Source organism: Gluconacetobacter aggeris (genome assembly GCF_014174395.1).
Classification (GTDB): Bacteria; Pseudomonadota; Alphaproteobacteria; order Acetobacterales; family Acetobacteraceae; genus Gluconacetobacter; species Gluconacetobacter aggeris.
Genome location: NZ_JABEQD010000008.1, coordinates 111,470 through 169,140, shown reverse-complemented (window position 1 = coordinate 169,140; position 57,671 = coordinate 111,470). Strand labels below are relative to the sequence as shown.

At 64.0% G+C, this 57,671-nt stretch carries 41 protein-coding genes and 3 pseudogenes (1 of these 44 cut by a window edge); 15 read left to right on the top strand and 29 right to left on the bottom strand.

The annotated features are described in order from the left end of the window. The 4 genes in view from HLH36_RS12690 to HLH36_RS12675 are tightly spaced (at most 2 nt apart) and all read right to left on the bottom strand, a layout consistent with a single transcriptional unit that may run on beyond the window. A protein-coding gene (locus HLH36_RS12690; RefSeq protein WP_182986721.1) for a B12-binding domain-containing radical SAM protein crosses the window boundary here: on the bottom strand, positions 1-362 show its 5' end (the start). Its footprint begins 1,183 nt before the window's first position; 362 of the gene's 1,545 nt are visible here — the first part of the coding sequence; the start codon lies at positions 360-362; its stop codon lies off the left edge, out of view. Then, the gene (locus tag HLH36_RS12685; RefSeq protein WP_182986720.1) at positions 359-1,162 is read right to left on the bottom strand and encodes a class I SAM-dependent methyltransferase; all 804 of its coding nucleotides are present in this window, start codon (positions 1,160-1,162) and stop codon (positions 359-361) included. The genes HLH36_RS12690 and HLH36_RS12685 overlap by 4 nt, the downstream gene beginning before the upstream one ends. Continuing rightward, complete coding sequence (locus HLH36_RS12680; protein WP_182986719.1) at positions 1,159-1,977, bottom strand: class I SAM-dependent methyltransferase; 819 nt, start codon at positions 1,975-1,977, stop codon at positions 1,159-1,161. Before HLH36_RS12680 ends, HLH36_RS12685 begins: the two co-directional genes overlap by 4 nt. A gap of 2 nt (positions 1,978-1,979) precedes the next feature. Further along, a complete protein-coding gene (locus tag HLH36_RS12675) occupies positions 1,980-3,320 on the bottom strand; it encodes a B12-binding domain-containing radical SAM protein (protein ID WP_182986718.1) in 1,341 nt (446 codons plus the stop codon). A 168-nt stretch (positions 3,321-3,488) separates the two neighbouring features. Between HLH36_RS12675 and HLH36_RS12670 the strand changes: the two genes are divergently transcribed. Continuing rightward, positions 3,489-4,346, top strand: coding sequence for a phosphoenolpyruvate carboxykinase (ATP) (locus HLH36_RS12670; RefSeq protein ID WP_182986717.1), 858 nt, complete (start codon positions 3,489-3,491; stop codon positions 4,344-4,346). A gap of 5 nt (positions 4,347-4,351) precedes the next feature. On the opposite strand, the gene HLH36_RS12665 is transcribed toward HLH36_RS12670, so the two are convergent. Genes HLH36_RS12665 through HLH36_RS12655 form a run of 3 tightly spaced genes read right to left on the bottom strand, consistent with a single transcriptional unit; the run spans position 4,352 to position 8,663 of the window. Next, positions 4,352-5,842 (bottom strand): hypothetical protein, encoded by a 1,491-nt coding sequence (locus HLH36_RS12665; protein WP_182986716.1) that lies wholly within the window; start codon positions 5,840-5,842, stop codon positions 4,352-4,354. Then, positions 5,839-6,528, bottom strand: a complete 690-nt coding sequence (locus HLH36_RS12660) for a class I SAM-dependent methyltransferase (protein WP_182986715.1) — start codon at positions 6,526-6,528, stop codon at positions 5,839-5,841. Before HLH36_RS12660 ends, HLH36_RS12665 begins: the two co-directional genes overlap by 4 nt. Then, positions 6,525-8,663, bottom strand: coding sequence for an NAD(P)-dependent oxidoreductase (locus tag HLH36_RS12655; protein ID WP_182986714.1), 2,139 nt, complete (start codon positions 8,661-8,663; stop codon positions 6,525-6,527). Before HLH36_RS12655 ends, HLH36_RS12660 begins: the two co-directional genes overlap by 4 nt. Before the next feature lie 246 nt (positions 8,664-8,909). On the opposite strand from HLH36_RS12655, the gene HLH36_RS12650 reads away from it, so the two are divergent. From HLH36_RS12650 to HLH36_RS19825, 4 genes and pseudogenes are all read left to right on the top strand, one after another. Continuing rightward, positions 8,910-10,040, top strand: a complete 1,131-nt coding sequence (locus HLH36_RS12650) for a polysaccharide biosynthesis protein (protein WP_246376776.1) — start codon at positions 8,910-8,912, stop codon at positions 10,038-10,040. Further along, entirely contained in the window at positions 10,030-11,145 is a 1,116-nt protein-coding gene (locus HLH36_RS12645; RefSeq protein ID WP_182986713.1) for a polysaccharide biosynthesis C-terminal domain-containing protein, read from the top strand. The genes HLH36_RS12650 and HLH36_RS12645 overlap by 11 nt, the downstream gene beginning before the upstream one ends. Continuing rightward, positions 11,142-12,269 carry a non-hydrolyzing UDP-N-acetylglucosamine 2-epimerase gene (gene wecB / locus HLH36_RS12640; RefSeq protein WP_182986756.1) on the top strand — a complete coding sequence of 376 codons (1,128 nt, stop codon included), beginning with the start codon at positions 11,142-11,144 and terminating at the stop codon, positions 12,267-12,269. Before HLH36_RS12645 ends, wecB begins: the two co-directional genes overlap by 4 nt. Next, a pseudogene (locus HLH36_RS19825) lies at positions 12,250-12,855 on the top strand (glycosyltransferase); the annotation flags it as partial. The gene wecB and the pseudogene HLH36_RS19825, both read left to right, overlap by 20 nt. 443 nt (positions 12,856-13,298) lie before the next feature. Here HLH36_RS19825 and HLH36_RS12635 read toward each other — a convergent pair. The 6 genes from HLH36_RS12635 to HLH36_RS19820 all read right to left on the bottom strand — a co-directional run bounded on the left by HLH36_RS12635 (position 13,299) and on the right by HLH36_RS19820 (position 20,786). Beyond that, complete coding sequence (locus HLH36_RS12635; protein ID WP_182986712.1) at positions 13,299-14,729, bottom strand: O-antigen ligase family protein; 1,431 nt, start codon at positions 14,727-14,729, stop codon at positions 13,299-13,301. Positions 14,730-14,922: 193 nt separating this feature from the next. Beyond that, positions 14,923-17,085: a Wzz/FepE/Etk N-terminal domain-containing protein gene (locus tag HLH36_RS12630; protein ID WP_182986711.1), complete on the bottom strand. Its 2,163-nt coding sequence runs from the start codon at positions 17,083-17,085 to the stop codon at positions 14,923-14,925. Between the two features lie 28 nt (positions 17,086-17,113). After that, on the bottom strand, positions 17,114-18,427 hold the full coding sequence (locus HLH36_RS12625) for a hypothetical protein (RefSeq protein WP_182986710.1): 1,314 nt from the start codon (positions 18,425-18,427) through the stop codon (positions 17,114-17,116). Further along, positions 18,424-19,476 (bottom strand): amidohydrolase family protein, encoded by a 1,053-nt coding sequence (locus tag HLH36_RS12620; RefSeq protein ID WP_182986709.1) that lies wholly within the window; start codon positions 19,474-19,476, stop codon positions 18,424-18,426. The genes HLH36_RS12625 and HLH36_RS12620 overlap by 4 nt, the downstream gene beginning before the upstream one ends. A 2-nt stretch (positions 19,477-19,478) precedes the next feature. Then, the gene (locus HLH36_RS12615; RefSeq protein WP_182986708.1) at positions 19,479-20,147 is read right to left on the bottom strand and encodes a class I SAM-dependent methyltransferase; all 669 of its coding nucleotides are present in this window, start codon (positions 20,145-20,147) and stop codon (positions 19,479-19,481) included. 252 nt (positions 20,148-20,399) lie between these two features. Further along, on the bottom strand, positions 20,400-20,786 hold the full coding sequence (locus tag HLH36_RS19820) for a cupredoxin domain-containing protein (RefSeq protein ID WP_182986707.1): 387 nt from the start codon (positions 20,784-20,786) through the stop codon (positions 20,400-20,402). Between the two features lie 479 nt (positions 20,787-21,265). Between HLH36_RS19820 and HLH36_RS12605 the strand changes: the two genes are divergently transcribed. Both HLH36_RS12605 and HLH36_RS12600 read left to right on the top strand, forming a co-directional pair. After that, on the top strand, positions 21,266-22,408 hold the full coding sequence (locus HLH36_RS12605) for a glycosyltransferase family 4 protein (RefSeq protein WP_220792825.1): 1,143 nt from the start codon (positions 21,266-21,268) through the stop codon (positions 22,406-22,408). A 98-nt stretch (positions 22,409-22,506) separates the two neighbouring features. Further along, on the top strand, positions 22,507-23,805 hold the full coding sequence (locus HLH36_RS12600) for a hypothetical protein (protein WP_182986705.1): 1,299 nt from the start codon (positions 22,507-22,509) through the stop codon (positions 23,803-23,805). A gap of 156 nt (positions 23,806-23,961) precedes the next feature. On the opposite strand, the gene HLH36_RS12595 is transcribed toward HLH36_RS12600, so the two are convergent. After that, entirely contained in the window at positions 23,962-24,462 is a 501-nt protein-coding gene (locus HLH36_RS12595; RefSeq protein WP_182986704.1) for a GlcG/HbpS family heme-binding protein, read from the bottom strand. Between the two features lie 768 nt (positions 24,463-25,230). Here HLH36_RS12595 and HLH36_RS12590 point away from each other — a divergent pair. The 3 genes and pseudogenes from HLH36_RS12590 to HLH36_RS20270 form a co-directional block, all read left to right on the top strand. Further along, positions 25,231-26,256: a glycosyltransferase family 2 protein gene (locus HLH36_RS12590; protein ID WP_182986703.1), complete on the top strand. Its 1,026-nt coding sequence runs from the start codon at positions 25,231-25,233 to the stop codon at positions 26,254-26,256. Continuing rightward, on the top strand, positions 26,253-27,848 hold the full coding sequence (locus HLH36_RS12585) for a hypothetical protein (RefSeq protein WP_182986702.1): 1,596 nt from the start codon (positions 26,253-26,255) through the stop codon (positions 27,846-27,848). Before HLH36_RS12590 ends, HLH36_RS12585 begins: the two co-directional genes overlap by 4 nt. A 78-nt stretch (positions 27,849-27,926) precedes the next feature. Next, a pseudogene (locus tag HLH36_RS20270) lies at positions 27,927-28,025 on the top strand (IS5/IS1182 family transposase); the annotation flags it as partial. 178 nt (positions 28,026-28,203) lie between these two features. Here the strand turns inward: HLH36_RS20270 and HLH36_RS12580 are convergent. The 6 genes from HLH36_RS12580 to HLH36_RS12555 all read right to left on the bottom strand — a co-directional run bounded on the left by HLH36_RS12580 (position 28,204) and on the right by HLH36_RS12555 (position 34,517). Next, positions 28,204-28,764, bottom strand: coding sequence for a cytochrome b (locus HLH36_RS12580; protein ID WP_182986701.1), 561 nt, complete (start codon positions 28,762-28,764; stop codon positions 28,204-28,206). 30 nt (positions 28,765-28,794) lie between these two features. Next, on the bottom strand, positions 28,795-31,140 hold the full coding sequence (locus HLH36_RS12575) for a TonB-dependent receptor (protein ID WP_182986700.1): 2,346 nt from the start codon (positions 31,138-31,140) through the stop codon (positions 28,795-28,797). Positions 31,141-31,178: 38 nt separating this feature from the next. Then, complete coding sequence (locus tag HLH36_RS12570) at positions 31,179-31,934, bottom strand: hypothetical protein (RefSeq protein ID WP_182986699.1); 756 nt, start codon at positions 31,932-31,934, stop codon at positions 31,179-31,181. 65 nt (positions 31,935-31,999) lie between these two features. After that, a complete protein-coding gene (locus tag HLH36_RS12565) occupies positions 32,000-33,049 on the bottom strand; it encodes a YncE family protein (RefSeq protein ID WP_182986698.1) in 1,050 nt (349 codons plus the stop codon). A 353-nt stretch (positions 33,050-33,402) separates the two neighbouring features. Continuing rightward, positions 33,403-34,029, bottom strand: a complete 627-nt coding sequence (locus tag HLH36_RS12560) for a peroxidase-related enzyme (RefSeq protein WP_182986697.1) — start codon at positions 34,027-34,029, stop codon at positions 33,403-33,405. Next, entirely contained in the window at positions 34,026-34,517 is a 492-nt protein-coding gene (locus tag HLH36_RS12555; RefSeq protein ID WP_182986696.1) for a hypothetical protein, read from the bottom strand. The genes HLH36_RS12560 and HLH36_RS12555 overlap by 4 nt, the downstream gene beginning before the upstream one ends. Positions 34,518-34,647: 130 nt before the next feature. Here HLH36_RS12555 and HLH36_RS12550 point away from each other — a divergent pair, with 130 nt between their 5' ends. The 3 genes from HLH36_RS12550 to HLH36_RS12540 are packed head-to-tail and all read left to right on the top strand — an operon-like array spanning position 34,648 to position 38,453. Beyond that, positions 34,648-35,628 carry a LysR family transcriptional regulator gene (locus tag HLH36_RS12550; protein ID WP_182986695.1) on the top strand — a complete coding sequence of 327 codons (981 nt, stop codon included), beginning with the start codon at positions 34,648-34,650 and terminating at the stop codon, positions 35,626-35,628. 9 nt (positions 35,629-35,637) lie between these two features. After that, positions 35,638-37,152 carry an NAD(P)-binding domain-containing protein gene (locus HLH36_RS12545; RefSeq protein WP_182986694.1) on the top strand — a complete coding sequence of 505 codons (1,515 nt, stop codon included), beginning with the start codon at positions 35,638-35,640 and terminating at the stop codon, positions 37,150-37,152. Between the two features lie 11 nt (positions 37,153-37,163). Further along, complete coding sequence (locus HLH36_RS12540; RefSeq protein ID WP_182986693.1) at positions 37,164-38,453, top strand: MFS transporter; 1,290 nt, start codon at positions 37,164-37,166, stop codon at positions 38,451-38,453. Between the two features lie 139 nt (positions 38,454-38,592). On the opposite strand, the gene HLH36_RS12535 is transcribed toward HLH36_RS12540, so the two are convergent. From HLH36_RS12535 to HLH36_RS12515, 5 genes are all read right to left on the bottom strand, one after another. Then, a complete protein-coding gene (locus tag HLH36_RS12535) occupies positions 38,593-43,383 on the bottom strand; it encodes an ATP-dependent helicase (RefSeq protein WP_182986692.1) in 4,791 nt (1,596 codons plus the stop codon). A gap of 161 nt (positions 43,384-43,544) precedes the next feature. Beyond that, positions 43,545-44,855: an NAD(P)/FAD-dependent oxidoreductase gene (locus tag HLH36_RS12530; protein WP_338030451.1), complete on the bottom strand. Its 1,311-nt coding sequence runs from the start codon at positions 44,853-44,855 to the stop codon at positions 43,545-43,547. Next, positions 44,852-46,312 (bottom strand): aldehyde dehydrogenase family protein, encoded by a 1,461-nt coding sequence (locus tag HLH36_RS12525; protein ID WP_220792824.1) that lies wholly within the window; start codon positions 46,310-46,312, stop codon positions 44,852-44,854. Before HLH36_RS12525 ends, HLH36_RS12530 begins: the two co-directional genes overlap by 4 nt. Then, positions 46,309-47,349, bottom strand: coding sequence for an alpha-E domain-containing protein (locus tag HLH36_RS12520; RefSeq protein WP_408871887.1), 1,041 nt, complete (start codon positions 47,347-47,349; stop codon positions 46,309-46,311). Before HLH36_RS12520 ends, HLH36_RS12525 begins: the two co-directional genes overlap by 4 nt. 8 nt (positions 47,350-47,357) lie before the next feature. Further along, positions 47,358-48,866 (bottom strand): circularly permuted type 2 ATP-grasp protein, encoded by a 1,509-nt coding sequence (locus HLH36_RS12515; RefSeq protein ID WP_182986690.1) that lies wholly within the window; start codon positions 48,864-48,866, stop codon positions 47,358-47,360. 251 nt (positions 48,867-49,117) lie between these two features. On the opposite strand from HLH36_RS12515, the gene HLH36_RS12510 reads away from it, so the two are divergent. Continuing rightward, positions 49,118-52,543 (top strand): transglutaminase family protein, encoded by a 3,426-nt coding sequence (locus tag HLH36_RS12510; protein ID WP_182986689.1) that lies wholly within the window; start codon positions 49,118-49,120, stop codon positions 52,541-52,543. A gap of 215 nt (positions 52,544-52,758) precedes the next feature. Here HLH36_RS12510 and HLH36_RS12505 read toward each other — a convergent pair whose 3' ends face one another. Beyond that, on the bottom strand, positions 52,759-54,072 hold the full coding sequence (locus tag HLH36_RS12505) for a HEPN domain-containing protein (protein ID WP_182986688.1): 1,314 nt from the start codon (positions 54,070-54,072) through the stop codon (positions 52,759-52,761). A gap of 223 nt (positions 54,073-54,295) precedes the next feature. Further along, a pseudogene (locus HLH36_RS19810) lies at positions 54,296-54,463 on the bottom strand (IS3 family transposase); the annotation flags it as partial. Between HLH36_RS19810 and HLH36_RS20265 the strand changes: the two are divergent. Then, a complete protein-coding gene (locus tag HLH36_RS20265; RefSeq protein ID WP_220792823.1) occupies positions 54,439-54,627 on the top strand; it encodes a transposase in 189 nt (62 codons plus the stop codon). The pseudogene HLH36_RS19810 and the gene HLH36_RS20265 overlap by 25 nt on opposite strands. 168 nt (positions 54,628-54,795) lie before the next feature. On the opposite strand, the gene HLH36_RS12490 is transcribed toward HLH36_RS20265, so the two are convergent. Together HLH36_RS12490 and HLH36_RS12485 are read right to left on the bottom strand one after the other, a co-directional pair. Beyond that, a complete protein-coding gene (locus HLH36_RS12490; protein WP_182986687.1) occupies positions 54,796-55,689 on the bottom strand; it encodes a DUF6615 family protein in 894 nt (297 codons plus the stop codon). Positions 55,690-56,242: 553 nt separating this feature from the next. Continuing rightward, the gene (locus tag HLH36_RS12485; RefSeq protein ID WP_182986686.1) at positions 56,243-57,469 is read right to left on the bottom strand and encodes an IS256 family transposase; all 1,227 of its coding nucleotides are present in this window, start codon (positions 57,467-57,469) and stop codon (positions 56,243-56,245) included. Between the last annotated feature and the right edge of the window lie 202 nt (positions 57,470-57,671).

The window sequence follows — 57,671 nt, the reverse complement described above, 5'->3', positions numbered from 1 at the left end:
TGCACGACCCAGTCGACATAAGGCGCATTCAGCACCGGCTGCGGATACAGGCTGCCGAAATTGCCGCCCCAGATGATCGGAATGTCCGGATAGCGCTGCTTTATCGCCTTGGCGAGGGGCACGGCGCTTACGAGTTGCGGGCCTGGCATGACGGTCATGGCGACGCTGCGCACCGGGTCGCCTTCCGCCGCTGCCTGTTCGATATGCCCGGCTATGACGGAGAACGCGTCGATGCCGGGCAGGTTCCCGTCGACGATCTTCCAGTTGACGTCGGAGGGAAGTGCCGCGCCGATGGCCATGATCGAGAGCGGGAAGCGGCGGTTTTCCGGGCGCGTGGCGCGCGGGTTCACGAGGATAATCACGGGCGCGTGGCACTCCAGAGATCGAAACGGGAGGGCGCGCGCGCGCGCCGCAGTCTGGCGACGACGGGGCGGATTTCATACCAGAGCGGATAGCGCACGCGCGACCGGCGCCACGCGCAGCCGATCGGCGCCGATGCCGCCGACAGGCGTTCGCGTGTCAGGAATTCGATGAAGGGGAGGGACATCAGCGTTTCGGCATGCGCGCCGAAGCGGCATGGCGCGTCGGCCAGTTTCTCCGCCACCATGGCAAGCCCGTCGGCCTCGTGGCGGTAGAAGGGCGAATCCAGGATCACGAGCCGGCCGCCGGGCCGCACGGCGCGGGCTGCCTCTGCCAGGACGGCGCCGAGATTCGTCGCGTAATGCAGCGAGGCATTGAAGACCGCGATATCGAAGCTGGCATCCGGCATGGGGATGGCGTCGAAAGAAGCATCCAGGGTCTGCATCCTGCCGCCGCTCCGCTCCAGAAAAGGGGCTGCGGCGCCTAGTCCGTCGACCTTGTCGCTGCGGATGTCGAGTGCCGTCGTGTCATGCCCTTCCAGCGCAACGCGGTAGCTCAGCCAGCCATTGCCCGCCCCCAGGTCAAGCAACTGCAACCCGCGGCCGAGCGATGCGGCGAGGGGCCGGATGATCCGACCAAGCAGCGCCTCGAAGCTGCGTGCCCGCACACCCCATTGGCGCGCGAGGGGGCCATGGCGCAGATAGGGCAGGCCGAGCAGCGCGTCCTCGGCATAGAGGCGGCCTTCCGCCGCGCGGTGGGCCGCGTAATCCCGGGCGAAATCCCGCAGCGCGTCGCGGCTCATCGGGCTTCGGCCCCGTTGCGCACGAAACGGTAGAGAATATGGTCCCCCAATCGCGCGAGCGGCCCGGCGAACACGCGGTCGAGCCTCTCGAACGCATCCAGGAGTCTCGGATGGCCCGATATCCAAGGCTCGGCCGCGCTGGGCGGCACGAAGACGCCCACGCCCAACCGGCCATCAGGGCGAAACCACGGCGCCATGGCGCCTTCGATGTCGCGCCGCCCGTGATAGCGGACGTTGAACGTGCGCCCGCCCAGCCGCGCGGGCCGGTTGCCCGTACCAAGTCGCCGGAAGGCTTCGGCGGGGCGGCCGCGCGCCATCTCGGTTACCCATTCGCCGGGGCAGGAACGGCCGAACATCACCAATATCGCCGGCGCCCCCTCGCGCAGGAGCGTCGCCAGCCCGGCCGCAAAGGGACGGAGATCGCCGACGCAGTTCAAGGCGGCGAAATTTGAGAAAGCACCGTCCAGCGGGAGGCTGATCCGGGTGGCCAGTCCGGCAAGGTCCTCGGCGGCGCAAAGCGCCGTTCGCGCACCGGCGCGGCCCGCGAATTTCCTGCCGGACAGGCGCACCATCGCGGGAGAGGCATCGGTCAGAAGCACCTCTCGCCCGCGCTCGAGAAGCCACAATGCGTCTTCGCCGGTGCCGCCGCCGATCTCGATCACCCTGGCGCCCGGTGGAAAAGCGCGCGCCAGGGCCATCCGGACCGCGCGCCGTTGTGCGGCCACGCTGAGCCATGGCGTGAAGCGCGCGTCGAAACCTTCCGCGATCGCGTCGAAAGCCGCTGCGGCCGGCGGCAGGCCTTGCATCCCGCTCAACGTCAGGCCTCGAGCGGATGCTGGAACGGGTGAGGCGACCGATGGTGGAAGGCTTCGGCCTCCAGCCCGTTCCACGCCTCGTCGTTCCAGATACCGGTCTCGTTTTCCGCATGCAGCAGGTCGCGCACCTTGCGGTAGAATTCGGTGGAATAGGTCCCCTGAAACAGCATCGCCAGTTCGCCCGTGGTCGTCCAGTTGCGCTGCCGCCCGAGCTGGGCCTGCACGCGCGCATGAAAGGCCGTGCCCGGCAGCGGATAAGCGACCGACACGCCGATTTCGTCCGGGTTTTCCTCCCGGATCAGGTCGCGGGTGGCAAGGATGTCCGGCCAGCTTTCGGGCGGATAGCCGAGCTGGATGAACCAGCAGGCGCGCACGCCATGTGCCTTGAGCACGCGCGTCGCCGTTCGCGCGGCCGCCACGCTCGCGCCCTTGTCCATGGCGTCGACGACCCTTTGTGAGCCGCTCTCGACACCAAGCCAGACTTCTCTCGCACCCGCCCGTGCCAGCGCGTCGACCATGCTTTCGGTCATGAGGTTGACGCGCGACTGCATGGTGAACGGAATCCGGCAATCGCCGTTCGTGACCTCACGCGCGAAGCCGGTCGTCCAGTCTGTGTCGAGGCCGAAGATGTCGTCGGCAAACCAGACCTGGTCGGGCGCCACTTCCGCCTTCAGGCGAAGCATTTCGTTCGCGACGTGGGTTGGCGACCGAACTTCATAGCGCCGGCCGAATGTCGGTTTCGCGCACCAGTTGCACGTATAGGGACAGCCGCGCGAAGTCGCCATATTCCATGAAAATACGCCATGCGCGCCCGTCCAGGCGCGGCGGTAGGCATCGATGTCGAGCAGGTCCCACGCCGGGCACGGCAGGCGGTCGATGTCACGCAGGGGAGGGCGAGCTGGTGTGGAAACCGGCTTGCCGGCCCCTGGCAGGAGCAACCCGGCGACGGAAGACGCGTTGTTATCTCCCCCGTTCCAGCGGCCGACGAGTTCGGCCAGCGCCATCTCTCCCTCGCCGAGTGCCACGGCCGACGCGCCGGCGGCCAGATAGGCGGCGGGCATGTCGGCGGCATCGGGCCCATTCACGGCCACCCGGCAGCCGCGCGCACGCGCCGCTCCGATGATCGCCAGCGCGCTCTCGCGGCGATTGGTGGTGCACATCTTGGTCAGGAAATTGAAATTGTCTTCCATGAGAACGACAATGCGCGGTTCGTAATCATCCAGTGCCTTCTCGAAATCCTCAATCCCGTGGGCGAACGTGGCGTCAAACAGTGCCACGTCATGCCCGCCTTCGCGCAGCAGCGCGGCGAGTATCAGGGTGGACAACGGGGAATAGGGCTTCATCCTTGAAAATTGTTTTGGGTCGTGCTGCAAAAAATACGAATGGGCGAGCAGGATCAATGTCCGAGACTCCCACGATGCCGCATATTGTTCATCGGGTGCGATTCAGTATAAAATTGTCGCATGCCAAACGAAATTTTTATCCTGCATCTGTCGATCATGGAACGGCCAGTGAGGATATTGACATCGGACCCGGATCTTCTGGCGACGATGGAAGAGGCATATGCAGCCTGGCGTCCGGCAACCCGCACGGACGGGGCGCCCATCACGATCGACCTGCACATCATGGATACGGACGCCGGCCTTTCCCATCGCATCGATGTCGACGGGCCCTTTCTGAGCATGAGCGGAGATGGGATCGACGGATGGGCCGATGCCGGAATTCTTTTCGCGACCTGCAAGGTTCCGAAATATCTGATCGGGCGGCCCGGGCAGCTTGCGGAGGAACTGACCGACACATTGCTGCTATTCCTGCTGACCCGCTCGGGACGGACACCGCTCCATGCGGCCGGAATCGTCCTGGGAAACAGGGCGATTCTACTGACGGGCGCGAGCGGGAGTGGGAAGAGCACGCTCACCCTCGCTGCAATGAGGCGGGATCTTCGCATTCTTTCCGACGACACCGTGTACATCCAATTGCAGCCTCGCTTGCGGATTTGGGGCTTTCCGCGCCCGGTTCATGTGTTCCCCGACGATGCGCCAGGGTTCATCGCGGCAACCCGGTTGAGGGGAGGGAAATTGAAGGCGGCGATCCCCGCGCCGTTTCCGGCCGAGCCACCCGTAGCGGACCACCCGGTTGTCGTGGTGCTGGAACGGGGCCAGACTATCCGGATGGACCCTATCGAACCCGCGATCGCGGCGGCCGCGCTGTCGCGGCTGGAACCGGGTTTCGATCTGCTGGCCCATGCGTCCGCGAGCGCGGCAGGCGCAATCGTGGCCAGGGGCGCATGGCGATTGACGCTAGCCCGGGACCCGGATGCGGCGATGGACGCGCTGATCGGGCGGCTGGCGCAGGATGCGATGCAATAGACTGGTCACGTCATGCGCCGGCGGGCATAGTCCGCGGCCATGCCGTGCAATTGCTGCAGGGTCTCGGCGATGGGCGGCATCGTGTCCAAAAGCGCCCGTTCTCTCCGGCCGGATAAAGCCGCGATCTGCGGCAGCAACCCGTCCACATCCGCCAGCACCGCCTGCCGCCGTTCGATCAGGCCAGGGAAGGCGCCGGCTGCCGCCGGGTCGAGAAACAGGGCGGGAATGCCGAAGGCCGCCGCCTCCACGGCGGCGCCGGAGGCGAGCGAGACCAGTACGTTCACGCGTCCGAGCAGCGCGGTGAGGGGCAGAAGGCAGGCTTCCTCGACGACGACATTGGGTCTGCGGAGAGCCAGGAGATCGCTGTATTCGGCATCCTGCGACGCGGAGGCGGACGGATGGCGGCGTATCCACCAGCGCCAGCCTGCGGGCGACGCCTCGATATGGCGCGCCAGCTTCTGCCACACCGCGCGATATCCGCCGATCGGCTGCAATGCCACCAGGATTTCCCGATCGAAGGCCAGATGCGGACCCGGAGCCGGCACCTCCGCATGGGCGGCGTGCTGCGTGTGGCCGCCATGGATCGCCCCGTGCCACGGGGCCCGCGCCCAATCCGCGATCCGCGCCACATCCTCGGCACTCCAGCACCAGAACATCGCGGGGAGCGTGGAATAGCCCGATGCCGGAAGGCCGTGCCAGCTATAGGCGCGGTGCCCTTCCTGCGGGCAGTGCTGGAGATCGACGCACAGGATGCCCTCTCGCCGGCAGGCGAGGGCGAAAGCGTGGCCGAGGCCCGCATAATACGTGACCACGAAGGCGATCCGGGGCCTGACCCTGCGAAGAATGCGCTGAAAGAGCGTGGCTGCGGCAAAGACGGTGCGAAATCGCCTGTTCAGCCGCTCGGCATGGAGCGAAGGCGCACGCACGCCTTCCTGGTGCAGGAATTCGAGAACCGGGGCATGATCCGGCAGATCGAGAGATCGTGCCGGCCGGAGAGCGCCCGTGAGAGCCGCCGTGAGGGCGGCGCGGACCGCCACCGTATTGGCGGCATAGGTCGGGCGCAGCCAGGGCAGGCGGTTCAGCCCGCCCGGCTGCATGAGGAAGGTTCCAAGCCCCTGCTCATCGAGGGTTGCCATCACCGGTTCGCCGTAGCGGTCGCGCCAGGAGCCCGCGATCCTGTCCAGCGAAACACCGTCGCCGAGCAGGATCGCATCGGCCGGCACCGGTCGCGGCTGCCAGTGGCGCAGGTCCTTCCGGCTCTTCCAGACATTGGTGAGCGGGATGGCGAGGCTCGCGGCGGCGCGGTGGAGGAAAGGCCGGGGCGGCGGCGCGGTGTTGCCGCCCGCGGCACCGAACATGTCGAGGAACAGGTCCGTCGCGGCAAGCGGCCAGAGATCGACGTCTCCGCCCCGCCACCGGGCCACGTCGAAACGCGCCTCGATCTCCCCGACGAGGCGGCGATGGCTTTGCTGGACGGCATTCATCTGACGTGTCACGCGCCGGTGCCCCGTTTCCGGAACCCGACAGGATAATAGCGCCCGTTCGGAACGAGCAGACCGTTCCGGTCGTAGAGCAGGTCTGTCGCCATCTGATCCGGCCGAGCTTCGAGCACGGCGTCGAACGCCGTGGCGGCCGCCGTGTCGGAAAAGCGGAAATTCGTGGTGTGGAGGAAAAGCAGGCCGCCGGGCGCGAGGCAGCGCGAGAAGCCGTCCACGGTGCGCTCGAAATCGGCGAAACGCATGAGCCTTCCGCTCCGGCGGGCGCGCCTTACGGTCAGGTCGCCATGGCACAGGACGGCGAGGCAGAAAATCGCGTCGTAATGGCCGGAAGGCTCGGCGCCGGTGTCCGGCGCGGCCTGAAAACTCAGCCGATCGTCGTTCAGGCTCCGCGATCGGGCGATGCAGGTGTCGATATTCGCCGGGTTGATGTCGATTCCTCTGATCGGCGCGTCCGGAAAGCGCTGGCGGAGGCTGAACACCTCATCGCCGCGCGAGCATCCGAAAGACAGCAGGCGCGGGGCCGGCTTGCCCGCGAGGGCTTCCGCCGCGAAGTCGAACAGCCAGGGATAGCGGTCTGGAAGCGTGAAGGAATAGGGCTGGAAGCGCCCGGCGACCGGCTTGCGCAGGCGGCGGCGCATGGCGGCGGCGAGAGGCCGCAGCGCGGCCGGGATGGAGGGCCTCATGTCATCGTCCGCAGGCGGGTCGGAGTGACCAGTCTGACGGGCGCCCCGCTCAGATGCCGCTCCATCTTGTTCAGCACCTCGGCAAGCGCCCCGGCTCGCAGTTCCTCCGCGCTCCCCGCTATGTGCGAGGTGAGGAACACGTTCGGCAGGCGCCGGAGCGGATCGCGCGCGGCCAGAGGCTCGCGATCGAACACGTCGATACATGCAAAGATGTCACCGGCTTTCAGGCGGGCGAGCAGCGCGCCGGGCTCGATCAGCTCCGCGCGGGCCACGTTGATCAGGACCGCACCGGGCCTGAGCCGCGCCAGTTCCGCGCTGCCGAGGAAATGCCGGGTCGCGGGCGTGAGGCCGCGATGCAGGGAGACGATGTCCGCCGCCAGGGCCTCGCCCAGGGCGACGGGGGTGGCACCCACCGCCCGGATATCCCCGACCGGAGCGTGTTCGGAAAATACGAGGACCTTCGCGCCCGCAGCGACGAGGCGCACGGCAAGTGCTCGTGCGTTCTCGCCCCAGCCGATCAGTCCCGTGGTCGCACCATGCAGCGCCCGCGTGGGCGTGGAGGCGGCCGGCGCGATGCCGTGGAGTGGCCGGGCCTGCCGCCAGCCCCTGCGCAGCAGCGGCTCCAGCCCCATGCGGGCCGCGACGGGGCGGACCGCCCGTGCCGCCTTCAGGGCGCGTCCCCGCCAGCCATCTGGCTGTACCGCGCTTCCCCAGCCTCCGTTGCGCATGAGTTGATGCGAGGCGAAGCCGCGACGGCGACCGAGGATCGCGAGGCCCAGGACGAATTCGGCGACATTCTCGGCATAGGCGCGGCTGGCGTTCACGAGCGCCACCTCCCGCGCGAGAAGCGCTTCGGGGTTGTGCCGCGCGAAGGAGAGCCCGACGAGGCCGGCAACCCGCAGGTTGGGCATCAGATCGAGGAGCGCGTCCGTCATCACCCGCGGTCCGGTTCCGATGAGCGCCGCCACGATATCCGGACGCGGCCGGGCCGACCGCAGCACGTCCTCGATCGCCACGATCGGCCGGTCGATGGATGTCGTGACGCGGCCCAGCGAGAGACCGCGCGCATTGACGACCAGCATGGACCCGGTGCCGGAAAGCCCGTCGCCGACAGGTCCGTCTTCGGGAGACCCGTCATCGGACGGGCCTTCGTCGAACCATCGGGGGACGGCAACTGGCCGGGCCGGGGATGTCTCCGGCCAGTCCACCTTACCGCTGAAACCGGCCTCGATCAGTTCGGCGAGCCTGAGCGACGGGGCGAGCGCCGCGATGCCGTGCGGCGGCTCCGTGCGCTGCGCGATTGCGTCCAGAAACGCGGCATGCTCGGCCGCGAACCCGTCATCGAGGCCCGGCATGGACGTGGTGTGCGTCTGGCCCGCCCTGGCGACGTGCAACGCCTCCTCGTCGATGCGGCAGGTCAGGCCGGCCGCATGGAAGGCATATGCCTCCCGCCGCTCGCCTGCGTTGTTGTCGCAGAGGAAGCTGCCCCGCGCGCCGTCGGGCCATTGCAGGAGCGCGGCGTAGGCGTTGGGCCTGACGCTGGTGGCGATATGATCGGGGAGGCTGCCGTTTATGAACAGCAGGGCGTCGAGGGCATGAATGCCATTGGCGGTCAGCCAGCTGCTTGCGCCGAAGGGTGGGGCAACGCCGTGAGATGGTTTGTGGAATACGGCTTCGAGGGAGTGCCAGCCTGCCTTGCCGCCCAGGCGCCGCACTTCGCCCATGGAGCGGTAGAAGCGGCGGTTGTGTCCGCCACAGGCGACCAGCCCCCGCGCTTGCGCCATTTCGGCCAACCGGCAGGCCGCGGCGTAGTTCGGGGCGATCGGCTTCTCGGCGAAGAGGTGTTTGCCCCGTTCCAGCGCCGCCATGCCCAGCGTGTAGTGCATCCGCGCGTCACCGAAAAGGTAGACGGCATCGATATCCGCGCGTTCAAAGCCGGACAGGGCATCGCCGCTGCATCGGGAAAAGCCGAATTTCTGCCGCGCCGCGACGGCGCGCTCTTCCATCACGTCGCAGATCTCGACAAGGGCGAGCCGCCCGGCGTCGCGCAACTGCGCGAGCCTGGGCAGGTGGAGCAGGCATGACGTTACCCCGGCGCCCACGACGAGTGCGCGGATCGGTGCCGCGCGCGTCATGCGTCGGAGGCCGGGGCTGGGAAGAGTCCGGGATTGCTTGGTGCGTCCATGATGACGTGAGTGGCTTCAGTGCCGGGGAAAGTTCAATTCGGACGGCCGGCAAAGGCCTGCGTGCCGGGTATTCTGTCCTCATCGGTCGAGGGCTGTGCGTGCCGCGTGCAGGAATCGGACGGTTGCGATGAACGCGGGGGCGCCGGGAAGGAACTCATCCCAAGATTGAGGGAAGGCAGGCATTGAATGGACTGGATGCGTACGCCGATCGCCCCTGAAACGAACCTTGGCGACGTGGACCTTCAGTGCGTTCCGGGCGGCGCGCAGCTTCACGCCGAGCTCCCGGAACCGAGGAACTTCTCGGGCGCTACGATCATGATCACCGGCGGCACAGGCTCATTCGGTTCGACGATTCTGAAGCATTTCCTTGCGTTGTCGGTGGCGGAAGTGCGGGTGGTGAGCCGGGATGAAAAGAAGCAGGATGAGCAGCGCCGGCGCTTCGCCGACGGCAGGATCAGACATTATGTCGGGGATGTGCGCGACTTCCGCGCGATGGAAGGCATCTGTCGGGATGTGGATTTCATCTACCATGCCGCGGCGCTGAAGCAGGTGCCGTCCTGCGAGTTCCACCCGATCGAGGCCGTAAACACCAATGTGACCGGGACGCAGAACGTGCTGGACGCCGCCATTCGCGCGGGCGTGCAGCGCGTCGTCTGCCTCTCGACCGACAAGGCGGTCTACCCGATCAACGCGATGGGAATGTCGAAGGCCCTTATGGAAAAGGTAATGGTCGCGAAGTCGCGCGAGGCATCGGGCAAGCGGACGGTGATAACCGGCACCCGTTACGGCAATGTGCTTGCCTCGCGTGGCTCCGTGGTGCCGCTTTTCATGGATCAGGTGCGGCGCGGCCAGCCGATCACCATCACCGATCCGAATATGACGCGCTTTGTCATGACGCTCGATGAAGCGGTGGAACTCTGCCTGGATGCCTTTCAGTTTGGCGGAAACGGCGAGATTCTCGTCCGCAAAGTTCCTGCCGTGACGATCGAGAAATTAGCCCAGGCGGTTCTGGAGGTCATGGGACGGCCGGATCACCCGATCCGCATCATCGGTCCGCGTCATGGCGAGAAGCATTTCGAAACGCTGCTAAGCCGCGAGGAGATGGCGGTCGCGCAGGACCGGGAGACATATTTCTGTGTCCCGCCGGATAACCGCAACCTGAATTACGACGTGCATTTCAGAAGCGGCAAACCATCGGCTGCGCGGCTGGATGATTTCAACTCACTCAATGCCCGCCTTATGGATGTTTCGGAAATGGCCGCGATGCTGAGGAACCTGCCTTACGTGCAGGCCTTTCTTGCCGGTGGTGAGCCTGATGCGTTCTGAAGCGCGGGTCGTTGCGGTAACCGGCGCCGGCGGTTTCATAGGCCGCAATCTCGTCTGGCGCCTGCGGGAAGCGGGCTATGATGTGCGGATTCTCATGCGGGGCTGCACACAGGCGGAGATCGCGGCCGCGCTGGCGCATGCGGACACGGTCTTCCATCTGGCTGCCGCCATCAGGCCGCGCGAGCCCGATGAGTTCGACCGGTCCGTGCGCTTCACCCATGCCCTGGCGGCCGAAATCGCGAAGGCGGGACGGTGCCCGCTCGTGGTCTACAGTTCGTCGCGCAGGATCACCACGCCGGGGGCTTTCGGCAGCGCGACGAAGGCTTCCGAGGAAGCCCTGTTCCAGCTCGACAGGCGCGGCGAGGCCGTGGTGGCCGCCTATCGCCTGCCGAACGTCTTCGGGAAATGGGCCAGGCCAAACTATAATTCGTGTGTGGCCACCTTCTGCCACAACCTCGCGCGCGATCTTCCGATCAGGATAGACGATCCGAACGCGCGGTTGTCGCTGCTGTATATCGACGATCTGACCGAGCACTGGTGCGGATTGCTGCGGCGGCCAACGGTCGAAAGCGGCTTTCACGAGGCGGGACCTGTCCATGAGACGAGCGTGGGCGAGGTGGCCTCGATTCTGTCGGCCTTCGCCGGAGATCGACGCCTCGGCCGGATCGGCGATATGGAATCGCATCTCGAACGGTCGCTTTACGCCACGTTCGTCGCCGCATTGCCGGAATCGGCCTTTACCTATGGGCTGACCGCGCATACCGATCCGCGCGGGAACTTCATGGAGGTCTTCCGGACACAGGCGGCCGGCCAATTCTCGGTGTTCACCTCCGGCCCCGGCGTGATCCGGGGGGGGCATTACCACCATTCGAAAGTCGAAAAATTTCTCGTCGTCCATGGCCAGGCCAGGTTCAGATTCCGCAATATTTCGAGCGACGAACGGTTCGAGGTGAAGGTGAGCGCTGGAGAGCCCACGATCGTCGAGACGATCCCGGGATGGACACACGACGTCACCAATGGAGGCGAGGATATGCTGGTCTGCCTATTATGGGCCAACGAGGCCTTCGACCCGCTCCGACCCGATACATATCCGTGTCCGGTATGAGCAAGGGCGCGTTGAAGGTCGTGACGGTGGTTGGGACGCGGCCGGAAATCATCCGTCTCTCCCGCGTGATTCCGGCCCTGGACGAGGCGACCGACCATCTGCTGATCCATACGGGCCAGAATTACGACGATGAACTCAGCGGAATATTCTTTCGCGATCTCGGCCTGCGCCCTCCCGACCATTTTCTCGGTGTCGGCGGCGGCTCTGCGGCGGAGACGATCGGCAAGGCCATCATCGCCGCCGACGCGGTGTTCGAAGCGGTAAAGCCGGACGCGATGCTGGTGCTCGGCGACACCAATTCCTGCCTGACGGTCATTCCAGCCAAGCGTCGTCACATTCCGATCTTTCATATGGAAGCGGGCAATCGCTGCTTCGACCAGCGCGTGCCTGAAGAACTGAACCGGCGCATCGTCGATCACACCGCGGATATCAATCTTCCCTATTCGGGAATCGCGCGCGACTATCTGCTGGCGGAGGGCCTGCCGCCGGACCGCGTTGTGAAGACCGGCAGCCCGATGTGGGAAGTGCTGAATCACTATCGCACGAGAATCGAGGCATCGGATGCGGTCGACCGGCTGGGGCTGCAACCGCACCGGTATTTTCTCGCCAGCGTCCATCGGGAGGAAAACGTCGCGTCCGACCTTCAGATCGCCCGATTGGTCGAAACGCTGTGCGGCGTCGCGGCCGCTTATGGCGAACCGGTTCTCGTCAGCACGCATCCGCGCACCCGCAAGCGGCTGGAAGCGTCGCGGCTTGACCTCGACAGGCGCGTCAGGCTGATGAAACCTTTTGGATTCTTCGACTACAATGCCTTGCAGCTCAAGGCGCATGCGGTGCTTTCTGATAGCGGTACCATCAGCGAGGAGTCGTCCATCCTCGGCTTTCCGGCGCTGAACTTGCGGGAGGCGCATGAGCGGCCGGAGGCGATGGAGCAGGCGGCGGTGATGATGACCGGCCTGCGGCTGGAAAACGTGCTGCGGGGCATCGTCGTTCTCGACCGGCAGGCGGCATGGCGGCCCTCTCTCCCTGCCGATTACGCCGCAACCGACGTGTCGAGGAAGGTGGTACGAATCATTCTGAGCTACACTGATTACGTCCGCCGGAATGTCTGGAAAGAATCATGACGGTGGCCTCATGCGCTTCCTGATGGCCTGCATGAAATTTCCGACCAGGCCCGGATCTTCCTATCTGACGAACGAACTCGCTCTGGCGCTCAAGGCCGAAGGGCACGAGGTCGAGGTGTTGCTCGTCGATTGGGACGGGGCCTCGGAGGACGCGGACGGCGTGGACGAGGAATGGAAGGGGATACGGGTGGTACGCTGTGCGCCACGCCTTCTGGAAGGGTTCGGACGGCTGCTGCGTCATGCAAGCAAGTTCGTAATGACCGGCCGGCGTGCGGGGCGGCTGGTCCGCACGCGCTTCGACCTCACGCGGTTCGATGTCTTCATTGCCTGGGCGCCGGCACTGGCTTTCGCTCCCTTCATCGACACGATTCGCCGCGCGGGCATCGAGCGCCGGCTTCTTTTCATATGGGATTTCTTTCCCGACCATCATCGTGAAATCGGGCTCGTTCCGGGCGGGCCGCCATACTGGATCGCCCGAGCATGGGAGCAGCGCCTGATGGGGGCGTTCACTGCTCTCATTTGCACCTTGCCCCAGAACGCCCAGTACCTGCGCCGGAGATTCCGCGTGAGCCCGGAGCAATCGGTCCGTGTTGCTCCGATCTGGTCGGACGCGACGCCGGTTCCCCCCGTGGACCGCGCGGCCATACGCCGCCTGCACAATCTTCCCGAGGACCGTCCGATAGCCGTCTTTGGTGGACAGCTCGTCGAAGGGCGAGGCTTTGAGCAGATGTTGGCAGCGGCGGCGCTCGGGCAGACAAGCGGCTCGCCGCTTCTGTTCCTGTTCGTGGGTGAGGGGCGCCTTGCGCCGATGCTTCGGGCCCGGGTCCATGGAAACGTGCTGTGGCGACCGCCTCTCGAGCGCGATTCCTATCTTGAGCTGCTGGGGGCTTGCGAAGTGGGGATGGTCGCGACCGTACCCGGCGTGACCTCATTCACCATTCCCAGCAAGACGACCGATTATCTGCGCGCCGGACTGCCCGTCGTCGCTGCCGTCGAGGCGGGAAGCGAATTTGCACTTCTGCTGGAACGCTACGGCGTCGGCCGTGCCGTGCCGTTCGGGGACGCGCATGGTTTTCTCCGGGCAGCCGAGGCGCTTGCGGGAGGACCGGGGGTTCGCCATGCCGCCAAGATATGTCTGGATGAAGTTTTCCATGTTCGAAGGGCGGTTGAAGCCGTAACGGCGTGAAGGAAATCGTTCATTCGTGGATCGCGGAGGGTCGTTTCTGGAATCGCTGCCGCCGCCCCGTATCGCAGTCCGATCCCGAGAAGGAGAAAAGCCACGCCACCGAGGGGCATGTTGAGAAACGCACTGCTCGACGAGAATGGCCATTCCTGGACGAAGAACGCGGCGAACAGCCCCGCCTGCCACGCACGTTCCGTAAGGTCGCTTCTCAGCATGGCGGACCGCTTCAGGGGAATAGCAAGTGCCCATAGCCATCCGGCGATCATCAGGGTGAACAGGAGCAGCCCCGGCAGGCCGCCATTGGTCGCCGCCTCAAGCCAGTGATTATGTACATGTTGCACGCAAATTTCGCTGCCGCCGCCATCGGCCGCCGATGCGAACGCGCCCGCGCGCAGGAACGCCTCGTCGCGGCAGTGATGCCGGAACGCATCGTAGCCAAGGCCCCGCCATGGATGTGCGCCGATCATCAGCAGCGCGCGGTTGTAGATCAGTCCGTAATGCGAGGCAGCGAAATCGCCGAGTTGCGAAGCGGTCTTCCTGACCAGATGTTCGAACGCCCGGGGCGCGATCACGGCGGTGGCGGCTGCGATCGCAGGGGACAGAGCAAGCACCGCCAATGCCTGGAGACGCAGTTGCGGCAATATGACGGTCGCGACCGCGATGCCGAGCAGAAAGGCTGCAAACGGCATGCGCTGTCCCGCCAGGATGAGCAGCACGACGACCGGCAGCAATATCGCCGTGAACGCCACACGGCGTAGAAAACCGGCTCGCGCATGGATGAGAAGCCATGCCCCCAGCCAAAGCGCGACCGGGAGGGCCAGCCGAGAGAATGGTGCCGCAGCGCGTGGTTTGTCATAGGGGCCGGTCAAACTACCGTCTACGAAGCGCGGATTACCGAAGAGATTGTGCCCGCTGACGGCCTGTAGCAGAAGTTGCGCGCCGATATAGGCAACGGAGACGACGATGATCCGGCGCAGCCAGGATCGCGTCGACGGATTGCGCAGGGTCCAGAAGGCGAGCGCGAAGGCTGCCAGCGGAAAGCGAATTGCCACGATAGCCTGGATGAACGCGCCGATGGCCTCTGGCGTCAATGCATGGATATGAGGGATCGAACATACCACAATCCAGCCCCACCATGCGAAGGCCGGCAGGACGAAGGCGCACCGGGTCCAGGCCCATTGGCCGGTCTGGATGCTTCGAAGCAGAAAAGCCCCACCGAGGACATCCAGCAATGCTTCCGCCACGCCACGAAAATGAACCAGGAAAACCGGCAGCATAAGCGTTGCCACCCGGCCGGTCGTCTCGAGTCCTCTCGCGAACCGTGTCCGCCAGACAGCCGCTCCATCCAGAGTGTTGCTCATATCCTGCCACGTTCTCTTTCGAAATCCGCGCCGGTCATGGCAGAACGCTGGATCGCGGGCTTTTGCCCATCATGCGGCGGGAGTATGCAATTCCGGCTTCGCGAAGACGTCACGCTTGCTTCCACAGCTTGAGGACGCCGTCTTGCCGGATTCTCGGGGCATACATCGTGAATATGCCGCCTGATATCCTGGTATCGCCCAGGCGGCGAAGCGCCATGCGGATGGTGGCTACCGGCGCAACCCCGGCTGCGACCACGTAGACGAGTGCGGCGCTCGCCGCACCGATCAGTGGCGCCTCGGCATGGCCGTCGAGCGCCGGGCAATCGACGATGACGTGATCGAAGCGGGTCCGCAACTCCGCCAGAAGCTGCTCCAGCCCGTTGGAGACCAGGAAATCCGGCGCATCGCCCGCCGGGATGATGGACAGTCCTTCAATCGCGGTCATACGGAGCACGTCGTCGAGCTTCGCATCGCCCGCCAGGAGGTTGGCGAGACCGGGGCCATTCTCCAGCGCGAATGGCAGGTGAAGCGAAGGGGCTCGGAGATTGGCATCGACCAGGACGACTTTCCGCCTGCCGCGCGCCAGCGTCCGGGCCAGGGCGATCGCGGTCGCCGTACCGCCTTCGCGCGTCCAGGTGGAGATGACGCCGATCGAAGCCGGAACTTCCGGTGGCACGGAAGACAGGGCCAGATTCGCGACAATTTCGAGATAAGCCTCCGCCAGGGCGAACGGCATCTCCGCGGTCCCGCCGTTCGCCGCCTCCGGAACTGCCGGCTTTGGCACGACCCCGAGGAGCGGCAGGACGAGCTTCTCCTCGAAATCGATCGGCTCGTTGATCCCCCTGTCGATCCCGTTCAGCAGCAGTGCCGCGATCACGCTGGCGAGCGTGCCTGCCAAGGTGAACAGCGCCAGATTCACCCCGATATTCGGCGAGGAGGGCCGGTCTGGCAAGCGGGGGGCGCCGACGAGGGTCACGTTGTTGCTTTCCAGCGCGGCGGCGACGCCGATTTCCTTGGAGCGTTGCAGCAGCGCCTCGTAGAGCATTCGGTCGCTGTCGGCTTCACGCCGGTAGATCGCATATTGGATCGAACGTTTGCGTTGCTCGGCGAGCGATTCCTTGATCGCGTTCACCTGCAGGCTCAAGGCTTGCTCACGCCCGAGCGCCCCCTGATAGGCCTGCCGGAGGGCCGTGCGCACGCGGCTGCCCTCGGCCCGTATCGACGTATCCAGGGAATCGAGCCGCGCACGAAGCTGTCTGGCGGATGCGTCGCCGGGGCCTTGCCTCGCCGCCGCGTCGTACTGGGCCGCGACATCAGCGCGTTCCTTGCGCAAGAGGCCGAGCGCCCGATAGGCAAGCGCGTCGCTGCTGGCATCCGGCTGGTCGCCCACGGCGGCGAGGCGGCTGGCGGCGTTTATGCGCTCGGTAGTCGCCGCGACGCGCGCAGCGTTCATCGTCACGAGGGCCTCGCTGGCCAAAAGCCTGGCTTGAGCAGGGTCATAGCCGCCCGTTCGCTGGTCGTTATTGGGCAAGGTGAGGTCCACCATGTCCTGACTCGTCGCGTATTGGAGAGCGCGCCGTTCGGCTTCATCCAGTTTCCCGCGGAGATCGGCAATTTGCTCGCCGAGGAACCGGCGTGCGTAGACGGCCGCCGCTTGGCGGCGATCGAGATTGGCGGCGATAAAATCCTGGCCCCAGAGCCGCGCGATATCTTTCGAGAGCGCCGGCGACGGTGTTGTGGCGTCGATATCCACCAGGCTGGTGCCGTGCATCGGCACCACTGTCACATGGCTCAGCAGGATCTTGCCGGCGATCTCGCGGCGCCTGTCTCTGCTGGAAGCGCCGGCGTTTTCGAAAAATTTGTCACGCTTTCCGAAGATCTCGAAGAAGTCCGGACTGTCGGGCGCGCCGATATCGCTCGCGACGCGCTCGGCCAGGGCCTGCGACCGCAGGAGGCTGTATTGGGTCTGGTAGAATTCCTGGTCGCCGATGGAGACATCGTGCGCCGTGGCACCGAGATTCACGATCTGCGCGGTCTCGCGGGCGATTTGCAGCTCGGTGGTCGCCGTGTATCGGGGGGTGGTGAGCAGCGAGACCAGCCCTCCGAGCAACGCGCCGCCAATGACGCCTCCGGCGATCAGCCAGCGCCAGAATATCACCAGGCGCAGAATCCGCCTCCACCGGGCTTTGTGGGGTTCCCCTGTGCTGTCGCCCTTGGGGACGGTGACAAGGCGGTCCGAGGGACTCAGAAAATGCGGAGGAATACTGTTCACCGCCGGCGCTCCGTTAGCAGGGGATGGCTCAAATTTTTGCCCGCAGGGAGATCTGGAACACGGCCTGACTTTCGAAGGGCGAGGCGAGCCCTTCCAGGGCAACGCGCGTCCCGCGGCGGCTGTTGACGTTCATCGCCTCAATGAAGGCGGTGAAGTAGCGATCGATGGGTACGCGGGCGGCTACCGTGGCGGCCCAGCCATCCTCGTTATTGGACGGCGGCATTTCGCTGCCATGCTCCCGGGTCTGGAATCCCTCGATCCGCCCCGTGAGGGCCAATGGCCCGAAATCATGCACGATCAGCACATAGGCCGAGCGGAAATCGGTGTGGACCCAGTTTCGCCCGTTTTCGGGAAAGCCCATGATGGTCGATCCGGTCATGCCCTGCGCCAGGAGCTTGGTCCGCCGCCCCAGGCGCACGTTGACGCTCAGGTTCCAGAACCGCGTGCGCCAGCCCCATTGATCAGCGGCTGTGAATGCCTGCGGATTCCCGCGATTGTCGTAATAAAACAGTGCCACGTCGACGGGCTGCGGCGGGTGCCAGTCAAGCCGCGCATACCATCCGGGCTGATGGTCGATCTCGATGGTGTTGTCCGTCTTGTGCTGCTGCAGGAGCGTGATGAAATTGTTGAGCGGCGGGAGGCGAAAGGAACCGAGAGCGGTGGATTTGATGTCATTCAGGGCCCAGCCCCTGAAGGACAGCAAGGTGCCGGACGTGTCGTCCCAGCCGAACACGCCGCCGGTGAGGCCGAAATCATGATCCCCCAGATTCGTATGCACCGATATTTCGGTACCGAGAACCTTGACTTCCTCCCCGACCCAGGAGTTGATCACTGACGGCGTAATGGTGTTGACGACGCTCCAGGCGCCGCCGGTGGAATGCTCCAGCGAGATCTCGGGCCACATCAGCCCCATTCTCCCCGAGAAGCGGAACCTGTGGGACTGGTCGGGCAGGAAATTGAGAAACGCTTCCATCAGGTCGAAACCATCATGATGACCGCGCTGCCAGGCACCGGAGACGTTGGCGCTGAACATTTTGCCGAGCCTGGGGTTCCAGACCACGTCCGCCTCGAACGGGGCGAAGATCGTGCTGAAGCCGCCATTCCCGTCGCCCTGCAGACGGGTCTTGCCGAAGCCGCCATTCACGAACGAGGTTGCGCCGTTGGCTACTGCCAGGCGCCAGTCCGCCAGCACCGACACGGTGTTTTTGGAGAACAGATCGAAGTCTGTGCTGGCGGTTGAGGGGGACATCGTGGTGGCGTTTGCCGGTGCCGGCTCGTCGGCAAGGGCGGGCATTCCGATCATCGTGCCGAGCAATACGGTCCAGACGCGAATATGATTCATTGTAACGGCGTCCACGCTGCCGCGGGGAGGGCCGTCCAGCGGACGACTCCGCCTGCGGTTCGCTCCTCGGCGTGTTGAAAAAAAGGCGCGAGAGAAGCGCCGAGCGACGGATGGGCGATGCGGGGAACACCATCCACGAGGACCAAAAGGACATCTTCGGCGCAGGCTTCGAGAATAGGTCTGCGCAGGATGACGAGGTCCGCCATCGAACCGGTTTCCAGTGACGGTACCGGCAGCCCCAGGCGATACGCCGCCGTGGCGCCGACCGCTGCAAGCAGCCTGCCATCGCCGAGCATTCCGAGGCGGCGTGCGCAGGCAAGTTCGTCCAGCAGGTCCCCACAACCCGTCAGACGGGAATCACTCCCCAGGAGCACGTCCACCCCCTCCGCGAGGAGAGCCGCGGACGCGGTTCGCCCGAACAGGAAGAGGTTTGAACTCGGGCACCAGACCAGCGCCGCCCCTGATGCGCGGAAGCGGCGGCGGCTCGCGGCGTCCATACCTACGCCGTGCACGGCCAGGAGTTCCGGCCCCAGTACCCCGCGTTCGGCAAGTGCGTCGATTTCGGCCGCCGCACGGAAGTCCACGCCCTCCGCCACATGGAGACAGAATGGACCTTCCCCGACCGTGCCTGCCAGTTCCGGCGTCATGCCGAGCGAGTCGGCATTTCGCAAGCGGACCAGTTTGAGCGGAAATCCTGCATCGAAATCGGCTTCCCACGGATCATGGTGGACCGCGGTGGTCACGCCGGAAAACAGATTTTTCCATGCGCCTTCCAGCAATGCTTCACGGCGGGGACGTGCGCGCCCCAAGGCGATGCGGTCTGCCTCCCGTGCCTGGATGTCGACCGCCCACTCATAGGCATTCCGATAGGGCGGATGGCCCAGGCGCCCATAATGGTTGCGGTGCAGATGGTCATGGGCGTTGATCAGGCCGGGGTGGATCTCGGCATCAGGAAAGTTCAGGACCAGGTCGAAATCACCCCGAACATCGCTGATTTTGCCGGCGTCAACGGCGATTTGACGGTTCCTGGCACGGATGAGCAGCCGCATGCCTACGCCTCTCGCACAAAGGCGAGGCCCAACACGACGTTCAGACCTTGATGCGCGGGATAGAGCGCGGCACAGCCGGCCTGTTCGTAGAACGGCCGGGCCGCGGGGCCTATGGCCGCGCTTCTGCGTGCCGAAAGCCGCCAACCGGCCGCCTCCGCCGCGTTCAGATGTGCGGCGACATCATGGACATAATGTTCAAGTTCGTGGACGGCGCCGGCTCTCCTGAACGTGCGGCGGTGCCCCGCGGCGTGTGCATCGGGATGGAAATCCGTAACGACAAGACGGGCACCCGCTCCGGCGACGCGCGCCAGTTCGTGATAGGCGGGCGCGCAATCCGCCAGATGTCCGAGCACGAGACGGCACCAGATCACGTCAAAGCAGCCGTCCGGCAGCGGAAGCTGCCGGATATCCGCCGCCATCGTGTCGATGGACGGGTATCGCGCGGCCCCCTGCGCCAGCATTTCGGGGCTGATATCAATGCCAAGCGCCGACGCGGCACCCGCCTCGTGCAGCCGACGCCCGACCCCGCACCCGGCATCGAGCAGCCGCAAGCCGCCGAGGGACGGCGTCATTGCCGCCGCCAGCCTGTTTTCGAGCGAGGAGATGGCGTTTTCGTTGGCATAAGTCGCGGCCCAGAGGCGGTAACCCTCCCGCACGTTCAGCACCGTCATGCCGCTGCGTCCAAACCGGGGCTCTCGACCATGACCATTCTCCACGACGCCTCTCGCACCTTGTGCGATCTGTGTTCCGGGAGGGCCCTGCAGCGTTCAATGATTCAAAGAGTGGCGACGATATCGGCCGGCATCCCCGGAGTATGAATTCCGATATCGGATTAATCGTGGACCGGCCGACAGCTCTCCGTGACCTCGCGTTCCATGGGAGCAGAGGGGAGTAGAGATCGCATCAGGCGGCCGGAAACGTCATCATGGCGCGACATTCAACACACCGCGCATGGACGGGTGGAACAGACAGAAAAAAGCGATGCGCCCGGAAGAGGTGAGAGGCATCTTCGCGCTCTGGCCGGGGCCGAGCCGGATATCGAAGCTGTGGTTGCGCGCCGTCACCGAATGCGTCACGCTGTCGTGGTTAACCCACACGATAGTGTCGCCAATTTTCGCATTATCCGGTGTCGGGCCGAAATCCATATCGTCGATGACCACGGTATATTCGTGGCCACCGGCATGAGCGGGAGCGGCGGGAGCGGCTGCGGTGGCGGGGATAGCGGCGGGCACGGCCGCGAGCAGCGTCGCGACGGCCATTACGGTCAGCCGCGTCTTCAGGCGTGCATCGATCCGATTGGTTTTGGTCACCTTGTCCTCCTTCCATCGGCAGATCTTCTCTTTGTGTCCGAACGGGGAGAAAAGGTTTAGGTTCATCGACGCATGACGGGGACAAGCAGGCCAGCCATATCCTGCCACGATTTCCTGTTCTCGGGCCTCTTCGCGCGGTTGGGCTTTCCACCCGATCCTCGATTTCTGCGACGCAGGACTCCGGAAGGATGAACCGTACGGCGCCCGCAGTGCCACTAAGGAGCCGGGGAAGGGGCGCGCCCGCCTGCTTGGCGCAGAGCATCCCTTCGGTGGAGAAACGGGACAGGCGGGGGCTTTCTTTCGATGACATACGCGGCTTTCCCCGGCACCATACCGGATAGCAGGTCAAGGCAACCCCTCGTTGGGTCCCTCTGCCGTGTCGACGGGTTCAAAGCCGATGGCGGAGGCTCCGAATGCGTATTGTCTATCTGACGCAATGGTTCGACCCCGAAACGCACGTCATCAAGGGAACGAAATTCGTGCGCGCCTTGCAGTCGGCCGGGCATGAGGTGACAGTGGTGACGGGCTTCCCGAACTATCCCACCGGCCGGCTCTATCCGGGCTACAGGCTGCGGCTGATCCACAAGGAGGTGATAGGCGGCGTGAATGTCGTCAGGCTGCCGCTTTATCCGAGCCACGACTCCTCGTCGCTACGGCGGTCCTTCAACTATCTCTCGTTCTTTCTCTCCGCGCTCGTCTATCTTCTGCTTCGGCGCGCACCTTTCGATATCGCCTACGTGTATCATCCGCCCATCACCGTAGGGCTGGCCGCGGCGGTTGCCGGCCTCTGGCGGCGGCTGCCCTTCATCCTCGACGTGCAGGATCTCTGGCCCGACACGCTCGCGGCCACGGGCATGGCGGGCGGACGGCGCTCCATGCGGCTGGTCGGCTTGCTCTGCCGCTTCGTCTATCGGCGAAGCGATGCCATCGTGGCGCAGTCGGAAGGCATGAAAATCGCGCTGAACGCCCATGGTGTTCCGGCCGACAAGCTCGTCACCATCCGGAACTGGGCGGAGGCCGAGCCTCCGATCAATGAGGGGGAGGCACGGCTCGTGCCGCATCATTTCGTGGTGGTCTATGGGGGCAATCTCGGCCGCGCCCAGGATCTTGGGACGGTGCTGGACGCTGCGGTGCGGTTGCGCGAGCGGAAGCCGGATATCCTGATCCGGCTTTACGGCGGTGGCGTGGAGGCTGAGCCTCTGCGCGCCCGCGCCGAAGCCCTGAGCTTGACGAATGTGGAGTTCCACGGCCCGATCAGCAAGGATGCGATAGGCGCGATTTTCGCCCAGGCCGATGCTTTGCTGGTGCATCTCGCCGACCATCCGCTCTTCGCCATCACGGTCCCGTCGAAGGTGCAGGCCTACCTGGCCATGGGCAGGCCCATCGTCGCGGGCCTGGCGGGAGAGGCGGCACGATTGCTCGTCGAATCCAAAGCCGCGATTGTTGCGCCGCCCGGCGACCCGTGCGCCCTCGCGGAAGCCATCGCATCCCTGGCGGATATGCCCCAGGAAGCGCGCAAGGCCATGGGGCACGCCGGCCACGACTATTATCAGCGCCATTTGTCGTTTCAGTCGGGCGTGCGTCGAACCTTGGGTCTTTTCGACCACGCTCGCCCGACATGATGATTTCGCCTCAATCCCGAATTGCCCGGCGGCTCGCGTGCCCGGCTTTCCTGCCGGTGGTTACGCCCGCCGGCATTCCCCGCCTGCCCCTGTTCCTGGTGCTCGGCTGGATCGCGGCCACGTTTCTGCTGTTCCTGATCTGGCCTATCAATTGGCCGATCTATCATATCGAGGAATGGGAGCGGCTTGTCGCCTACGTCTCGACCTGCCTTCTCGTGATCGGCGCCGCCGCATGGACCGGCTCGAAAGGCCCGACAAGGCTGACCGCGCCTCTGTCTGGGGTTCGGTCGCTGCTCGTCGCCGGCGCCTTGGCCGCGGCTCTGTTACTGACGCCCTCCTGCGTGACCTATACGGGCCGGGGCCCCTGGGAGCTGCTCGACGCCATGAGCGACCAGGGTGCTGCGTACCGGCGGCTGCAAGCCAATCTGGTGTCCACCGCCGGCCATCATAGCGCCATGGCCCTGGCGCGCGCGTTTTTTGCGCCGCTCGTATACGCCGTGCTGCCGCTTGGCATATTGCGCTGGCGCGATATCGGTTGGAGTGGTCGGCTTTCAGTGGCCGTAACCGCCGCCTGCTCGATCGTGTTTTCCCTCATGCGTGGGACGGACAAGGAAATCGCCGATCTGTTCGTGATCGGCGTTTCGGCCATGTTCGTCTTATACGGCCGTGCTTGGGCGGCTGGCCATCGCGGCACGGTCCTCCTGCGCCGCTTCTGGCGCTGGGCCCTGGCGGGGGCGTTGTTCGTGTATGCCGCCCAGGCTCTCTATACCGAGCGCAAGGATCTTCGTCTCAATGCGCGGCATCTGCCGCGCAGCAGCGTCTGCGCGAACGCCACGAATATCTGCGCCGATCTCGCCAATCCCTGGATCACCTGGATGCCGCCTCAGCAGCGCTTCGGCGTCACGCTGTTCATTCTCTCCACCTGCTCCGGTTATTATGGGCTCGACCTCGCGCTGCGGAACCCCTTCGAATCCTCGTTCGGCGTCGGTCATTCTCCGGTGGCGCTCACCATGTATGAAACGCTGACCGGCGACCGCACGCCGCATCTACGCACCTACACGTACCGCAATGGCGAACACGAGTGGCTGGAGGAATATTACTGGTCGACGCTGGTGACATGGATTGCCAACGATGTCGGCTTCCCCGGCGCGGCGCTGGTGCTGGGGCTCATAGGCTATATGTGGGGCATCTGGTGGCGCGAGGCAGCCGCGGGCATGAGCGATCCGGCCGCGATACTGTTCGCGCTCACGACGACCATGATGTTCTATTTCCCGGCCAATAATCAGGTGTTCCTCACCCCCGACGGCTATACGATCTTCGCTGTCTGGACCGCAGTGTGGCTCTGGCATCGCGCGCGTCGGACCGTATCGGTCGCGTTGCCCTGCGAGGCGGAATGAACCAGGCAATCCGGGATAATCCGGGTCGCGGGATATGCAGCCATGGGCCGATGTCGAGAGCATGCACGCCGATCCGCTCCAGCGTCTGCGCCGTTAGAAGCGACGTGGAAGGCATAGCAGGCGTAGAACGGCGGATGGAGAGGGTGATCGACCAAGTCAGTGCTCCATTGCTTCTTTCGAGAACGCCAGGGCGGCGTCTGTCGCAACGCGGACATCGTTTTCCTTCTTGACGCCGGCAACGCCGATGGCACCCACGACCGTATCCCCGACTTTCAGCGGCATGCCGCCGCGCAATGCCATGAATCCAGCGGTGACGAAGGCGGTGCGGCCCTTGTTGGTATTGTCCTCCGTTTCCTCGGATGGACGCTCCAGCAGCGCGGAGGTTCGTGCTTTCCCGAGTGCCAGATCCGGGCTGCCGGCACGGACATTGTCGAAACGATCGAAGGCCATCAGGCCACCAGAGCGGTCGACGATGGCTATGGCGCAAGGGGCGTTGAGTTGCGTCGCGCTACGTATCGCGGCCTGCAGGGCAAACTGCGCGCCAGCGCGGTTGAGCGTGCTGACAGACCGGGCCAGTTGGGCGCCTGCGGCAGGTGCCACGTTCACCCATGTGGTGATGACCGCAATCGTGAGCGCAGGAAGGAATTTCTGCATCATGACTCTTATTCTCCTGCAAGATGAAGGTCAGGAATCTTATTTCCGATACGGCGTAACTGATATCGGGCTGCTGTCATATTTGAAAAAAATAGAGATAAGTGGCAACAGCATGGGACAGAGATATACTTTGGACGACAGGCGTGGGGTGAACAGAAGCGCGTTATGGCACGTGGTCACGAACCGGTCGTGGATCTGCGGTCTTTCTGTTCCACCAGCCACCCCCGAGGGCCCGAAACAGGCCGACCGTATCGGATAGCCGGCCGGATTGTGCCTGGGCCAGGGTTAGGCGCGTCTGCATTTCGGCCTGCCGAGCCATGAGGAGCAGGAGCGTTCCAGCAGGCAGCATGCGTGCCAACACGTGGTTCCTGAGGAGGAATTGGTGAAAGAGGGCGGCGGCGTGGCCGGTCGCCAGACCGACGGTCAGCCATGCATTCCAGGAATGCAGAGTCTCGATCCACCAAATTGTTCCGGATGAAAAAGGGGTGAAGGGGGAGGGGTCATGCGTTTGGGTTAACAACTGCAGCGTTCACGATCCAGCTGCCTGAAGGTCAATCAGATCTCTGGCTCGGTTAGCGCGAGCGCTCGACGGTTCAATGGAGCCTGTGATCGGGCGAGACACGCCGACCCAGAAAGAACGCGTAAAACAACGCCGGCACTCGACCCGCTTCCGATCACCCGGCGCGAACGCGGCGGATTTCGGGGGGTATGAACTGTTGGCCGGCCTCCGGGAACCTACGTTCACAGTACGTTGGACGAGGGCGGTGGAGCATGGGCGCAAATCTTGAAGTCACGCCTGCGACCCGGCGTGACCGGTGCGGCAAATGTCTGTCTGTTATAGCCCCATCCTACAATGAAGCGGCCGTGCTCGACCTGTTCTTCGAGCAGCTAGAGCCGGTGCTCGACGCCTGCGTCACCGCCTATGAAATCATCTGCATCAACGACGGCAGCCGCGATGCGACCCTGCCGATCCTGCTGGCTCACCGTCGACGCAATCCAAGGATCAAGGTGATCGACTTCAGCCGCAACTTCGGCAAGGAGGTTGCCCTCACCGCAGGGCTGGACGCCGCCGAGGGCGACATGATCGTGCCCATGGACGTCGACCTGCAGGATCCGCCGAGCGTGATCTCCGAGTTCGTCGACCGGTGGGAGGACGGCTATGATGTGGTGTACGGCCTGCGCGTCGACCGTAGCCGCGACACCCTGTTCAAGCGATTGACCTCTCGCCTGTTCTATTCGCTTTTCAACAGCTTGAGTACGGTCGATATGCCGGGCGACGTTGGCGATTTCCGTCTGATGGATCGCGAAGTGGTATTGGCCCTGCGGCGGCTGCCGGAGCGGAGCCGCTTCATGAAAGGCCTGTTCGCATGGGTGGGCTTCCGCCAGGTGGCCGTCCCCTATGCGCGGCCTGAACGTGCCGCCGGCAAAACCAGTTGGCGCTACTTGAAGCTGTGGAATTTTGCGTTGGACGGAGTCACCGCCTTTTCCGGCGCCCCGATCCGCGTGTGGAGCTATGTCGGCGGCGGCGCCGCCGCCGCGGCCTTCCTCTGGGCGCTGGTGATCGTGTTGCGGACCTTGATGTTCGGCCGCGACCAGGCCGGCTATCCGTCGCTCGCGGTATTCATCCTCGGCGGGTTCGGCCTGCAAATGCTGGCCATAGGCACGCTCGGCGAATACGTCTCGCGCATCTACCAGGAAGTAAAGCAGCGTCCCCTATACCTGATCCGCAGCCGGTTCGGTTGGGAGCAAGATGCCGATACGGGCCAGAACTATTCCTCTATGAAAAGAGCATCATGACATCGCGCAGCGCCTCCGGCTGGATTCGCCCGGCGGTCGTCTTCACGCTGCTTCTGCTGACCACCCTGGTGCTCACTTGGATCTATTATTGGGCTTTCGCCGAATACCCGGGTAATTCCGATACCGCTGGCGCCTATCTCGCCGCTGCGGATATGGCGGCTGGCAACTGGCGGCTCGAAGGCTGGTGGTGGGGCAGCGACACGTTCTGGACCTCGGACCTCGCCTTCGAGGCGGCGCTGATCGCCTTATTCGGCAACCACCCAATCATCATGATGCTGAGCTCGGCTTTCGACTGGGCCGGGGTGGTCGTGCTGGCGGCCGTGGCGACTGGAGCGGGCGTCTCCCGGTTCCGGTTCGCGCTGCTGCCCGTCGCAGCGATTGTCGCCCTGCCGATCCTGCGCAACAACCCGCCGATGAACCTGATCGTCCTATCCCCCATCCACATCGGAACGATCATCTACATACTTGCCATGTTCCTCCTCGTTCCCATCGCTTCGACGGCGGGCCGCAAGAGCAAAATCGCCACAATCGCGCTCGGCCTTACCACCTTCCTCGCCGTCGCCGGCGATCCGCTGGCGCTCGTCATCGGGGTCGGCGCCATAAGCCTGGTCATGGCCATCGGCCTTCTGAAGCGCAGGGACGGGGGGAAAGCCGTAGTGCTCGCCACCGTCGTGGCGGCCGCCCTCCTCGCCAAATACTTCGTGGCGTGGAACCAGGCTCACGGCGGCATCCGCGTCGCGCCCACCCCTCTGAGCTTCGTTTCGGTCGAAGACCTGCCCCGAAACCTCTCTCTGGCCTTCAACAGCTTTCTCGTGCTGACCGGTACGAATTTCTTCGGCAGGGGCTTGAGCGGCGCGGCCCTCTTTTTGGTGCGGCTCCCCCTGATACTGGCGATGATTTGGGTGCTCTGGACCGCATTCCGCCGTATTGTTCGATACGTCCGCGGAGCGGACGAGGCCCCTGAGCCAACCCTGATCGATCAACTCCTGCTGGCGGGCGCCGTCATCGACATTGTGTCTGCTACCGTCAGTAGTCTACTCGTGAATATCGATACGGCGAGATACTTCATACCGGCCATCATTTTCCTCGCCATACTGATGGGAAGAACCCTGCCGCCCGTCCGATCGGTCGTGGCCTATGGTTGCCTCACCGTTGGCGCGACCATCGCCCTGCTCGGCTATGACTATGCCATGGCGAGACCGGCGCCGACCTTGCTGTATCCGAGACAGCAGGCGTTGGCGGATCTCCTCATTCGACAACATCTCACCGACGGCTACGCCTCATACTGGTCGGCTTCGATCATCACCGTCGGAACGCGCGGCGCAGCGCGCGTGCGCACGGTCGCCGCCTGCACGGACCCCGTTGGTTGCGGGAAGTCGGTGGGCAAGATCGTCCCCGTCTTCCTGATCGGCAACGAGAACTGGTACTCAGGCTTCGGCCGTCGGGATCGCCCCTTCTTCGTGGTGGTCGACAAATTCCCTGTAGCGCAGGCCCTACTGGTGGCCCCCGTCACGGCTACCTTCGGCGCACCCACGCACCGGTTCGAATTGCCCGACTATATAGTCGAGGTTTTTGATCCGGTCGCGCGGTGACATGGTGAAAGGTGCTCGAACCACTAGAGGGTGTTACGTACTTTTGCGACGCTTGGGTCTAATGGAACTGGATGAGCCCTGTTCTGCCCTCGCAGGCCGTATCCGTCTGACGTCAGCGACGAGGAGTGGTCGCTGGTGGTTCCTTATCTCACTCTGATGACCGAGGCTGCACCGCAGGATCTGCGGGCGTTGCTGCGCCTCGCGTCCGGACGGGCGGAGGAACCCACGGCCGCGATCATTGATCATTGATAGCCGTACACTGCGTGACCATGCCCACCAAAGTGCCCTCAGTTTTGAGTGAGGTCTGTGAATTGTCTGGCGTGCTCCCCGAATTTGGGCCATCAAGCGTCGCTGTTCACAACATCCGAGACAGCAACCGGTCACGCCGCACCAGTATATGCCATAAGACTGCCAGGACATGCCCTGCAATCAACGCCAGAAACACATAGGCCACGAGGTGGCTATGCACCATGCTGGCGACATGGACCATAAACATATTGCGCGGCATTGATGCCGACAGGGTCCAGAAGGCAATCCGCGTGGAGGCACCGAACCACGCCCACAGGAACCCGAATATCGGCAGAATCAGCAGAAATGCATAGAATACCGCATGTCCTCCTTGTGCCAGCCGCCCGGTCCCGGGCGCCTTGGCCAGCCCCAGCCGCCATAACGTCAAGGCAAAGACCGTCAGGCCCGCCAGTTCATGGCTCTGCAACCACCATTTCCGAATGTCCGTGCCGTGCGGACTGGCCTCGCGCAGCCAGTTCGACACGAACAGAAAGCCGACCAGAACCACCGTCAACCAATGGACCGCCCGCAATGGGGCGGAATGACGGATGGTTCTCCGCCCCCGCTCGGGCTGTTTCACTCCATCGATCATCGCGTCATCTGGTCCAATGCCAATCCCGTACCGCATGGATCTGTTCCCCTCATGTGGGCTCGGCGGTCAGAAGCCCGTCGCGATCGTGCCGAACATGCCGAAGCCCGAGCCGACGAAATAGGTCGGGTGCCCGCTGGCGTTCCCCGTCACGCTGTTGATGCCCGCGAGATAGTGGTTGTCGCCGATATTGGAGAAATTCAGCTTGAATTCGGGCACACGGAGCGGCCCGATATTTTTGAACCTGTAGCCCAGGCCCAGGTCTGCGATCGTGTAGGCCGGCATTTTCTCGTCATTCATGAAGGTCGAGTATTGCGAGGCGACATGCTTGATGTCGAAATCGGCAAAAAAGGGCCCATGCTCATAGTTCAGCGTAAAGGCGATCTGCCATTTCGGACTGCGGACGGCGCTCTTGCCCCGGGTTGGCAGATACAGGCCGCCCGACGGGATATTATTGTCCTCCGAGGCATGAAGATATTCGCCCGAAACATACGCGCTGAAGCCGTAATAGCGGCGCGTGCCGATTTCGCCGTCGATGCCTCGGTTGGTCTGGCCGCCGCCGCTGACCGTCTGCGTCGGTGCGTTGGGATTGGTCGGGTCGGTGCTGGTGGTGACCTGCCGGTTGGTGATGTTGGCATTGAAGAACGTGACGGTGGCATTGAAGGCGCCAGTGTAACGGTAGCCGATTTCCTCGGCGATCGAATATTCGTCGGGCGGGATGGAGACGGCCTTGCTCTTCGTACCCGATGCGGGGCGCCAGTTCTCGAAGAAACTATTTCCCGGCGGCAGCATGAAATTCGTCGTGCCGTCGACGAAGACCTGATGATGTTCATTGGGCGCCCAGCGGATCTGCACGCGCGGCAGGTGGCGTGTCTCGAACATCGATCCATTGGAGCCACCGGGCAGGTAATTCTGGTACGAGCGGTTGACGAAAACTTCCTTGAAGCCGCCCTCTATCGTCAGGTGGTTTTGAAGAATGGAAATCTTCTCCGAAATATAAAGGGAGTTCAGGAGGGTTGTTTCACTGGCATTCTGCGTGGAGTAGCGGGTGCCATCGCTGAAGACGAACGAGGCCCGGCCCGTCTGGTCCAGCGCAACGCCGTTGGTGCCCACGGGTTGGGTCAGGAAACCGAAGCTGCCATGCTGGTTCTGCACCCAGTAGCCCACCGTGGTGGTGCTGATGCCCCGTTTCATGACGCCGAACATGTTGGCGCCCTCGTACACGTCCCAGATCCGCTGGACCGAGGCGCTGTTGATCCCCTTCGCGGTTTCCGATGGGCCGGACAGCGTTTCATTGTAGCGCCGGTTACCGACATAATTCGGCGACGGGTTGGTCAGTAGTGACGAATCGCCATAACCTTGGCTGATCGCCACATAGGGATTGATCTCGATCCGGTCGCCCCAGCCGGTCGTGACCTGGTTGTGCATCGACAGTTCCAGCGGAACCCAGTCGTAGGGAAGCGTCTTGTAATAATTTGTTGAACCAGGCTTATAGGTTGCCGAATAATTGTTGCTGATCCCATTCTGTTTCCATAGGGCCAGCGTGGGTTTCATATAGGGATATAAAAGCGTGTTGTCATAGGTCAGGCCGATCGACGAAAAGGCACGGTCATTCCAGACTTTCTTGAGCTTGGCATCGACATGACGCCTTTCCAGCCCGCCGGGACCTCGCCAGTTGTTGCCCATGACGTCGGAAAACGAGGCATAGGCACTGACGCCGCTATTGCCGAGTTCGCCCGTATCCAGGCGGATGAATTCGCGATGGGTGTCGTAGCTGCCGTAGGAGGCATCGAAAAAGCCACCGAATCTCTTCGATGGATCGCGCGTCTTCAGCACGAAGGAGCCGCCGACTTCCGAATAGGATGCGTCCTGGATATCCGATGCGCCCTGGGCGAAGCTGATACGTTCGATATTCTCGGAATCGGTCCAGCTCTGGATGTTCGGATTGCCGGTCAGCACGAAATTCAGCGGTACGTCGTCGAGAAGATAGCCGATTTCCGGCTGGTCCAGCCCGCGCGAACTCATATGGATTTCGTTGGACCCGCCCAGTGGCGACCCGCTGGCGACGGTGACGCCGGGAAGCTGGCGGGCAAGCTGAAGCGAGTTCGCGCCCGGGTTCTGCGTGGCGATATAGGCCTGCCCGACCGAACTGATGGATTTCGCGAGCACTTCACGTGCCATCAATCCGCCGCCGGTTACGTTGTGCGACCCCGTAACCGATATGGATTCGGCGGATGCCCGGCTATGTGTCGGTGTCGCATGGCCGCGCCCCGGCGGCACCGGGGGCATGTCGCCGGCGTTCGGCGTGGCGGCATAGGCCGTGCCCCCCCACAACAGGAGCGCAACGGCATTGACGACATGAATGGGGCGGCTGTTCCGTCCAGCCCTGGGAATTCGATCGTTTCGCGCGATCATGGGAAGAACTCCGGTTTTCTGAAAGTGGCAGGTACGCGCTATTTGACGACTGGAACTGCCAGGATGTCGTTACCTTCGGTGTGGAAGGCGTGCGTATGGTCGATCAACGGCTTGAAATTCGGGTCTTTCGCCAGTTCGGCCCGGACCTTTGCCATCTCCGCGTCGCGCCGTCCCAGCGCCGGCAGATCGTGATAATGCAGGAGCAGAAGCTGGTCCCAGCGACTGCCGGAATCATAACGGTTCGTGAACATCTTGTAGCTGACAAGGACCTTGTCGCGGATCCAGCCGTGCATCTGGGGCAGGCCGTAGCCCATGAAGGACTGGTCCCATTTCTTCCAGTTCTCATCGTTGCCGACCGTATAATTGATGATGTAATAGACACCCCGGTCGGGGTCGCCGTCGCCTTCGGCCCAGCGCAGATCCAGCGAATACGTCTCGATCGGCCGGGCCAGGGCCAGGCCGCGCCTGTCCAGGCCGCCGGGGCTGGTCTGTTCGATATCTTGCCATTGTCCGACCTGGCTGTAGGATGGAAATTCCAGCAGCAGCGCCGCGTCCCATGTCTTTTCATCGACATAGGGATTATACAGAATCTGGTAGGCTTTCAGGATGCCGCCTTTTTTCCAGCCGGCCAGGCGGTCCAATTCGTTGCCGCGAAGATACTGGCGAAAAGCGGGCCGGTCAGCCGGATTCGCGCGGTAGAAGATGGCAAGCGTCGTCGGCCCGTCCTGTTGAGGGGCATCGGCGCGGGCCGGCAGGGCCGCCAGGCAGGCCAGGGCAGCGGCCACCCACTTCATGCGTAATATCCTGGTATACATTACGGATTCCTCGGTCTGATGGCCCCAAGCGGGGCGTGCGGGCGCTAGCGGGCAGGGCTGAAGACCAGAACCCGCGCATAATCGGTCGGGAAGCCAAGATGCGGGACGGAGACGAACAACCGGTCGGCCACGGGGTCGAAATAGCTTGTCTTCGCCATGATGGACGTGTCGGTATCGGCATATTTCCGGAACGTGCCGTCGGGCGCATATCGCCATGTTTCGACGAACCCGTCGCCCGACGAAGCGATCAGCCGCCGCCGCCCATTATCCAGCCACAGGCTGTCGATCCAGCCATGGGCGGGCAGTACCGTGGGCGGCGCCTTGTTCGCCAGGTCCAGCGCGACGATCGTGCCGTGCATGGAATCGGTGCGGCAGGCCACGAACAGCCGCCCCCACGGGCGGGCCAGCGCGATCGACATATTCTTGGCGCAGGAAGGCACCTTTCTCTGCCCGGTGACGCGCAAGCTGTGCAGATCGACGATCGCGACCGAGGCCTTCAGGGGCAGGTTCAGGTACAGCGCCCCTCCATCATGGTCGATCACACCCTGCTCGAGGACCGGCGTGTCGAAGACGATGTCGCCGGCCACGCTGTCGCGATCGGTATCGATGACGGTCAGATGGGCGTGCGGATCGCCCGCATCATCGCCGCCATTGGCGACATAGATCCGTCTTTTGTCGCCTGGATCGACGACGATGCCATCGACGCCCGCGCGCAGGGCGATGCTCTTCAGATGCGTGAAATGCGTCCCGTCGAAGATATCGACCTTCCCCGCGCCGTCCGAGACATAAAGCCGATCGGTATCGGCACGGTAGACGACGCCGTGCGGATTGCCGAAGCCGGGGATGGTCGCGATGACCGTCCGCGTTTCGTAATCGCTAACCACGACCTCATGACTGGCCTGCATCGTCGTGAAGACACGATGCCGCTCGGGGTCGGTCGTCACATAATCTGAATATGGGCCGCTTTTGACATCGGGAAAATCCACGGCGCCCTGCGGTTCCCATGCGGCGGTATCGGGCCCGGCGCGGGCCGGGGTCGGGAACGGCCACAGGGTCAATGTAGCAACGGAAAATGCTGCGAATAACGTTTTCATGCCCGCATCCATCGTGAGTTGTTTTACTATATGACTGGTGTGCACAAAATTATTTATAATTACATGTATAATGGAAGATATGATAATATCATTTGTTAATCGTAATGATATAGCCGCGTCGATATGACGTGTCATTCCGTACGGCACTGCCATCGCGTGTGCCCCGCTTGTGTGGGGACGGGGGCGGGCGGACCGGTCGATGACAGTTCTGCATCCTGGCTCATAATCTCATTCCCATATTCTTATGGTCTTACCATTCGGGAATAGCATTATACGACAGGATGAAGTGCGTCCATATAAAATACGTAAGGTTGGTTATAAATATAAATAACGACAAAAAATAGTTAAATAAGCTACCCGGCGGGAGTCGGATCGTCCGGGGTGATCGCCTCGCCCAGCGTGTGCATCAGGCGATTGGCCCAGCCGAAGACGGCGGCCGATAAAACAAGATCGACGATCGCCAGGTCATCCAGGCCGATCGCGTGCAGGCGGTCCATATCGTCCTTGCACAGGTCCGCCGGGCTTTCGGCCACGCGCACGGCAAAGGCGAAGATCGGCTGCCAGTCCGCATCCAGCGTCGCGTCGGGGCCGTCGGCCAGGATCTGTTCGACCAGGTCGCGGCGTTTGGTCAGTTGCAGGAAGCGCGCCGCGTGAATGCTGGCGCAATAGATGCACCGGTTGAAGACGGATGTGCCGATCGCCCCCATTTCGCGTCCGGCGCGCGATAGGCCGCCAGGGGTGGCGTCCGACCCCGTGGGGCGCTGCTGACCGTACATGATGGCATTGAAAAGCGGCGACCGCACGGCCAGCGTTTCCGGGTCATGTGCCAGTGTCAGCACATAATCCGAAACCCTGGTATTGGACGGGGTTATCCGCATGGCTTCGCGCTGCGCGTCCGTGGCGTCGGCCAGGCGGACCGGTCGCACGTAGGGCAGCCAGTCCAGCGGAGCCAGCGTGAATTGATGGACCGGCGTGCTCATTGGGTCTCCTGCAAGGCTGCCAGGCCGAGGCCCAGGCGGGTCTGGTAGTTCACGCAGGCGATCAGTTCGGCCAGTTGAACGATTTCGGTATCGGTCATCCCGGCCTTCTGCAGCGTGACGACATGTTTGCGCGTGGCAAGGCGTGGGGTTTGGGTCACCAGGTCGGCATAGGCGACGATCAGGGACAAGAACGCGTCGTCCGGCGGCGCGCCGTCGGCGATCGCCAGCATCCGCGCGGACGGCCTGACCGCCATCAGGCGATCGCGGTACGATGCCGCCGCCGCGTCGGCGCGGACAAGGCGGGCCATGCGCGTGGCCAGTGCCAGGCGAATGACGCCATCCAGCCGTCCGGGATCGCGTGGCGCGATCACGGCTTCGTTCGCGCGTTCGGACAGGCGTAAGATATCGCCACGTTGCGCGAGCGCGTCGGCCACGGGGCCGGAAAACGCGCGCCCCGCCAGGGTGGAGGCAAAATCCCGAATGGTCATGGCTCTATCGGGCTCCGTAAATTTGTTCTGGGGAATGTATCATGCATAAACGTAATGGCAACATATTTATAATGCCGAAAACGCATTTTATCCTTGCCGCATGCCGGTCGCTCGGCATAGGTTGGCGGCCATGACGGTGGAAACCTTGGATTTCAAGCAGCTCGAGGCATTCTGCGCCGTCATGACGGCGGGAGGGGTCACGGGGGCCGCGCGGTTGCTGCATCGTTCGCAGCCCAACGTGTCGCGCCTGATCCAGGAGCTGGAAAACACCCTTGGCTTCGCGCTGTTCGTGCGCAACGGGCCGCGCATTTCACCGACGGAACATGCCCTGCGTTTCCATCCTGAAGCGGAAAGGCTGGTCAATGTCTTTCATCATGTCCGCGAACGGGCCGAGGCGATCGGCAGCGGGCAGCCGCCATCTTTCGAAATCAGCGCCATTTCCGCGCTGGCCGTCAGCCTGGTTCCCCCGGCGCTGGCTGCCATCCCGCGGGAATTGATGCCCAGGTCGCTGCATGTTCAGGCTGCGGTCGTGGACAGGGTGGCGCAGTCGGTGGCGACCGGGGCGTCGGATTTCGGGCTGGCCAGCTTTCCGGTCAGCTATCCGGGGCTTGGCGTGAAATGGGTGGGCGAGGCTCCGTGCGTGGCGGCATTGCGCCACGACCATCCCCTGGCCGCCAAGCCGCTGATCCCGCTGCGCGCGTTTGCCGACTGCACGCTGATTACCATGTCCAACCCCTTCAAGCTTCGCTACCGCGTGGACCACGTTTTCGAAAAAGAGAGGATCGCGCCTCGCGCGATCGTGGATACCAATACCGGTGCGACCGCGTTGTCGCTGGCGCGCGAGGGGCTGGGGGTTGCGATCGTCGATCCGGCTACTGCGTACGGAATGCCGTTCCGCGACCTGGTGCTGCGTCCGCTGGATGTACGCATTCCGTTTTTCTTCGGGGCCATCGTGGGGGCGTCGCGTGCCCTGCCGCCGGCCCTGAGCGTGTTTTCCGACGCCGTCCTGGCGGCAGCCGAACGGCTTCTTCCCGGTTTCCGCCTGCATCAGACGCTGGGCGCGGACCTGCTGGAAGACGCGCTGTACGGTGAACAACCATTGCAGACATAGAGAATATTCATGACGCACCCGATCGTGGACCCCGAGGCGGACCGGCATGTCGTCCTGTGCGATCCGCCGGAGATTGCCGGCGGATTGTCCCGCCTGGACGCGCGCGTTCGCCAGGACCTGGCCTGGTTGGACCTGCCTGCCGAAAACTGGGTCCCCGGCCGGGTGTCGGACGGGCAGCAGGTGCGCGATGTCGTCGTGATCGGCGGCGGTATGGCCGGTCTGGCGGTTTCGGGCACGCTGATGCGCTACGGCGTGCGCAACCACGTCGTCTATGATCGCGAAGGCGTCGGGGCCGAGGGGCCGTGGCTGGGTTATGCCCGGATGCGGACCCTGCGTTCGCCCAAGAGCTTGCCCGGCCCTTGCCTGGGCGTGCCGTCGCTGACCTTCCGCGCGTGGTACGAGGCACGTTTCGGCGACGAAGCCTGGGCCGCGCTGGTCAGGATTCCGCGCGCGACATGGATGGAGTACCTGGTCTGGCTGCGGCGGGTGCTGGACCTGCCGGTCAGGAACGATAGCGAACTGACCGCCGTCGCGGCGCGCGACGACGGCCTGCTGGCGCTGACCATGCGGCACGCGGGGCACGAGGAACGGGTGCTGTGTCGCCATCTGGTGCTGGCGACGGGGCGTGACGGGCTGGGCGGCGCCTATGTGCCGCCGGCGATCGCCGCCCTGCCGCGCGGACTGTATGCCCATTCGTCCGATCGGATCGACTTCGCGGCGCTGCGGGGACGGCGGGTCGCGGTCGTGGGCGGCGGGGCCTCGGCGATGGACAATGCGGCGACGGCGCTGGAGGCCGGGGCGGCGCGCGTCGATCTGCTGATCCGGCGCAAGGACCTGCCGCGCGTGAACAAATTCACCGGCATCGGCAGTCCCGGCGTGGTGCAGGGTTTTGTCGGGCTGCCGGACGGATGGAAATGGCGGTTTCTGGATTACACGCTGGGGGCGCAAACACCCCCGCCGCGGCCCAGCACGCTGCGGGTGTCGCGGCATGACAATGCGTATTTCCACCTGGGTTGCGCGCTGCAATCGGTGGCCGAACAGGATGGTGCGTTGCGGATCGCGACATCACGCGGCGTTCTGGATACGGATTTCCTGATTGCCGCCACCGGCTTTGTCACCGACATGACGCGCCGGCCGGAATTCGCCGCTTTCGCGGACAAGGTGCGACGATGGGGCGACCGCTTCCGTCCCGATGCCGCCGACATGCCTTCGGGCCGCATCAATGCCGAACTGGCCGGCGCGCCCGACCTGGGGCCGGGATTCGCGTTTCAGGAACGCGAGGAAGGATGCGCCCCTTACCTGCGCCAGATCCATTGTTTCTGTTTTCCGGCGACGCTGTCGCACGGCAAGGTCAGCGGCGACATCCCGGCGATCAGCGACGGGGCCGACCGGCTGGCGCGGCATCTGGCGCAAAGCCTGTTCGTGGCCGACCGGGCCATCCATTATCGCAATCTGCAGGATTTCGCGACGCCCGAGCTGCTGGGCGACGAATGGCGGGACACGCCATTGCCGCAGCCGGCATAAGGTTCCGCGCCATGACCCCGGCCCCGCAAGACATGGATACGAGAAGCAGAAGCCGGGCGGTGCTGGCCGCCATTCTGGGCAATGCGTTCGAATGGTACGATTTCGGCGTGTTCGGATTCATGACCCCCGTGATCAGTTCGCTCTTTTTTCCGGCGGAAGGGCTGGGCCAAGCCGACGCGGTGCTGTTGACCACCGCGCTGTTCGGGACCGGATTCATTACCCGTCCGCTGGGCGGCATCGTGCTGGGCCTGTATGGCGACCGGTACGGGCACCAGCGTGCGATGGTGCTGGGCATGAGCATCATGGCGGGCGCCATGGCGCTGATGGCATGCGCGCCGCCCTATCGCGTCGGCGGGGCGCTGTCGCTGGCGATGGTCATCGCCGCGCGCCTGCTGCAAGGCTTTTCGGTCGGTGGCGAATTCGCGACCTCGACCACCGCGCTGATCGAACTGGCGCCGCCGGGACAACGCGGCTTCTTCGGGTCGTGGCAGATCACGGGGCAGGTCATGGCCCAGATCATGGGGGCGGGACTGGGATACCTGGTCACCAGCCTGTTCACCCATGCCCAGCTTTATGCCTATGCGTGGCGGATACCATTCCTGTTCGGCCTGATGATCCTGCCGCTGGTCTTTACGCTGCGCCATGCCCGCCATCGGCCCGCGCCCGGCGGCCACGCCATCTCGACCGGCGAGACGCTGGCGCACCTGCTGGGGCAGCGCCCGCAGATTCTGGTGGGCATGGGGCTGGTCGTGGCCAGCACGGTGTCGTTCTATGTCATCTACGCCTATGTCGTGACTTATGCCGCTACCGTCCTGCATTTGCCGATGGTCCATTCCTATCAGGTGCAACTGGTTGCCGCGGGCGCGATGATGCTGGTCGTGCCGTTCAGCGGCTATCTGTCCGATCGCTGCGACAGGCGGGCCATCATGCTGGCGTCACTTCTTGCCTATGCCATCATGATCGTGCCGCTTTACATATGGCTGGTCGCGGCGCCGTCGATCGCGCGGTTGCTCGTGCTGCAGGTCGCCCTGTCGGTCGCCAGTGGCATGTTCCTCGGCACTTACTGCACGTTTCTGGTTGATCTCGTCTCGCCCCAGGCGCGCGCCACGGCGCTGGCGATCATCAACAACCTGGTCGTGTTGCTGGTCGGCGGCTTCGCGCAGTTCATCGTCACCTGGCTGATCCAGGCAACCGGACTGAAAATCGCGCCGTCCTTTTTCGTGCTGGGCGGCATTGCCATGGGACTGGCCGCGCTCGCCAGCCTGCCAGCCTCAGGAAACCGGCCGGCCGGCGTAAGGTAAGGGGCGGAGTCGTCAGGGAATGCTGCGGCTGCTCCTGCGATGGGTGCTTTCGCAAGGTCCATGCCGATACGGCGTCGGGCGATTCAGCCACATGGCGCTCGTATAGTCGCGCCAGATGCCTCACCGGTCTGTTGCCGCATCATTGATGCCAGCCCAGGCCTTTGGGGACCATCGAGAAACCGCAGGCGCGCAGGGCCGCGCTCAGGCGCGTCGTGAGCACAGGGCGGTCGTCGACCAGTTCCAGCGTGAACAGGAGATGCTTCTCGCGCCTGAGCGCGGCGGCGAGCGCTGCCAGGCTGGTGCCGAGCAGGTCGGCGAAAGCAGGATCGTCCGTATCGAGATAAGTCAGCAGATGACGGCCACCCTGCGTAAGATAGAGCACGAGGCGCCCGCCGGCGATCACGACGAACGCGCCGGCGCGGCGCGTCGGGCGGATCGCGGACCGGTGCGGCGGCCATGGCAGAATCGTGCCGAAGGGACTGGCCGGATCGCCAGCCGAGAGCCCGACCGGCGTAAGGTCGACAGACCTCCTGTCCGCGAGATCGCGCAACCGGTCGACGGTCGCGCGTTCCGCGAACTGCGAAGCCCCCAGCCCTTCGACGAAGCGCCCACGCAGGACCTGCCCGGCATCCTCCATGCTGCGGAAAATCGTCTGTAGCCCGGGAAAACCGCCCGGCACGTCTTCCGCGACGGCGGCGCCGCGCGTGACGATGCCGTACCGGTCCAGCATCCCCTCGGCCAGTGCCAGCGCGCGGGCCGTGTCGCTGGCCGTTTCGCGGGGCAGCAGCGACCAACGCCCCGCCAGGGTCGGCTCGCCAGGCATGCCGGATATCGAGGCGCCGCCCGTCCTGGGCCGCGCGAACGTATGAAATCCCCTGTGCCGCCGCGACAGGTGAACCGGGCGGGGACGGTGCGTGCGTGCGCCCGAGCGCGCACGCAGCGGCGCCCAACTGTCGCTGGTGACATATCCCGCCAGGGCGAGGTCCCACAGGGCCGCGTCGAGGTCGGGCATGGACAGCAGGGGGCCGCCGTCCCAGGTCCCGGCCGGGTCCTCTGCCAGTCGGGCGGGTGCCAATGTTGCAAGCTGGCGCGCGAAATAGGCACCGCCATCGGCGAGAATATCGAGGATCGTGCGTTGAAGTGGCGAGAGGGCCGCCCTGTCGTCAGCAGCCGGCGGAGGCGGCAGGGTTTCGGCGGCGAATTCCCGCGGATGCAGGGAAATCAGACTGTCTTCCCCGCCGAGCTTGCCATGGCCGCACCACAGGACGCTGCCGATGGCGATCAATTCGTCCAGCATGGCCGGCGCGTAGTCAGGCACGCGGGCACGCAGGATCTGGTTCTCCCATAACGAGGCCGGCAGCGGCACGCCGGCGAGCTGTTCGATGATTCGTGCGATACCGTGGGTGCCGGTGCGGATCTCTCCTTCCGCATGCATGGGATGACGCGCGGCCAGACCGTGGCGCTCCAGCAGAAGGCACGCATAGGCGTCACGGCCTGCCGGGCGGGTGGCCTCGCGCGCCGCCTGCAATGAACGCAGCCGCAGGCGCCGGAATATGTCGTCGGCCACCCATTCGTGGCGCGCCAGAGGATTGGGCGTCGGTGGATTGGACAGGATCGGACCGGCGGAGTCCTCCATCGCTTCCAGCCGGCGCTCGACACCGAAATTTCCTTTGAACAACTTGCCCTGATCGCGCAGCCGTTCCAGTGCCGCGTCGGCGACCGCAACACCGAGGCCGAAACGGGCCGCGATCGCGTTTGTCGTGAAAGGCCCATGGGTGCGCGCATATCGCGCGACCAGTTCGCGGAGCGGGTCGGCTGTCGGTTGCAGGAAGATCCCGGGCAGATCGGCCGGCAGCGTCACGCCGAGCGCGTCGCGCAGCCGGGCGGCGTCCTCGATGGCGGCCCAGCACGATCTGCCTGCGATCGTCACCCGGATGACGCGGCGCTCGGCCGCGAGTGCGGTGAGATACGCTTCCGCATCGCCCTCCGCGAGGCGCTGCGCGACCGCGTCCACCGATAATGGGCCGAGTTCGCGCAGGAGGTCGGCCGCGCCCTCTTTCCCCTTCGCCCGCCATGTCGGTGCCAGCCGCTGCAACTCGCTTTCGACCTGCTCGGTGACCACGGGATCAAGAAGCGTTCCGAGATCGACCTCGCCGAGAAGATCGGCAAGCAGCCCGCTATCCAGCGACAGGACGGAGGCGCGTCGTTCGGCGATCGGCGCGTCGGTCGCATACATGAATTCGGCGACGTAACCGAACAGCAGGTCTGCCGCGAAAGGCGAGGGAATGTCAGTTGTCACCTCCACCATCCCGACAGCGCCGTCCGCCAGACGGCGCGCCAGAATGTCGAGTGCCGCGAGGTCGTAGACGTCGCGCAGGCATTCGCGGGCGGTCTCGATCAGGATCGGAAAATCCGGGTGTTCGCGCACGATGTCCAGCAACTGCCCGGCACGCAGCCGCTGCTGCCACAGGGGGGAGCGATGGCCGGGCGCGCGGCGCGGCAGGAGCAGCGCGCGCGAGGCGCATTCCCGAAAGCGGGCGGCGAACAGCGCCGAGCCGCCCACGGCCTCCGTCACGATGCCCCGGAGCTTGTCCGGATCGAAGAGGAACAATTCCGCGCCCGGCACGCGTCCATCCGTGTCGGGCAGGCGGGCGACGATACCGTCATCGCTGGCCACCACCGAAGGGTCGATCCCATACCGGCGCCGGATGCGCGCCGCGATCGCCAGCGCCCACGGGTCATGCACGCGGCGCCCATAGGGGGAGTGCAGGATGACCCGCCAGTCGCCGCCCTCGTCGCGGCAGCGTTCGATCACCAGCGTGCGGTCGGTCGGCAGTACGCCGGTCGCCGCGCGCTGCTCGCCGATGAGCGCGAGCATGTTGGTGATGGCGTTGCTGTCCAGCCCCGCCGCCCGCAGCCGCGTTTCCGGTCGGGAGAGGGTCTCGCCGTCTCTGCTTTCTTCGCGCGTTGCGGCGTCGAGCGTGGCCATGAAGGCGCCGATCGCTTCCCCCAGTTCGGCGGGTCGCCGCGTGCCGTCGCCGTGCCAGAATGGCAGCCGGGCGGAACGGCCCGGCGCCGGCGTCACGATCACCTGGTCATTGGTGATCTGTTCGATGCGCCAGGACGTCGTGCCGAGGGTGATGATGTCGTTCACCCGGGATTCGTAGACCATCTCCTCATCGAGTTCCCCGACGCGGCGCGATCCGGCCCGTTCCTCGCCTTCGGGAAGGATGACGGTGAACAGCCCCCGGTCGGGAATGGTGCCCCCACTGGTGACGGCAAGCTGCAAGGCGCCGGGACGCGGCGTCAGCACCCCGGTCTCGCGGTTCCAGACCAGACGTGGGCGGAAGGCGGCGAAATCGTCCGACGGATAGCGCCCGGCGAGCATGTCGAGCATCGCATCGAACGCGGCGCGCGACAGGGACGCGAAAGGCGCCGCGCGCCGCACGGTCGCGTACCAGTCTTCGACATTCACGGGTGCGACGGCGACCGCCGCCACCGTCTGCTGCGCCAGGACGTCGAGCGGATTGCGCGGCGGGTCGATCGCTTCGATCCGGCCGGCGAGCATGGATTCGACGGTCACGGTGGCATCGACCAGGTCGCGCCGCGTGCGCGGATAGACCAGCCCGGACGAGGCCCCCCCGACCTGATGGCCGGCGCGGCCCACCCGTTGCAGGCCGCTGGCCACCGAAGGCGGGGCCGCGACCTGGATCACCAGGTCGACCAGCCCCATATCGATGCCGAGTTCCAGGCTCGATGTCGCGACGACGCAGCGCAGATCGCCGGATTTGAGGGCGCTCTCGATCTCGCGGCGCTGCTCTTTCGAGACCGAGCCATGGTGCGATCGCGCGATCAGCGGCGGCGCGCCCGTCGATCGTTTTTCGGTGCTGCCGGAGACCGATGCGTAATGGACGGGCGGCCCGGTGTCCGGCGCGTCTTGCGCCCATCGTTCGGCGTAGAGTTCGTTGAGTCTGGCAGTCAGCTTCTCGGCCAGCCCGCGCGAATTGGTGAAGACGATCGTTGCCTGCCGGCCCAGCACCCTGTCGAGGATGCTGGCCTCGACATGCGGCCAGATCGAGCCCGCGCGCGTGCTGCGTTCCCCGTCGCCGGGCGGGCCGACCGCTGCCCCCAGCTTGCTCATATCCTCGACCGGCACCACGATCTTCAGGTCGAGCCTGCGGCTGGCGGGCGGATTCACGATCGTCACCGGCCGCGCACCCCCGAGGAACTGCGCCACCCGCTCGGCCGGGCGCACGGTCGCCGACAGCCCGATCCGCTGGGCGGGCTGCGGCAGCAATGCATCCAGGCGCTCCAGGCTCAACGCCAGATGCGCGCCCCGCTTGGTGCCGGCCACCGCATGCACCTCGTCGACGATCACCGCCTGCACGCCACGCAACGTCTCGCGCGCCTTGGAGGTCAGCATCAGATAGAGGGACTCAGGCGTGGTGATAAGAATGTCGGGAGGGCGCCGCAGCAGCCCCGCCCGTTCGGCCGAGGGCGTATCGCCCGTGCGCATGCCCACACTGATCGCGACGGGCGGGTCCCCACGCCGTTGCCTCTCCTTTTCGACACCATGAAGCGGGATGCGCAGGTTGCGCTGCACATCGGCACCGAGTGCCTTGACCGGCGAGATATAGAGAATGCGCGTCGCCGCCCTGGCTTCAGGTTTGGTCGGGGGTTTTGCCGACGCGGATGTCGTCTCCGCTTCGCGCTCGCGGAACAGCCGGTCGATCGCATGCAGGAACGCGGCCAGGGTCTTGCCCGAGCCGGTCGGCGCAATCACCAGCGCATTCTCTCCACCGCCGATGACCGTCCATGCTGCCGTCTGCACCGCCGTTGGAGCGGCGAACGCCGTGCCGAACCATGCGCGGGTCGCGGGCGCGAAGCGCACAAGCGGGTCGGCGGTCGGGATCTGCCTGGGAGGGGTCATGTCGCGGCCCGGTTCTCTCTGCTCTTCAGCGGTGCGCGAGGCGGGATTCTTCGTTCTTTTTTGAAAAAAAGAACCAAAAAACTTTTTGATTCGTTCAGGCGTTTTTTGCTGGAGCAGGCGATGGCCCTGAACGGATCGAAAGTCTTTTTGCTTCTTTTTCTTCAGAAAAAGAAGACCCTTCGCGCCAACGCATCGACAACCCGCCCCTGCAACACCTTCGCCGTGACCCCCAGCGGCCAGGCATCATGGAACGGGATCGACCGGATCGGTCCCGGCGGCAGCAGGAGGTCTTCGGTGCCGGCGCCCAGCGCGCGGCGGGCCACTTCGCGTCCCAGCACCGTCGCCATCGCGACGCCCCGGCCGTTATAGCCCAGACAGGCGATGATGCCCGGCAGCGGTTCGTGCCAGTGCGGGTAATGATCCATCGTGACCGCCACATGGCCGTTCCAGCCATGGGTCCAGCGCACATCGCGCAGGAAGGGCCACAGGGCAAGCGCCTGCCGGCGCAGGAACGGAAAGGCATCCGGCCCGTCGCGCTCGCCCAGCGTCGACCGGCCGCCGATCAGCAGCCGCCCCGCATCGTCGATCCGGTAATAGGTCGTGATCTCGCCCAGTTCATACAGCACCTCGCGCGACGCCAGGATGCGGGCGCGGGCTTCGGGCGGCAGGGGGGCGCTGGCGATGATGGCGCTGGTGACCGGCACCACGGTCCGGCGCAACCGGTTCCACAGCCGGTCTGCATAGCCGTTGGTGGCAAAGACCACGCGGTCGGCCAGCACCGCGCCATGCCGCGTGCCTACCCGCCAGCGTCCGCCATCGCGGCGCACCGACAGGGCGCGGCTGCCACCATGAATCGCGGCGCCATGGGCCATGGCGGCCTCGGCCATGCCGCGCGCCAGACCCAGCGGATTCACCTGCCCACCCCGCCGGTCCAGCAGGGCCGCGCGATAATGGGCCGTGCCGGTGCGGGCGGCGGTCTCCGCCTCGTTCAGCCAGGCGACATCCCCGCCACGCGCGGTGCATTCCTCGGCCAGTTGCCGCAGGGCGCGAATCTGGGAGTCGGCCGTGGCCGCCCGCACGGTACCACCGCGTAAGGCAGCGCAGTCGATGCCGTGGCGTGCGATCAGATCGAACACCAGGTCGGGCGCCGTCCAGGCCGCCTCGGCCAGCCGCGCCCCGCGCTCCGGGCCGAAATGGCGTTCGACCTCCGATGGCAGGGTCTTCAGGCCCGGATTGACCTGCCCGCCATTGCGCCCCGAGGCGCCCCAGCCGGGCTCATGGGTCTCCAGCACCGCCACGGCATGGCCGGCTTCGGCCAGATGCAGCGCCGCCGACAGCGCCGTAAAGCCGCCGCCGATCAGCACGGTCTGGGCACGGGTCTCCCCCGCCAGCGGCGGTGTTGGCACCGCTGGCCGGGCTGTGTCGGCATACAGGCTGGCCGGCAGCGTGCTACCTACAGGCCGGCCTTTCACGCGTCGGGCCCGTATCCCAGGATGGCCTTGATTTCCAGGAAGTCGGTCAATCCGTATGCGCCGCACTCGCGCCCGTTGCCCGACTGCTTGTAGCCGCCGAAGGGGGCCGCCACGGTCCAGGGCGCACCATTGATGTTCACATTGCCCGCCCGCAGGCGCCGGGCCACCGCCCGGGCCTGGACCAGATCGCCGCCCTGCACATAGGCCGCCAGGCCGTATTGCGTGTCGTTGGCGATGGCGATCGCGTGCTCGACATCGTCATAGGCGATGATCGACAGCACGGGGCCGAAGATTTCCTCGCGCGCGATGGTCATGTCCGGCGTGACGCGGCCGAATATGGTGGGGCGCACATAATAGCCGACCGGCAATCCTTCCGGCCGGCCCGTTCCGCCGGCCACCAGGACCGCGCCCTCGTCGATGCCGGTCTGGATCAGGCGCTGGATCTTGTCGAACTGCACCTGGCTGACCACCGGGCCCAGCCGCGTGTCCGCCCCATCCGGCGGCCCGACGACGAAACCTGCCGCCGCCTGCGCGGCCAGCGCCATGGCCTCGTCCATCCTTGCAGCCGGTACCAGCATGCGGGTCGGCGCGTCGCAGGACTGGCCCGAATTGCCGAAGCAGCCGGCTACGCCACGCCGCACGGCGTCGGCGAAATCGGCATCGGGCAGGATGATGTTGGGGGATTTGCCGCCCAGCTCCTGATGCACGCGCTTGACCGTATCGGCCGCCAGCCGGGCGACGATGGTGCCGGCGCGGGTGGAGCCGGTGAAGGAGACCATCTCGATATCCGGATGGCGGGCGATCGCCTCGCCCACGCCGGGGCCGTTGCCATTCACCAGGTTGAACACGCCGGGCGGCACCCCGGCCTCGTCCAGGATCTCGGCGAACAGCAGGCCGCTCAATGGCGCGATCTCGCTGGGTTTCAGCACCATGGTGCAGCCTGCGGCCAGCGCCGGCCCCACCTTGCAGGCGATCTGGTTCATCGGCCAGTTCCACGGCGTGATCAGCCCGACCACGCCCACCGGCTCGCGGGTGATCATCATGCCGTCGACCAATTGGTCGAAGGTAAAGTCGCGCAATGCGCGCGCCGTTTCCTCCAGGTGCGCCATGCCGGCCCAGGCCTGCGCGTCGCGCGCCATGGGCAGCGGGGCGCCCATTTCCAGCGAGATCGCGGCGGCCATGTCGTCCATGCGCCGGCGATAGACCGTCAGGACCCGCGCGAACACATCCAGCCGCTCGGCGCGGGTCGAGACCGACCATGTGGCGAAGGCACGTCGCGCCGCCGCCACCGCCCGGTCGACATCGCCCGCGCTGCCCAGCGCGATGGCGGTGCAGGGGGCTTCGGTGGCCGGATCGATGACATCGAGCAGGCGAGGGGCCAGGGGTTCCACCCAGGCCCCGTCGATATAGAATTGTGTCGCGTGGGGCAGGCGGCCGGGATGAAACGGCGCAATCATGACTGGGACTGTTCCTGGCTCGGGCCCGGATCAGGGGCCGGATCGGCGGCGGCCGGCATGGCCGGCGGCCAGAAGGCCCGGGCGATTTCTTCCTGCACCCGGTGCAGCTCCCGCTGCACCCAATCGAGGAATTCGTGCAGGCCGCGCAGGATGATGTCCTCCACGGTCTGCTCCGCCAGGGTGGCGCGCAGTTCCTCGATCCGCTCGGCGGCGGCGTAGCCGTTCTTCAGCCCGTAATCGGTGCGCAGATGGCCCACCGCCCAGTGCAGCTGGCGCAGGCTGGTCGAGAGTGAACGGGGGAAGCCGTCATTCTTCAGCAGGAAGCCGGCGACATGGGCCGGCGTCATGTCGCCCGGCACCGTGCGGCGGTAGGCGTGATAGGCGGCGGCCGAGCGCAGCACGGCGGCCCACTGGCCGATATCGACCTCCGACCCCACCCCGGCGACGCTGGGCAGCAGCGTGTGATATTTGATGTCGATCAGCCGCGTGATCTGGTCCGCCCGCTCCAGGTTGCGCCCGATCAGGTAGAACAGCCAGGCCTGATCACGATAGAACGTGCCCTCGGTGATCCCGTGATGGGTCTGGCAATCCTGCTTCAGCCGCGCGCACAGGGCCGACAGGTTGGACGGGCGGATATCGGTCGGCCCCAGCGCGCTGACGGCGTTGGTGAACATGTTGAGATGCATCCACATCTCGGTCGAGATCAGCGGCCGCAGCGAACGCGCGTTCTCGCGCGCCGCATGCGCGATCGAGACGATGGAGTTCGGATTCTCGCGGTCGATGACATAGAAGCCGACGACATTTTCCTCCGACGCGACCGCGTGCCGCTCGAAGAACCGCTCGTCGTCGGCATTGATCTGCACGATCGACAGCCAGCCCGTACTGGTGCTGCGCGCCCGCACGAACGTCTCGGTCACGTCGATCAGGCGGGCCAGGTTCTCGATCCGCTCCATGTAGCGCGCCAGCCAGATGGTACATTCGGCATAGCGCGACAGCAGGTTGGGCATAGCGATGCCGCCCGGCGGAATATCGATCATGAGAGGGTTCATGATGCCAGCACCCATGTATCCTTCGACCCGCCGCCCTGCGAGGAATTGACCACCAGCGACCCCTTGCGCAGCGCCACGCGCGACAGCCCGCCGGGCAGCACCCAGGTCGACTCGCCGGTGACCGCGAAGGGCCGCAGATCGACATGCCGTGCTTCGACCCCGGCCTCGCACAGGGTGGGGCAGACCGACAGGTCGATGACCGGCTGGCTGATATAGTTGGCCGGATCGGCCAGCAGGCTGGCGCGGAATGTCTCCAGCTCGGCCTGGGTCGCGTGCGGGCCGATGATCAGCCCATAGCCGCCGGACTCGCCGACCGGCTTGACCACCAGCTTGTCCAGGTTCGCCAGCGTATAGGCCAGCCCCTCCGGTTCGGCGCAGATATGGGTCTCGACGTTCGAGAGGATCGGCTCCTCGCCCAGATAATAGCGGATGATGCGCGGCATGTAGGCATAGACGGCCTTGTCGTCCGCAACGCCGGTGCCGATCGCGTTCGCGATCGTCACGTTGCCCCGGCGATAGGCGTCCACCAGCCCGGGCACGCCCAGCATGCTGTCGGGGTTGAAGACCTGCGGATCGAGAAAATCGTCATTCAGGCGGCGATAGATCGAATGGACCGGGCGCGGCCCCGCCACGGTGCGCATGAACACGCGCCCGTTCTCGACCATCAGGTCGCGGCCCTCGACCAGCGGCACGCCCATTTCGCGCGCCAGGAAGACATGCTCGAAATAGGCGGAGTTGTAGATGCCGGGCGACAGCAGCACGACCTGCGCGTCGCGGATGCCGCCGGGCGCCGTTTCGGTCAGCGCGCGGCGCAGGCGCGGCCCGTATTCGTCCACCGGCATCAGGTCCAGCCCCGCGGCCAGGTCCGGCATGCTGCGCAGCATCATGTGCCGGTTCTCGATGACATAGGACACGCCCGAGGGCGTGCGCGCATTGTCTTCCAGGACCAGGAAATTCCCCGCACCGTCCCGGACCAGGTCGGTGCCGTTGATGTGGACGTAGACCCCTCCGGGAACGTCCAGCCCCTCCATCTCGGGCCGGTAATTGGAATTGCCCAGTACCAGCCCGGCGGGAACGATGCCGTCCTTCAGGATGCGGCGCTCGTGATAGATATCCCACAGGAAATGATTGATCGCGGCGACCCGCTGCTGCACCCCGCGCTCGACATGGTCCCATTCGGCGGCGGTCAGCACGCGCGGGATCAGATCGACGGGCAGGATACGGTCGATCGCGTCGCGATCGGTATAGACCGTAAAGGTAATGCCCAGATTATACAGGTCCGCTTCGGCGACGCGGGCCCTCTGGCGCAGTTCCGTCAGCCCGAAATGCGCCAGCCTCTCGCGAATCAGCGTCAGGCTGTCGGGCGCCGGGTCCCGCCGGTTCATCAGTTCGCAATAGAAATCCGGCGTATCGTAGGACACGAACAGGCCCGGCCCCTGCTGCGCGTCGTGCTGTCCCGGATCGCTCCCGAAGGCGCTTCCAAAGTTGCTCCCTGAGTCGCTCATTGTCCCGTTTTCTCCCGTGCATGGCAGGAGATCAGGCGCGAAGGATTCATGTCCACCCCACCTGCTGGTCCGTGTTCCGTTACAGCCAAGCAAGAATTTGCGCCGCCGCCAAGGCCCAATCGGCGTGATCGCCTTATTGCTATTATTCGGGAGTGGGGCGGCGTGAATTTCCGCTTTCCCCCCTGTTCGCGGCGGACCATGCTGGGCTACCGTTCCCGGTGCGGAATATCACTCTGGTTCAAGGTCGACGCATGACCCTGCATGTCGCACTGACGCATCGTACCCGCTATCAATACGACCGTCCGGTCTCGCTCGGTCCACAGACCATCCGGCTTCGCCCGGCGCCCCACGCCCGTACGCCGATCGTGTCCTACGCCCTGCGGATCGAGCCCAAACCCCATTTCATCAACTGGATGCAGGACCCGTCGGGCAATTATCAGGCCCGGGTGGTGTTCCCCGAACGCGTGACCCATTTCGAGGTCGCCGTTGATCTGGTGGCCGACATGGCCACGATCAACCCGTTCGACTTTTTCCTTGAGCCCGAGGCCGAACACTGGCCCTTCGCCTACGACCCCGTGCTGGCCGGCGAACTGGCGCCCTACCGCGTGTGCGCGGAGCCGGGGCCGCTGCTGGCCGAGCTGCTGGCCGGTGTCGACCCGGGCCGGCAGCGCACGGTGGACATGCTGGTGGCGCTGAACCAGCGGGTCCAGCAGCGCATCGCCTATGTGGTGCGGCTGGAGCCCGGCGTCTGGACGCCCGAGGAAACGCTGGAGAAGGGTCAGGGCTCGTGCCGCGACAGCGCATGGCTGCTGGTCCAGTTGCTGCGCAACCTGGGCTTCGCCGCGCGCTTCGTCTCGGGCTACCTGATCCAGCTCGTGGCGGACCAGAAACCCCTGACCGGCCCCGAAGGCCCGACCGAGGATTTCACCGACCTGCATGCCTGGGCCGAAGTCTATCTGCCCGGCGCCGGATGGGTCGGGCTGGACGCGACCTCCGGCCTGCTGACGGGCGAGGGGCATATCCCCCTGGCCGCGACGCCCGAGCCCGCCTCCGCCGCGCCGATCTCCGGCCTGATCGGCAAGTGCGAGACCGAATTCGATTTTGCCATGGCGGTGACGCGGGTGCTGGAAACACCCCGCACCACCCGTCCGTACAACGATGCGCAATGGCAGGCGATCCTCGCGGCCGGGCGCGCGGTCGATGCGACGCTGGAAGAAGGCGATGTCGGCCTGACCATGGGCGGCGAGCCCACCTTCATCGCCGCCGACGACATGGACGCCGCGGAATGGAACATCGACGCGCTGGGCCCGACCAAGCGCGCCTATGCCGGGCGGCTGCTGCGGCGCCTGCTGCCGCTCTGGTCGAAAGGGGCGGCGATCCAGCATGTGCTGGGCAAGCATTACCCCGGCGAGCAATTGCCGCGCTGGGCCCTGCTGTGCCATTGGCGCCGGGATGGCGAGCCCGTCTGGACCGATCCGTCGCTCCTGGCGTCGGACGATGACAGCGACACGGCGACCGAACAGGATGCCGCCGCCTTCTGCCGCGCGCTGGCCGAGCGGTTGCAGGTCGATCCCGGCCTGGTCAACCCGGCCTATGAGGACATTCATTATTATCTGTGGCGCGAGCATCGTCTCCCCGCCAACGTGATCGTCGAGGACGCCAAGCTGCGCGACCCGCTGGAGCGCGAGCGCCTGGCCCGCGTCTACGGCCACGGGCTGAACGTGCCGGTCGGCAGCGTGCTGCCGCTGCGCGTCGTGGTGCGCGACGGCGTGCGCCGCTGGCAGTCCGGGCGCTGGTTCTTCCGGGGCGACCTGATGTTCCTCGTCCCCGGTGACGCACCGGTCGGCTTCCGCCTGCCGCTGCAAAGCCTGCTCTGGGCCAGCGAAGACACGATCGACCATGACATGGAGCGCGATCCGTTCGCGCCCGTGCCGCCGCTGCCGCCCCATCCCGCCCTGGCGCGCCGCACCGGCCCCTCGGCCGGCGGCACCGCCCCCGGCTGGTCGGAACAGGCCGTGCCCACCCGCCCCGGCGCGGCCGAGCCTGGCGAACAGCCCGCCCTGTCGGACCTGCCGGCCCTGCCGCCCTATCCGGGCGGCGGCACCGGGCGCATCCCGCTGGATCGCGCCATCGCTTCCCATCTGGTGGAAGTCGGGCGCGAAGAACCCGAACTCGTGCGTACCGCCCTGGCGGTCGAGGCACGTGGCGGCCTCCTGCATGTCTTCCTCCCCCCGCTCTACGCGGCCGAAGACTGGCTGGACCTGTGCGCGGCGGTCGAGGACACGGCCCGCGCCTTCGGCCGCAAGGTGGTGCTGGAAGGCTATCAGCCGCCGCGCGACCCGCGCCTGCTGAATTTCTCGATCACGCCCGACCCCGGCGTGATCGAGGTCAACATCCATCCCGCCGCAAGCTGGGACGAGCATGTCGGCCGCAGCGAGCAGCTTTATGACGAGGCCCGCGCGACCGGACTGATCGCCGAGAAATTCATGGTCGACGGCCGGCATGTCGGCACCGGCGGCGGCAACCATGTGGTGATGGGCGCCGCCCGCACCGCCGACAGCCCGTTCCTGCGCCGGCCGGACCTGCTGAAATCGCTGGTCGGGTTCTGGCACAACCATCCGTCGCTGTCCTATCTGTTCAGCGGCCTGTTCATCGGCCCGTCCTCGCAGCATCCCCGCGTGGACGAAGCCCGCGACGACAGCGTGGCGGAACTGGAAATCGCCTTCTCCCAGGTGCGCCCCGATCAGCCGACCCCGCCCTGGCTGACCGACCGGCTGTTCCGCAACCTGCTGGCCGACATCACCGGCAACACGCACCGCACCGAATTCTGCATCGACAAGCTCTACGCGCCGGAATCCTCAACCGGCCGACTGGGCCTGGTGGAATATCGCGCCTTCGAAATGCCGCCCCATCACCAGATGGCAGCGGCCCAGATGCTGCTGATGCGCGCGGCCGTCGCCGCCTTCTGGAACAAGCCCTACGAGCGGCGGCTGGTGCGCTGGGGCACGCGCCTGCATGACGATTTCATGCTGCCCCATTATGTCGGCCAGGATTTCACCGACGCCATCGCCGAACTGCGCGCGCTGGGTGCCCCGCTGGACGCCGACTGGTTCGCCCCGCACATGGCCTTCCGCTTCCCCGAGATCGGCACCGTGCCGCTGCTGGGCATGACGCTGGAACTGCGCAACGCGCTGGAACCCTGGCACACCCTGGCCGAGGAACCGGGATCGGGCGGCACCGTGCGCTATGTCGACAGCTCCGCCGAGCGCGTCCAGGCCCGCGTCACCGGCTGGGTGGACGAGCGCTATATCCTCGCCTGCAACGGCGTCGGCGTGCCGCTGACCCGCACTGAACGCCAGGGCGAATATGTCGGCGGCGTGCGCTTCAAGGCCTGGAACCCGCCCAGCGCCCTGCACCCCACCGTGGGCGTACAATCCCCGCTGGTGTTCGACGTCTACGACACCTGGACCGGCCGCAGCATCGGCGGCCTGACCTACCACGTCGCCCACCCCGGCGGCCGCAACTACGAAACCCGGCCAGTCAACGCGAACGAAGCCGAAGCCCGCCGCCGCATCCGCTTCTTCCCGTTCGGCCATACGGTGGGTGCCATGCCGACGCCGGTCGTGCGGCGCTCGCTGGAACAGCCGCGGACGCTGGATCTGCGGCGGTTTGGGTGACGCAGGGCGCTGCGCTGCACCCGGAAGGGGACAGTCGTCCCCTTCACCCCATTCGTCAGGCGATTACATTGTGTGCAGCCATGTCGGCTTTCGCCCTTCATAGCAGACATTTTGAGTCTAATAAAAGATACCGCAAGCAGACTTTAACTACTGTGCCGATTCATCCAAAGATCAAAGGCAACCAGGGGTTTGACAATAATGGCTGATAACCTCCGTTATGCTAACGGCCACGGAAGTCCATATGTCGCCCGGCCCAGATCAATCTGGAAGGAAGAGAATGAATTGTTCAGAGGAATATGCTTCAAAACTCTCGTATAGAGTTCTTCGGAAATTTTCTGGGCATCATTGACAGCAGGTTCCGAAACGTTGCGTTTTCCCGCATGTACCAAAGCAGAGCGGTCAGCATATAAAGCCTTAATCCTTGATGCGTTCTCCGCTCTCTCTGAGACATCATTCCCTAGAATGACTGCCGCGTTACGAGCAACATTCTGGACTACTGGTGCGCTCTTGTCGTCACTGGAGAGTAATGCTTCGATAGCCGTGAAAAAGAACAGAAATCGTTCCGCTCTATCTTCGGATTGTCGGCCCCGGGTCAACCAGCCCAGCCCTTGCCCGACACGTTCGGCAAGACTTCCTTGATCTGGGGCAAAAATTGCTTGTGCCTTCGTCGTGAAGTCGGGTGCCTGCATTGCAGAAATGACTGCATCGTCAATTATATACTTTGGAGGTAACCACATCCCACCTGTAGAGATACCATCTGGAGTCAAAAGAAGATAATTTGTCTCCGATTCAGGAATCCGCATTGGCATGGGTTCAGTCTTCCCAACCATAGGATACAGAGCAGGCCCGCCTCGATGTATAGCTTCTAATAGTAGGTACTCATGCGAAAGCCGGATAAGGCTTATCGCCACGTCAATCATCCAGTGAGCATCTTCCTGGACATAAGATTGCGACGCCTGAACGAGCACTTTCCAGCAGGTCTGGGGAAGTTGTATTTTGACGCCATTTGTTGAGGAGAATGCATATTCTGGTCCAAGAGTCAGGGTCCATTCTGGATTCACATGGCCGTCAAAAATATCTTGAACTGGATCCGAAGCGGCGATGATCTCTACTGGACCAACCGCGACACGCCTAGTCTTGCTACGTATGCGAAACAGTTGGTTGGCGCAGATATATGTGTATTCGCTCTTCGCACGATCGCCGAGACATTCTATGAATTTGGTAGCTTTCTGGTCTGCATTTAAAGACCAATCATGGCAGACAATCCTCCACAATAGTCGGTCAACTTCTTTCGTGCTTCCGAAGCTCGGACCAAGTTTTTTTACAGATGCGCGAAGCAGATCGTGTAATTTCGTGTTAGATGCATCATCGACATAAAACATCTGGCTATTGCGCATGAGCATGTGCCTTCCTTCGTTCCGAGCATTGATGCTGCTTGCCCGTTCGGCCATCTGAAAGAATTCAATACACATACTTTTAAATGCAGGATCATTCTTGATTTTTTGGAAGATTTTCGCTGAGTTGCCCATTTCCTGTCGAACCTCGTCTCTCTCTGATATGCTACTTTGTGCTACACTAGGGTCTGGTAGGTAGAGGTGGCCCCGGCCGTTCGGACAGTTTTGTGGGCTTGATAAGCTATACCCGGTTGTCGTTATACCGCCATTCTGACAGTGCTGCTGTTGGCCATCTGGTCCAGGGTTAACCCCGGACCAGATGGCGTCGACACATTAAGATACGCCTCATAGGACGTACGTCCAGCCATCGACCGCGCCCATCCATGCTGATGCGAGCCTCTCGTCGTTCCAGGAGTTCGGTGAACCGAGGCGTCGCGAATTGTGAACCTTGGTCCGTGTTGAAAATCTCCGGGGCGCCGTAGCGCGCCAGCGCATCTCCGAGTGCCACGATGCAGAACTCCGCACCCACCGACCTGTGTTGTCTGTGACCGTGGGTATGCCTCGCACAAATTCCGTGAATATCTCCGGGATCGGGGATATCGTCCTGTCATTCCGCCAAGAAAGAATGATCCAGAAGTCGCCTGTCCCAGATGGGCTTACAGACACCGGCACTTGGTCGAAAACCTGTAGGCAAGGCTCAAGGAGTGGTGGGCTGTCGCGACCCGATATGAGAAGACCGCCGCATCTTTGCTCTCCGTCATCCTCATCGCTGCTACAGCAGACTATATCAAGGCCTAACAGGCCCTAAGGTCTCCAGATATCATATATTTCGCCTCATAGAATTTAGTATATAAATTATTATACATCATATTCATTGAAATTTCGGATATTGCTACAAAATACAATTCTTGTTCTTTTGATGTGTTTATTTATACTTTGATATACTCCCGGCTCTTTTTCTAGATATCCTTTTAAGGATTTTGATATGGAATCTGGAATATTTTGGTTTTGTTCGACTTCAATGGCTCTGATGTTTTCGCTTGAATTTAGTAGCGTTATGATCCTTGCAGGATGAATTGCTAAATTAGTCCTAACTTCCAATGATTTGCGCGGGTTCGGAAGAAGTGTGGGGATACGAATTTTGGGGCAGAATATATCCTCCAAGCTGAAAAAATAGGGTTTTAAATGACTGACTTCTATCGGCCATATTCCTCCTGACTTTTTGCGTATTGCGATATCACGCCACCTACGCACATATTCAGCGTTGAGGAGATTAATTCCTTTTACGTCGCTTCCGTAAATGCCACTCAGTTTGCCAGCATTAAACAACATATATAAAGCGGCGGTCTGTGGGCTGCGTCTAGCATAATTTGTTAATGTTACTACTTGGCTTCCCGTCCCTTTTGAATGATAAAGTTCACTATATTCCCATCGTGGCGCACGAACGGGAGCCGCAAGAAATACTCGTTTGCACTGAATTATAACCCTAATGTATTGCGGTCCTTGAATTTCACAGGGGGCTACAAAGACCCACTCCATGTCGCCGCCGGTCGTCTTTTCACTTGGTCGATCAATTTTGATAAGCGGCAATATATGTCCTAAACCGCTTGACTTGTGTCCATAATATCTAATGTCTGATATAAATCTTTCAGTTAAATACCATTCCGTATACGAGGAATTCATATCATCCTCATCGTCAAGATCGAAGGAAACCCTTCTTGATATTTCTTTTACTAAATGACAAAGAAACATAGTATACTCTTTTCAGAAAAAATAGAGGAAAATTATTTATATAATTCATTCAAATGAATGAAAATATCTCCAGCCAATTCAACTGCTCTTATGATTCATTGATCATAACCAGGAGATGAAGGTTTCTGCAATATAGATTGCGGACATGAGGTATGTGCGCAGCGATCGTAGCGGGTATGGATGCGGTGCCCATTCTTGAGTCTACCGAACATGCTCCCGACATGATGACGCTAGCGATAAAGACTGCGGCATGTGGAATGGGGATCTTGCGGTTGTCTTTTGACCGTATGCAAGAGGTTATGCCACGCACAGCCTGCTCATGACGGAACTTGTCGGCATCGTGACCTTGATTGCGGGGCAGGGTCGTGCTGAGCTTAAAAACCCGCTCTTTTCTAGCGGGGCTCGTCCCGCATCACCGAGTGACACGTTCACCATGAACGGTAACCAATTAATGGCCGGTCTCTGATTGTGTTTTCCGATAGCGGACTGGCCGGAATCCCCGCATAGGGGACTGTCAGGAATTTCGTGTGCGATGCGTTGTTCACGTTGTTGATCAGACGGTGGCGCGAGCGAAGCGTTCACCGAAGAGAATGGCGAACTGTGCCTTTGCCATGGACCATTCCCTTGGGGGCATAATCCATTCTTTCTCGGCCCGGTTCAAGGCCAGGAAGAGGAGCTTGAGGGCCGCGTCGTCATTGGGAAAATGTCCCCTGGCCCGGACGGCCCGCCTTAGCTTGGCGTTCAATGCCTCTATGGCATTGGTGGTGTAGATTAATTTTCGGACTTCGGCGGGGAAGGCGTAGAAGGGAATGACCTCCTCCCAGACCCGTTCCCAGGACTGGACGATCGCCGTGTATTTCCGGCCCCAGGGGCTTTCGGCAAAGGCAGCCAGGGCTGATTTGCCGGCCTCGGCGTCCACTGCCCGATAGATATCCTTCAATGCCGTAGCCACGGATTTGCGGTCTTTCCAGGCGACGAAATCCAGCGAATGGCGCAGCAGATGAACGATGCAGGTCTGCACCAGGGCTTCGGGGAACACGGCGCGGATGGCATCGGGGAAGCCCTTGAGCCCGTCGACCACGGCCAGCAGGATGTCCTCGACGCCGCGATGACGCAGTTCGTTCATGACACGGAGCCAGAATTTGGCACCCTCATTCTGCTCGATCCACAGGCCGAGGACTTCCTTGGTGCCGTCGGCGCGCACGCCCAAGGCGATATGCACCGCCTTGTTGCGCACCACGCTTTCGTCGCGGATCTTCACCCGCAGGGCATCGAAGAACACCACGGGATAGACCGCCTCCAGCGGCCGGTTCTGCCACGCGGCCACTTCGTCCAGCACGGCGTCGGTGATGACGCTGATCAGGTCCGGCGAGGCTTCCACCCCATAGATTTCAAGCAGATGGCCCTGGATCTCGCGCACGCTCATCCCGCGCGCATACATCGAGATGATCCGCTCGTCGAAGCCGGGAAACCGTCGCCGATAGCGGGCGATCAGTTGCGGATCGAACGTCCCCGCCCGATCTCGCGGGATGTCCAGCCGCACCCGGCCGACATCCGTCAGCACCGTCTTTTGCCCATAGCCGTTGCGGCAGTTCGAGCGGCCGGCCACAGCCTCGCCGTCCAGATGGTGGTCCAACTCGGCGTTGAGCAACCGCTCCGCCAGGGCTTTCTTCATATCGCCCAGAAGGGCGTCCGCGTCCGACATCGTGCGGACCACGCGACCAGCCAGAACCTGGTCCAGAACGTCGTCAGGAATCACCGGCTTCTTGCGTCGGGCCATGATGCTTCTCCTTCTCCTGCATCACACCAAACACACGAAATTCAGGATAGGCCCCCGCATAGCGAACATACATATGGGTCCCAACCCCAACCTCGGGAGGTGCAGGAGGCAAGCCTCCTGCCGGGGTGTCGGGGCGGCGCCCCGACAAACGGAACGACCGCCCCAATCAATGCGTTGTGCCGGCACCTGAAACGGTCCGGGA

Coding starts and splice junctions, on each gene's coding strand:
- HLH36_RS12575 (WP_182986700.1), bottom strand. CDS start 31,140: ATGATCGCGCGAAACGATCGAATTCCCAGGGCTGGACGGAACAGCCGC.
- HLH36_RS12660 (WP_182986715.1), bottom strand. CDS start 6,528: ATGAGGCCCTCCATCCCGGCCGCGCTGCGGCCTCTCGCCGCCGCCATG.
- HLH36_RS12505 (WP_182986688.1), bottom strand. CDS start 54,072: ATGGGCAACTCAGCGAAAATCTTCCAAAAAATCAAGAATGATCCTGCA.
- HLH36_RS12615 (WP_182986708.1), bottom strand. CDS start 20,147: ATGACGGTGCTGAACGTGCGGGAGGGTTACCGCCTCTGGGCCGCGACT.
- HLH36_RS12545 (WP_182986694.1), top strand. CDS start 35,638: ATGACGCACCCGATCGTGGACCCCGAGGCGGACCGGCATGTCGTCCTG.
- HLH36_RS12590 (WP_182986703.1), top strand. CDS start 25,231: ATGGGCGCAAATCTTGAAGTCACGCCTGCGACCCGGCGTGACCGGTGC.
- HLH36_RS12650 (WP_246376776.1), top strand. CDS start 8,910: ATGCGTACGCCGATCGCCCCTGAAACGAACCTTGGCGACGTGGACCTT.
- HLH36_RS12525 (WP_220792824.1), bottom strand. CDS start 46,312: ATGATTGCGCCGTTTCATCCCGGCCGCCTGCCCCACGCGACACAATTC.
- HLH36_RS12560 (WP_182986697.1), bottom strand. CDS start 34,029: ATGAGCACGCCGGTCCATCAATTCACGCTGGCTCCGCTGGACTGGCTG.
- HLH36_RS12620 (WP_182986709.1), bottom strand. CDS start 19,476: ATGCGGCTGCTCATCCGTGCCAGGAACCGTCAAATCGCCGTTGACGCC.
- HLH36_RS12550 (WP_182986695.1), top strand. CDS start 34,648: ATGACGGTGGAAACCTTGGATTTCAAGCAGCTCGAGGCATTCTGCGCC.
- HLH36_RS12570 (WP_182986699.1), bottom strand. CDS start 31,934: ATGAAGTGGGTGGCCGCTGCCCTGGCCTGCCTGGCGGCCCTGCCGGCC.
- HLH36_RS12595 (WP_182986704.1), bottom strand. CDS start 24,462: ATGATGCAGAAATTCCTTCCTGCGCTCACGATTGCGGTCATCACCACA.
- HLH36_RS12675 (WP_182986718.1), bottom strand. CDS start 3,320: ATGAAGCCCTATTCCCCGTTGTCCACCCTGATACTCGCCGCGCTGCTG.
- HLH36_RS12520 (WP_408871887.1), bottom strand. CDS start 47,349: ATGATCGATATTCCGCCGGGCGGCATCGCTATGCCCAACCTGCTGTCG.
- HLH36_RS12635 (WP_182986712.1), bottom strand. CDS start 14,729: ATGCTGCCGGTTTTCCTGGTTCATTTTCGTGGCGTGGCGGAAGCATTG.
- HLH36_RS12655 (WP_182986714.1), bottom strand. CDS start 8,663: ATGACGCGCGCGGCACCGATCCGCGCACTCGTCGTGGGCGCCGGGGTA.
- HLH36_RS12540 (WP_182986693.1), top strand. CDS start 37,164: ATGACCCCGGCCCCGCAAGACATGGATACGAGAAGCAGAAGCCGGGCG.
- HLH36_RS12510 (WP_182986689.1), top strand. CDS start 49,118: ATGACCCTGCATGTCGCACTGACGCATCGTACCCGCTATCAATACGAC.
- HLH36_RS12585 (WP_182986702.1), top strand. CDS start 26,253: ATGACATCGCGCAGCGCCTCCGGCTGGATTCGCCCGGCGGTCGTCTTC.
- wecB (WP_182986756.1), top strand. CDS start 11,142: ATGAGCAAGGGCGCGTTGAAGGTCGTGACGGTGGTTGGGACGCGGCCG.
- HLH36_RS12685 (WP_182986720.1), bottom strand. CDS start 1,162: ATGAGCCGCGACGCGCTGCGGGATTTCGCCCGGGATTACGCGGCCCAC.
- HLH36_RS12625 (WP_182986710.1), bottom strand. CDS start 18,427: ATGAATCATATTCGCGTCTGGACCGTATTGCTCGGCACGATGATCGGA.
- HLH36_RS12515 (WP_182986690.1), bottom strand. CDS start 48,866: ATGAGCGACTCAGGGAGCAACTTTGGAAGCGCCTTCGGGAGCGATCCG.
- HLH36_RS12645 (WP_182986713.1), top strand. CDS start 10,030: ATGCGTTCTGAAGCGCGGGTCGTTGCGGTAACCGGCGCCGGCGGTTTC.
- HLH36_RS12555 (WP_182986696.1), bottom strand. CDS start 34,517: ATGACCATTCGGGATTTTGCCTCCACCCTGGCGGGGCGCGCGTTTTCC.
- HLH36_RS12580 (WP_182986701.1), bottom strand. CDS start 28,764: ATGCGGTACGGGATTGGCATTGGACCAGATGACGCGATGATCGATGGA.
- HLH36_RS12490 (WP_182986687.1), bottom strand. CDS start 55,689: ATGTTTCTTTGTCATTTAGTAAAAGAAATATCAAGAAGGGTTTCCTTC.
- HLH36_RS12485 (WP_182986686.1), bottom strand. CDS start 57,469: ATGGCCCGACGCAAGAAGCCGGTGATTCCTGACGACGTTCTGGACCAG.
- HLH36_RS12565 (WP_182986698.1), bottom strand. CDS start 33,049: ATGAAAACGTTATTCGCAGCATTTTCCGTTGCTACATTGACCCTGTGG.
- HLH36_RS12535 (WP_182986692.1), bottom strand. CDS start 43,383: ATGACCCCTCCCAGGCAGATCCCGACCGCCGACCCGCTTGTGCGCTTC.